52 protein-coding genes, 2 tRNA genes and 1 pseudogene (2 of these 55 running past the window's edge) are annotated in these 56,250 nt (G+C 69.8%); 17 read left to right on the top strand and 38 right to left on the bottom strand.

What is annotated here, in order from left to right; genetic code table 11:
• Window positions 1–1,072, bottom strand: the 5' portion of a protein-coding gene (locus ACLHIH_RS00785) for an acetamidase/formamidase family protein (protein ID WP_411314817.1). 38 nt of this gene lie to the left of the window's left edge; the window shows 1,072 of its 1,110 coding nt (coding positions 1–1,072); its start codon is at window positions 1,070–1,072; its stop codon lies off the left edge, out of view.
• A 128-nt stretch (window positions 1,073–1,200) separates the two neighbouring features.
• Between ACLHIH_RS00785 and ACLHIH_RS00780 the strand changes: the two genes are divergently transcribed.
• Both ACLHIH_RS00780 and ACLHIH_RS00775 read left to right on the top strand, forming a co-directional pair.
• Window positions 1,201–1,920 carry a YoaK family protein gene (locus ACLHIH_RS00780; protein WP_411314816.1) on the top strand — a complete coding sequence of 240 codons (720 nt, stop codon included), beginning with the start codon at window positions 1,201–1,203 and terminating at the stop codon, window positions 1,918–1,920.
• 230 nt (window positions 1,921–2,150) lie between these two features.
• Entirely contained in the window at window positions 2,151–4,172 is a 2,022-nt protein-coding gene (locus tag ACLHIH_RS00775; RefSeq protein ID WP_411314815.1) for a hypothetical protein, read from the top strand.
• Window positions 4,173–4,233: 61 nt separating this feature from the next.
• On the opposite strand, the gene ACLHIH_RS00770 is transcribed toward ACLHIH_RS00775, so the two are convergent.
• The 11 genes from ACLHIH_RS00770 to ACLHIH_RS00720 all read right to left on the bottom strand — a co-directional run bounded on the left by ACLHIH_RS00770 (window position 4,234) and on the right by ACLHIH_RS00720 (window position 14,271).
• Window positions 4,234–4,578: a hypothetical protein gene (locus ACLHIH_RS00770; RefSeq protein ID WP_411314814.1), complete on the bottom strand. Its 345-nt coding sequence runs from the start codon at window positions 4,576–4,578 to the stop codon at window positions 4,234–4,236.
• Window positions 4,579–4,657: 79 nt separating this feature from the next.
• Window positions 4,658–4,731, bottom strand: a tRNA-Leu gene (locus ACLHIH_RS00765).
• Between the two features lie 57 nt (window positions 4,732–4,788).
• On the bottom strand, window positions 4,789–6,108 hold the full coding sequence (locus ACLHIH_RS00760; protein WP_411314813.1) for an NAD(P)/FAD-dependent oxidoreductase: 1,320 nt from the start codon (window positions 6,106–6,108) through the stop codon (window positions 4,789–4,791).
• Window positions 6,109–6,112: 4 nt separating this feature from the next.
• Window positions 6,113–7,405, bottom strand: coding sequence for a S8 family peptidase (locus tag ACLHIH_RS00755; RefSeq protein WP_411314812.1), 1,293 nt, complete (start codon window positions 7,403–7,405; stop codon window positions 6,113–6,115).
• Complete coding sequence (locus ACLHIH_RS00750) at window positions 7,402–7,911, bottom strand: DUF501 domain-containing protein (protein ID WP_411314811.1); 510 nt, start codon at window positions 7,909–7,911, stop codon at window positions 7,402–7,404. Before ACLHIH_RS00750 ends, ACLHIH_RS00755 begins: the two co-directional genes overlap by 4 nt.
• A 1-nt stretch (window position 7,912) precedes the next feature.
• Window positions 7,913–8,488 (bottom strand): septum formation initiator family protein, encoded by a 576-nt coding sequence (locus tag ACLHIH_RS00745; protein WP_411314810.1) that lies wholly within the window; start codon window positions 8,486–8,488, stop codon window positions 7,913–7,915.
• A 20-nt stretch (window positions 8,489–8,508) separates the two neighbouring features.
• On the bottom strand, window positions 8,509–9,789 hold the full coding sequence (gene eno / locus ACLHIH_RS00740; protein ID WP_411314809.1) for a phosphopyruvate hydratase: 1,281 nt from the start codon (window positions 9,787–9,789) through the stop codon (window positions 8,509–8,511).
• A gap of 129 nt (window positions 9,790–9,918) precedes the next feature.
• Entirely contained in the window at window positions 9,919–11,202 is a 1,284-nt protein-coding gene (gene hisS / locus ACLHIH_RS00735; RefSeq protein WP_411314808.1) for a histidine--tRNA ligase, read from the bottom strand.
• A 37-nt stretch (window positions 11,203–11,239) separates the two neighbouring features.
• The gene (locus tag ACLHIH_RS00730; RefSeq protein WP_411314807.1) at window positions 11,240–11,845 is read right to left on the bottom strand and encodes a TetR family transcriptional regulator; all 606 of its coding nucleotides are present in this window, start codon (window positions 11,843–11,845) and stop codon (window positions 11,240–11,242) included.
• Between the two features lie 267 nt (window positions 11,846–12,112).
• A complete protein-coding gene (locus ACLHIH_RS00725; RefSeq protein WP_411314806.1) occupies window positions 12,113–12,790 on the bottom strand; it encodes a YabN family protein in 678 nt (225 codons plus the stop codon).
• Window positions 12,787–14,271, bottom strand: coding sequence for an MDR family MFS transporter (locus ACLHIH_RS00720; RefSeq protein WP_411314805.1), 1,485 nt, complete (start codon window positions 14,269–14,271; stop codon window positions 12,787–12,789). Before ACLHIH_RS00720 ends, ACLHIH_RS00725 begins: the two co-directional genes overlap by 4 nt.
• A 52-nt stretch (window positions 14,272–14,323) precedes the next feature.
• On the opposite strand from ACLHIH_RS00720, the gene ACLHIH_RS00715 reads away from it, so the two are divergent.
• Window positions 14,324–15,127 (top strand): CPBP family intramembrane glutamic endopeptidase, encoded by an 804-nt coding sequence (locus ACLHIH_RS00715; protein WP_411314804.1) that lies wholly within the window; start codon window positions 14,324–14,326, stop codon window positions 15,125–15,127.
• Here ACLHIH_RS00715 and mfd read toward each other — a convergent pair.
• From mfd to ACLHIH_RS00700, 3 genes and pseudogenes are all read right to left on the bottom strand, one after another.
• A complete protein-coding gene (gene mfd / locus ACLHIH_RS00710; protein WP_411314803.1) occupies window positions 15,093–18,794 on the bottom strand; it encodes a transcription-repair coupling factor in 3,702 nt (1,233 codons plus the stop codon). The genes ACLHIH_RS00715 and mfd overlap by 35 nt on opposite strands.
• A gap of 183 nt (window positions 18,795–18,977) precedes the next feature.
• Window positions 18,978–19,553 (bottom strand): annotated as a pseudogene (gene pth / locus ACLHIH_RS00705) (aminoacyl-tRNA hydrolase); the annotation flags it as partial.
• 38 nt (window positions 19,554–19,591) lie between these two features.
• Window positions 19,592–20,284, bottom strand: a complete 693-nt coding sequence (locus ACLHIH_RS00700; RefSeq protein ID WP_411316273.1) for a 50S ribosomal protein L25/general stress protein Ctc — start codon at window positions 20,282–20,284, stop codon at window positions 19,592–19,594.
• 320 nt (window positions 20,285–20,604) lie between these two features.
• Here ACLHIH_RS00700 and ACLHIH_RS00695 point away from each other — a divergent pair, with 320 nt between their 5' ends.
• Window positions 20,605–21,309: a FadR/GntR family transcriptional regulator gene (locus ACLHIH_RS00695; protein ID WP_411314802.1), complete on the top strand. Its 705-nt coding sequence runs from the start codon at window positions 20,605–20,607 to the stop codon at window positions 21,307–21,309.
• A 6-nt stretch (window positions 21,310–21,315) separates the two neighbouring features.
• Here ACLHIH_RS00695 and ACLHIH_RS00690 read toward each other — a convergent pair whose 3' ends face one another.
• From ACLHIH_RS00690 to ACLHIH_RS00675, 4 genes are read right to left on the bottom strand one after another with little or no spacing between them, the layout of a single operon-like run.
• Window positions 21,316–22,350 carry a zinc-binding dehydrogenase gene (locus ACLHIH_RS00690; protein ID WP_411314801.1) on the bottom strand — a complete coding sequence of 345 codons (1,035 nt, stop codon included), beginning with the start codon at window positions 22,348–22,350 and terminating at the stop codon, window positions 21,316–21,318.
• Complete coding sequence (locus tag ACLHIH_RS00685) at window positions 22,347–23,117, bottom strand: SDR family oxidoreductase (protein WP_411314800.1); 771 nt, start codon at window positions 23,115–23,117, stop codon at window positions 22,347–22,349. Before ACLHIH_RS00685 ends, ACLHIH_RS00690 begins: the two co-directional genes overlap by 4 nt.
• 2 nt (window positions 23,118–23,119) lie before the next feature.
• Window positions 23,120–24,529 (bottom strand): GntP family permease, encoded by a 1,410-nt coding sequence (locus tag ACLHIH_RS00680; RefSeq protein WP_411314799.1) that lies wholly within the window; start codon window positions 24,527–24,529, stop codon window positions 23,120–23,122.
• 5 nt (window positions 24,530–24,534) lie between these two features.
• Window positions 24,535–25,074: a gluconokinase gene (locus ACLHIH_RS00675; protein WP_411314798.1), complete on the bottom strand. Its 540-nt coding sequence runs from the start codon at window positions 25,072–25,074 to the stop codon at window positions 24,535–24,537.
• Between the two features lie 215 nt (window positions 25,075–25,289).
• On the opposite strand from ACLHIH_RS00675, the gene gndA reads away from it, so the two are divergent.
• Complete coding sequence (gene gndA / locus ACLHIH_RS00670; protein ID WP_411314797.1) at window positions 25,290–26,744, top strand: NADP-dependent phosphogluconate dehydrogenase; 1,455 nt, start codon at window positions 25,290–25,292, stop codon at window positions 26,742–26,744.
• Window positions 26,745–26,814: 70 nt separating this feature from the next.
• Here the strand turns inward: gndA and ACLHIH_RS00665 are convergent, their stop codons facing one another.
• Window positions 26,815–28,143, bottom strand: a complete 1,329-nt coding sequence (locus tag ACLHIH_RS00665) for an LCP family protein (protein ID WP_411314796.1) — start codon at window positions 28,141–28,143, stop codon at window positions 26,815–26,817.
• A 77-nt stretch (window positions 28,144–28,220) separates the two neighbouring features.
• Between ACLHIH_RS00665 and ACLHIH_RS00660 the strand changes: the two genes are divergently transcribed.
• The gene (locus tag ACLHIH_RS00660; protein ID WP_411314795.1) at window positions 28,221–28,583 is read left to right on the top strand and encodes a hypothetical protein; all 363 of its coding nucleotides are present in this window, start codon (window positions 28,221–28,223) and stop codon (window positions 28,581–28,583) included.
• A gap of 130 nt (window positions 28,584–28,713) precedes the next feature.
• On the opposite strand, the gene ACLHIH_RS00655 is transcribed toward ACLHIH_RS00660, so the two are convergent.
• The 3 genes from ACLHIH_RS00655 to ACLHIH_RS00645 form a co-directional block, all read right to left on the bottom strand.
• A complete protein-coding gene (locus ACLHIH_RS00655; RefSeq protein ID WP_411314794.1) occupies window positions 28,714–29,691 on the bottom strand; it encodes a ribose-phosphate diphosphokinase in 978 nt (325 codons plus the stop codon).
• 37 nt (window positions 29,692–29,728) lie between these two features.
• Window positions 29,729–31,165 carry a bifunctional UDP-N-acetylglucosamine diphosphorylase/glucosamine-1-phosphate N-acetyltransferase GlmU gene (glmU, locus tag ACLHIH_RS00650; RefSeq protein WP_411314793.1) on the bottom strand — a complete coding sequence of 479 codons (1,437 nt, stop codon included), beginning with the start codon at window positions 31,163–31,165 and terminating at the stop codon, window positions 29,729–29,731.
• A gap of 106 nt (window positions 31,166–31,271) precedes the next feature.
• Window positions 31,272–31,343 (bottom strand) — tRNA-Gln (locus ACLHIH_RS00645).
• A 105-nt stretch (window positions 31,344–31,448) separates the two neighbouring features.
• On the opposite strand from ACLHIH_RS00645, the gene ACLHIH_RS00640 reads away from it, so the two are divergent.
• Window positions 31,449–31,940: a MarR family winged helix-turn-helix transcriptional regulator gene (locus ACLHIH_RS00640; RefSeq protein ID WP_411314792.1), complete on the top strand. Its 492-nt coding sequence runs from the start codon at window positions 31,449–31,451 to the stop codon at window positions 31,938–31,940.
• Window positions 31,941–31,997: 57 nt separating this feature from the next.
• On the opposite strand, the gene ACLHIH_RS00635 is transcribed toward ACLHIH_RS00640, so the two are convergent.
• The 5 genes from ACLHIH_RS00635 to glp all read right to left on the bottom strand — a co-directional run bounded on the left by ACLHIH_RS00635 (window position 31,998) and on the right by glp (window position 36,714).
• The gene (locus ACLHIH_RS00635; RefSeq protein WP_411314791.1) at window positions 31,998–33,863 is read right to left on the bottom strand and encodes an ABC-F family ATP-binding cassette domain-containing protein; all 1,866 of its coding nucleotides are present in this window, start codon (window positions 33,861–33,863) and stop codon (window positions 31,998–32,000) included.
• A gap of 66 nt (window positions 33,864–33,929) precedes the next feature.
• Window positions 33,930–34,382 carry a molybdenum cofactor biosynthesis protein MoaE gene (locus tag ACLHIH_RS00630; protein ID WP_411314790.1) on the bottom strand — a complete coding sequence of 151 codons (453 nt, stop codon included), beginning with the start codon at window positions 34,380–34,382 and terminating at the stop codon, window positions 33,930–33,932.
• Entirely contained in the window at window positions 34,375–34,854 is a 480-nt protein-coding gene (locus ACLHIH_RS00625) for a molybdenum cofactor biosynthesis protein B (protein ID WP_411314789.1), read from the bottom strand. The genes ACLHIH_RS00630 and ACLHIH_RS00625 overlap by 8 nt, the downstream gene beginning before the upstream one ends.
• Window positions 34,851–35,369, bottom strand: a complete 519-nt coding sequence (gene moaC / locus ACLHIH_RS00620; RefSeq protein WP_411314788.1) for a cyclic pyranopterin monophosphate synthase MoaC — start codon at window positions 35,367–35,369, stop codon at window positions 34,851–34,853. Before moaC ends, ACLHIH_RS00625 begins: the two co-directional genes overlap by 4 nt.
• Window positions 35,362–36,714, bottom strand: coding sequence for a gephyrin-like molybdotransferase Glp (gene glp, locus ACLHIH_RS00615; RefSeq protein ID WP_411314787.1), 1,353 nt, complete (start codon window positions 36,712–36,714; stop codon window positions 35,362–35,364). The genes moaC and glp overlap by 8 nt, the downstream gene beginning before the upstream one ends.
• A 76-nt stretch (window positions 36,715–36,790) precedes the next feature.
• Between glp and ACLHIH_RS00610 the strand changes: the two genes are divergently transcribed.
• Both ACLHIH_RS00610 and ACLHIH_RS00605 read left to right on the top strand, forming a co-directional pair.
• A complete protein-coding gene (locus ACLHIH_RS00610; RefSeq protein ID WP_411314786.1) occupies window positions 36,791–37,639 on the top strand; it encodes an MTAP family purine nucleoside phosphorylase in 849 nt (282 codons plus the stop codon).
• Window positions 37,639–38,694 (top strand): NAD-dependent epimerase/dehydratase family protein, encoded by a 1,056-nt coding sequence (locus tag ACLHIH_RS00605; protein ID WP_411314785.1) that lies wholly within the window; start codon window positions 37,639–37,641, stop codon window positions 38,692–38,694. Before ACLHIH_RS00610 ends, ACLHIH_RS00605 begins: the two co-directional genes overlap by 1 nt.
• Here the strand turns inward: ACLHIH_RS00605 and ACLHIH_RS00600 are convergent.
• The gene (locus tag ACLHIH_RS00600) at window positions 38,681–40,246 is read right to left on the bottom strand and encodes a molybdopterin-dependent oxidoreductase (RefSeq protein WP_411314784.1); all 1,566 of its coding nucleotides are present in this window, start codon (window positions 40,244–40,246) and stop codon (window positions 38,681–38,683) included. The genes ACLHIH_RS00605 and ACLHIH_RS00600 overlap by 14 nt on opposite strands.
• A 137-nt stretch (window positions 40,247–40,383) precedes the next feature.
• On the opposite strand from ACLHIH_RS00600, the gene ACLHIH_RS00595 reads away from it, so the two are divergent.
• The 3 genes from ACLHIH_RS00595 to ACLHIH_RS00585 are packed head-to-tail and all read left to right on the top strand — an operon-like array spanning window position 40,384 to window position 42,502.
• The gene (locus tag ACLHIH_RS00595) at window positions 40,384–41,127 is read left to right on the top strand and encodes a glycosyltransferase family 2 protein (protein WP_411316272.1); all 744 of its coding nucleotides are present in this window, start codon (window positions 40,384–40,386) and stop codon (window positions 41,125–41,127) included.
• Window positions 41,124–41,777 carry a DUF2064 domain-containing protein gene (locus tag ACLHIH_RS00590; RefSeq protein WP_411314783.1) on the top strand — a complete coding sequence of 218 codons (654 nt, stop codon included), beginning with the start codon at window positions 41,124–41,126 and terminating at the stop codon, window positions 41,775–41,777. Before ACLHIH_RS00595 ends, ACLHIH_RS00590 begins: the two co-directional genes overlap by 4 nt.
• Window positions 41,774–42,502, top strand: a complete 729-nt coding sequence (locus ACLHIH_RS00585) for a class I SAM-dependent methyltransferase (RefSeq protein ID WP_411314782.1) — start codon at window positions 41,774–41,776, stop codon at window positions 42,500–42,502. Before ACLHIH_RS00590 ends, ACLHIH_RS00585 begins: the two co-directional genes overlap by 4 nt.
• Here ACLHIH_RS00585 and ACLHIH_RS00580 read toward each other — a convergent pair.
• Together ACLHIH_RS00580 and ACLHIH_RS00575 are read right to left on the bottom strand one after the other, a co-directional pair.
• Window positions 42,445–42,951 (bottom strand): hypothetical protein, encoded by a 507-nt coding sequence (locus ACLHIH_RS00580; protein ID WP_411314781.1) that lies wholly within the window; start codon window positions 42,949–42,951, stop codon window positions 42,445–42,447. The two genes, ACLHIH_RS00585 and ACLHIH_RS00580, sit on opposite strands and share 58 nt — an antisense overlap.
• On the bottom strand, window positions 42,948–44,237 hold the full coding sequence (locus ACLHIH_RS00575) for a molybdopterin-dependent oxidoreductase (RefSeq protein ID WP_411314780.1): 1,290 nt from the start codon (window positions 44,235–44,237) through the stop codon (window positions 42,948–42,950). The genes ACLHIH_RS00580 and ACLHIH_RS00575 overlap by 4 nt, the downstream gene beginning before the upstream one ends.
• 108 nt (window positions 44,238–44,345) lie before the next feature.
• Between ACLHIH_RS00575 and ACLHIH_RS00570 the strand changes: the two genes are divergently transcribed.
• On the top strand, window positions 44,346–45,764 hold the full coding sequence (locus ACLHIH_RS00570) for a glycosyltransferase family 87 protein (protein WP_411314779.1): 1,419 nt from the start codon (window positions 44,346–44,348) through the stop codon (window positions 45,762–45,764).
• 109 nt (window positions 45,765–45,873) lie between these two features.
• A complete protein-coding gene (locus ACLHIH_RS00565; RefSeq protein ID WP_411314778.1) occupies window positions 45,874–46,560 on the top strand; it encodes a hypothetical protein in 687 nt (228 codons plus the stop codon).
• Between the two features lie 74 nt (window positions 46,561–46,634).
• Here the strand turns inward: ACLHIH_RS00565 and ACLHIH_RS00560 are convergent, their stop codons facing one another.
• Window positions 46,635–47,513, bottom strand: a complete 879-nt coding sequence (locus ACLHIH_RS00560; protein WP_411314777.1) for a hypothetical protein — start codon at window positions 47,511–47,513, stop codon at window positions 46,635–46,637.
• Window positions 47,514–47,563: 50 nt separating this feature from the next.
• Between ACLHIH_RS00560 and moaA the strand changes: the two genes are divergently transcribed.
• On the top strand, window positions 47,564–48,646 hold the full coding sequence (gene moaA, locus ACLHIH_RS00555) for a GTP 3',8-cyclase MoaA (RefSeq protein ID WP_411314776.1): 1,083 nt from the start codon (window positions 47,564–47,566) through the stop codon (window positions 48,644–48,646).
• Window positions 48,647–48,659: 13 nt separating this feature from the next.
• Entirely contained in the window at window positions 48,660–48,929 is a 270-nt protein-coding gene (locus ACLHIH_RS00550) for a MoaD/ThiS family protein (protein ID WP_411316271.1), read from the top strand.
• A 19-nt stretch (window positions 48,930–48,948) separates the two neighbouring features.
• On the opposite strand, the gene moeB is transcribed toward ACLHIH_RS00550, so the two are convergent.
• Window positions 48,949–50,109: a molybdopterin-synthase adenylyltransferase MoeB gene (gene moeB / locus ACLHIH_RS00545; protein ID WP_411314775.1), complete on the bottom strand. Its 1,161-nt coding sequence runs from the start codon at window positions 50,107–50,109 to the stop codon at window positions 48,949–48,951.
• A 34-nt stretch (window positions 50,110–50,143) separates the two neighbouring features.
• On the opposite strand from moeB, the gene ACLHIH_RS00540 reads away from it, so the two are divergent.
• Complete coding sequence (locus ACLHIH_RS00540) at window positions 50,144–51,682, top strand: hypothetical protein (protein WP_411314774.1); 1,539 nt, start codon at window positions 50,144–50,146, stop codon at window positions 51,680–51,682.
• Here ACLHIH_RS00540 and ACLHIH_RS00535 read toward each other — a convergent pair.
• From ACLHIH_RS00535 to metG, 5 genes are all read right to left on the bottom strand, one after another.
• Window positions 51,679–52,617 (bottom strand): 4-(cytidine 5'-diphospho)-2-C-methyl-D-erythritol kinase, encoded by a 939-nt coding sequence (locus tag ACLHIH_RS00535; RefSeq protein ID WP_411314773.1) that lies wholly within the window; start codon window positions 52,615–52,617, stop codon window positions 51,679–51,681. The genes ACLHIH_RS00540 and ACLHIH_RS00535 overlap by 4 nt on opposite strands.
• Before the next feature lie 93 nt (window positions 52,618–52,710).
• The gene (locus ACLHIH_RS00530; protein WP_411314772.1) at window positions 52,711–53,538 is read right to left on the bottom strand and encodes a putative protein N(5)-glutamine methyltransferase; all 828 of its coding nucleotides are present in this window, start codon (window positions 53,536–53,538) and stop codon (window positions 52,711–52,713) included.
• A gap of 20 nt (window positions 53,539–53,558) precedes the next feature.
• On the bottom strand, window positions 53,559–54,392 hold the full coding sequence (gene rsmA, locus ACLHIH_RS00525) for a 16S rRNA (adenine(1518)-N(6)/adenine(1519)-N(6))-dimethyltransferase RsmA (RefSeq protein WP_411314771.1): 834 nt from the start codon (window positions 54,390–54,392) through the stop codon (window positions 53,559–53,561).
• A 13-nt stretch (window positions 54,393–54,405) separates the two neighbouring features.
• Window positions 54,406–55,341: a TatD family hydrolase gene (locus ACLHIH_RS00520; protein WP_411316270.1), complete on the bottom strand. Its 936-nt coding sequence runs from the start codon at window positions 55,339–55,341 to the stop codon at window positions 54,406–54,408.
• A gap of 38 nt (window positions 55,342–55,379) precedes the next feature.
• On the bottom strand, window positions 55,380–56,250 hold the 3' portion of the coding sequence (gene metG / locus ACLHIH_RS00515; RefSeq protein ID WP_411314770.1) for a methionine--tRNA ligase. Its footprint extends 728 nt past the window's final position; 871 of the gene's 1,599 nt are visible here — the last part of the coding sequence; its start codon lies off the right edge, out of view; the stop codon is at window positions 55,380–55,382.

Below are 56,250 nucleotides of genomic sequence, written 5' to 3'. Positions count from 1 at the left end.
CGCCCGACACGATATCGACCACTTGAGAGATGTTGAAGTCGGTCGCGGCGCTCAGGTAGGCGTAGGCGAGGTGCGCGTCCATCCCGTATCGCGCCTGCAGAAGCGCGATCGCCGCACGCACGCACTCGCGCACGGCTTCGTCGAGGTCGACGTCCATCCCCGTCGGCACGAGGAACTCGGTCGTCTCGGCGAGCGGCCCCGCGAGGGCACCGAACTCGCGCAGCGCGACATCCTGCGGCACGACCTCGAACTGCAGCTCGACACGGAGGGAGGCCTCGAGCGCGGTCAGGGCCACCTCGCCGTCTCCCTGCGCGAAGTGCGGGTCGCCGACGTAGGCGAGCGCGCCGGGAACCTGCACGGGCAGATAGAGGCTGCTCCCCGCCGTGAGGAGGTTGATGTCGATGTTGCCCCCGTGCGGTCCGGGCGGAACGGAGTGCGGCCGATCGCCGCCCGCGACGGCGACGCCCATGATGCCGAGGAACGGCGCGAGGGCGAAGCTCACGCGCTCATCGCTCCCCTCCCGCCGGGGGATCGAACCGCGCCCCTCGGCGTCGACGGCAGCGAAGACGCTCACCGGGTCGGGGCCCGCGGGGTACTCCCCCGGGAGAGCTCCGCGCGAGTGCCGGTTCGAGATGACGCCGTATGGCACCCGGTGCCGCGTCTCGAGCACGGAGATCTTGAGCAGGTCTCCCGGGTGTGCGCCGCGAACCCGGATCGGACCGCTCACGACGTGGGGGCCGTCGGTGCGCGGGTCGCGCCCGCCCTCGCGAGCGGCGACCTCGACGGCGTCGCGCAGCACCGAGTCGGCCGCGACGCCGAAGCGACCGAAGAACGCCTCGGGGTCGCGCCCCTGGTCGTCGAGGATGCCCTCGTGACTGAGGGTGTCGATCGTCGCCGTCTCGCCAGACTCGAGCGTGAGCACGGGCGAATCCTCCGCGCACGGCAAGCGCCCCCAGAGGTACGATCCGGGCTCCACCGGCAGGTAGGCCCCGTCGCGGATGTCTCCGACCCCCGCGTCGAGGGGCCGCTGCTCTCGCTCGGGCACACGGCCACTCGTCGCTGATCCGCTCACATCGACCGCCTGTCCGGTAGCAACTTCGAGTCCCACTACTGTGTGAGAACAGTACCGCCCGTTGTCACGACGCTCGCGCGCGGTGCTCGGCCCCGCTCACTGCCCGCGACGACACCCCGGGAGACCCCGTGCTGAAACGGCTCCGCAGCAACCCCTCCGGTCTGCACCTCGTGCTCATGCTCGCTTTGACGTTCTCGACGGGCGTCATCGACGCCGTCGGCTACCTCGGCCTCGATCGTGTCTTCACGGGCAACATGACGGGCAACGTCGTCATCCTCGGCATGGGTCTCGTCGGTGCCGACGACCTCCCCATCGTCGGCCCGTTCATCGCCCTCATCGCCTTCATGCTCGGCGCCCTCGTCGCCGGGCGCACGCTGCGTCCGGTCGAGGCCGGGTGGACGACCCACTCCACGTGGTTGTTCACGATCGTCGGCGCGATCATCGCCGCCGCCGCCGTCGCGGCGTTCGTCGTCGGCACGGGCATGCCGCAGTGGCTCGAGTTCAGCATCACGGGCGCCCTCGGCCTCGCCATGGGTCTGCAGGCCGGCGCGGCGCGGCACATCGCGGTGAAGGATGTCACGACCGTCGTCGTGACCTCGACGCTCGTCGGTCTCGCCTTCGATTCGCGCTTCGGTGGCACGGCCAAACAGCAGTGGAAGCGCCGCCTCGGTGCCGTGCTGCTCATCGGTGCCGGTGCGGCCGCGGGTGCCGCCCTCCTGCGCCTCGACCTCGGTTGGGGCATGGCGCTCTCGGCCGCGATCAGCATCCTCGTGGCGATCGTCGGACACCTCGGCCGCCCCGCCCCCGCGCCGACGCCCGACGTCGAGGGGCGCGTGAGCGCGGCCTGACGAGCGACCTCACGGCATCCCCGACCTCGTCGGAGGTGTGGGGATCGCTCCGACGCGTTTCGCAACACGGGCCCCAGGGCATTGACAGGCGCGCCCGTGCCCTGCTGAATGGACGCACGGTGCGAAACTCTTCTTCTTCTCGTCACCGGCCGTCTCGCTTCGTGGGGAATGCGCGACCTGTCGGCCCGGCACGACGGTCTCTCGCCGCAATAGCTATTGCGGCGCTCTTCGTGACCCTGCAACTCGGGCTCGTCGTGCCGTCGGCGACCGCGCAGGGCGACCCGAGCCCCGAGCCTCCCGCTTCGGCGCCGCTCGAACCGACGACGATCTCCGCCCCCGCCTTCTCCGGCACCGGCGGCGCCGCGGTGACCGGCTCGAGAACACCGGGCAGTGCGGTGTCGGTGACGGCGGATGGGCGTGTCGTCTGCAGCATCCCCCCGGCGCAATCCGCGTCGTGGGCGTGCACCGTGACCCGGCTGCCCACCGGGGCGGGCCAGGAGATCGTGGCCACGGAATCCCCCGCGGCACCGACCGATCCGGCACCCCCCGCCGCGCGAACCACGATCGACGTGCTGCTGCCTCCCGTGCTCGACGGCAGCGGTGCCTCACTCACCCCGGGTCTCGTCTCCGGCACGGGCAACCCGGGGTCGTTCGTGCGCGTCGTCGTCGCGGGCACCGTCGATGCCAACTGCTCTCGCGTGCCGGTCTCGACGCGGGGCACGTGGTCGTGCAGCGTCTCGGCCGAGGGCGGGCCGTTCACCGTGCGCGCGCAACAGGTCGATCCGGCGATCGGGGGCGGGCAGGCATCCGCCTTCTCGAACGCCCGGAACGTCACCGTCGACCGGACTCCCCCCGAGCCCGCCGTGATCGTCTCGCCCGCGGCGGGCGCTCGAGTCGGCAGCGAGCCCCTCGAGATCCGGGGCACCGGCGAGAACGGCGGCACCGTCGACGTCTACGTCGATGCCGTGCCCGTGTGTTCGACCACCACGAGCCGATCGGGGTGGTCGTGCGTCATCGGCGGCATGGCCGAGGGTGAGCGCTCGATCGTCGCGATCCAGCGCGACGCCGCCGGCAACTTCGCGTCGCCGAGCGCCCCGCTCACGCTCACGGTCGTGGGCGACGCCGCGGCGTCACCCGGCACGCCGACGCCCGAGCCGACGCCCGAGGGCGAGAGTCCCGACCCGGCCGAGCCGTCGGCCCCGGGCTCGCCGTCGTCCGAGCCCGAGACCGACGACGACCCCACACCGTCGCCATCGGACACGGCACCGCCGCCCGGAGTCGATGTTCTGCCGCCCCCCGCCGACGGCTCGGCGGACTGGGGCTCCCCCACCGAGTTCGGCAGCGCGCTCACATCGATCACCGACCGCGACTCCCTCGGTTCCTGGTGGGTGGCCCCCGCGTTCGGCGTGCTTTTCCTCGCCCTGTTCGCGATCCCGCTGCGGATGCTCGCGACGACCCTGCGAGGCCGCGTGCCCGTTCGCGCGGCGAGCCTGACCGGACGCAACCGGCCCCGCGCCGACCACGCGACCACCGTCAACCCCTGGCTCGCGGGAGCCGTGCCCCTCGGGATCGCGGCCGTCTTCATCGCCGTCTCGAGCGGCGTCGACAACGAGGTGCGCTACGCGCGGCTCGTGCTCGCGATCGTCATCGGGCTCTCCGTGCTCAACATCGTCGGGGGTGCGGTCGCGACGCGACTGGGCGCCACGATGGCGAAGACCTCCACCCGCTTGCGGTTCATGCCGATCATGCTCGCCGCGGCAGTGACGACGGCGATCCTCTCGAGGTCGGTCGACCTCGACCCGCCGATCATCGCGGGCGTGCTCATCGGGGCGTCCTTCGTCGCCGACACGGCCGTGCGCCGCCGCGCCGTCGTGAGCCTGACGCAGCTCGGGGCGGTCACGGTGCTCGGCGTGCTCGCGTGGCTCGGTCACGGGGTCGTCGGCACCCCGACGGGCTTCGTGAGCGCCCTCGTGAGCGAGAGCCTCGCCACGATCTGCCTCGCCGGGCTCGGCTCGGCCCTCGTGCTCGCGCTTCCGATCGGCTCGCTTCCCGGGCGCGTGCTACTCGAGTGGTCGGCACCCGTGTGGGCGCTCGTCATGGTCGTCGTCGCAGCCGCTGTCGCGACCGTCGTCGCGATCGGAGCGCCGGCGGCGGCGCTCGTTCCATGGCTCGTGGCCGCCGCCGTATTCGCGGCGCTCAGCGCCGCGGTGTGGACGTACACGACCTTCGTCGCTCCGGCATTCGCGCGCTGACGCGCGGGCCCGGAGCTCGCGGCTGAGGCCGCCGGCCCGTTCTCTCAGTCGGCCCGTTCTCTCAGACGGCGAGGTCGTCGAACGCCGTCGCCGGCCCACCCTCGTCGAGGGGAAAAGCGGTGCGGTTGCGCGCGGACTTGAGCGACTCGATCCGACGCTCGATCTCGGCGACCGCGACGGTCGTGTCGATCTCGCTCGGCCTGTCGTCGGCCGGAGTGCTGATCACTTCGCTCGCCGGGCCGACCACGATATCGATCTCGACCACCCGACCTTCGGCGTCGACGGTCGGCAGAGTGACCGCTTCGGAGTCCTCGCTCTTCGCCATCTCGGCGGTGAACTCGATGACGGCATGCGCCATCTCGTCGGTGGTCACGAAGGTCTGGCTCGCGTATTTGAGTGTTCTCACCACTTCATGGTCGCCCATCCCGGAGCCGACCGGCACCCGTTGACTCTCCCGCCCGGCCGTGCGAGGCGCCCGCCGACGGTGCCCCCGGTGGGGTTCGAACCCACACTGTGACGATTTTAAGTCGCCTGCCTCTGCCGGTTGGGCTACGGGGGCGGAACGAGAAAGGGGCCGGTGCGCGAACGCGACCGACCCCTCCCCTCGTGACGAGAGTCAGCTCTTGGGGCGTGACGCGTACTCCGCGAAAGCGTCGCGAGGCGTCTCGCGCGCCTCGATCGACACGATGTCGCGCTTGAGCACGACGTTCAGTGCCCACACGACGAAGACCCGGATCTTGCGCTCCCACATGGGGATCGCGAGACCGTGGTATCCGCGGTGCATGACCCAGGCGATGAATCCCTTGAACGAGATCTTGCCCGACTGGAACACGCCGACGCCGAGACCGAGGGTCGCGACAGCCCCGAGGTTGTCGTGGCGGTACTCCTTGGGGGCATCGCCGCGTAACGAACCGACGATGTTCTTGGCGAGGAGCTTGCCCTGGCGCACGGCGTGCTGAGCGTTGGGAACGCAGAAGCCGCCCACGCCCTTGCCCGTGAGGTCGGGCACGGCCGAGACGTCGCCCGAACCCCAGGCGTCGAGCACGACACCGTCGTCGTTGATGACGCGCAGGTCGGGCTGCACACGCAGGCGACCGCGCTCTTCGGTCGGGAGGTCGGTGTTGCGCAAGACGGGGTTCGCCATGACGCCGGCCGTCCACACGATGAGGTCGGACTCGAACGACTCTCCGGTCGAGAGCTCGATCTTTCCGCCGACAGCCGAGGTCAGTTGCGTCTCGAGGTGCACTTCGGCACCGCGCTCGGCAAGGTTCTTGAGCACCCAGTGGCTCGTCTTGAGCGACACCTCGGGCATGATGCGGCCCATCGCCTCGATGAGATGGAAGTGGGTGTCTTCGAAGGCGAGCGTCGGGTAGTAGCGCAGCAGGGCGCTCGCGAGACTGCGGAGTTCACCGAACACCTCGATGCCGGCGAACCCTCCGCCGACGACGGTGACGGTGAGTAGGCGGTCGCGCTCGGGGCCCTCGGGGAGGTTCGCCGCCCGCGCGAAGTTCGCCATGAGGCGGTCGCGGATCGCGGTCGCCTCCTCGATGGTCTTGAGGCCGATCGCCTCGTCGGCGACGCCCGGGATCGGGAACGTGCGCGACACCGAACCCGCGGTCACGACGATCTGGTCGTAGTCGATCTGCCAGGGCTCGCCGATCTCGGGCGTGATCGTCGCCGACTTGGTGGCGTGGTCGATCGCGGTGACGCGAGCGGTGATGACCTCGGTCTTCTCGAGGTGACGACGCAGCGATACGACCGCGTGGCGCGGCTCGATCGATCCGGCCGCGACCTCGGGGAGGAAGGGCTGGTAGGTCATATAGGGGAGCGGGTCGACGAGGACAACCTCGGCTTCACCTCGCGTAAGCCACTTCTCGAGCCCGAGAGCAGTGTAAAAACCGGCGTATCCGCCGCCAACGATCAGGATTTTCGGCACTGACTTAATGTACACGCCCGTCTGCGGCCGTTTTGCGCCGTCGAACGACGAGAGCGCGCACGAGACCCCCGATGCTCACGCCGAACCCCGCGGCGAAGACGGCGATGACGAGCAGCGGGATCCCGACCGCGCGCACCGACTCCACGGTGGGGAGCACCACACCGAGCGGATTGCCGACATCAACCGGCTCGCGCGCCGTCGTGACGGGAGGACCGGGGGCGGGCGCGGGGTCGGGCGCCTCGGTGCTCGGGTCGGGAGCGTCTGCACGGCGGTTGACCCTGATCCACTCCGCGAGGTCACCCATGGGGTTGGCGTCGACGGGGGCCACGGCATCGCCGACGGCCTTCGATGCGTTGATGAGACCGTAGCCGTAGATGGGGCTCGGAATCGTCGACCCGACCGGGTCGACCGTGCGGATCACGCGATTGATGACGTTCGTCGCATCGAGGTCGGGATAGGCCGACCGCACGAGCGCGACGAGGCCCGAGACGAGCGGCGCGGCGCCACTCGTGCCCGCCCACGCGCGGTATTCGTTGTCGGGGGCGGCCCCGACGAGACCCTCGCTCGGCGCCGAGACCGAGATCGTGATGCCCTGCGATGACGCGTCGAAGCTGGCCCTCCCGGTCTCGTCGACCCCCGCGACGGTCAGGACTCCGGGCATCGTCGCGGGGGCGCCGACGACGGATGTTCCGCTCCCCCGGTTGCCCGCGGCCGCGACGACGACGACGTCGTTCTCCATCGCGTAGAGGAAGGCGTCGTCCCAGCTCTCCGGCCACTCGAGGGTGTTGCGGGTGAGGGACATGTTGATGACGTCGGCGCCGTTGTCGACCGACCAGCGCACGGCATCCGCGATCTGCTCGTCGGAGCCGCGCGTGCCGACACCGAAACCGACCGAGACGGCGAGGATCTTCGCCTCCGGAGCGACGCCGATGACACCGTCACCGCCGCCCGGTCCGTGCCCCTGCCCCGCGAGGAGCGACGCGACCATCGTGCCGTGTTCGGGGCCGTCGCCGACCGGGGTCTGACCGTCGGCGGAACCGACGCCCGAGACATCCGTTCCACCGACAACCGTGCCGACGAGGTCGGGGTGGCTTCCGTCGACCCCCGTGTCGATGACCGCGACGGTGACGCCGGCGCCGCGCGTCGTCGACCAGGCATCCGAAATGCCGTAGTCGGCGAGCCAATACTGGCGGTCCCGCACCTCGTCGGCGGAGGCCGGGAGCGCGACGAGGAAGGTCGAGCTGACGACCGCGACGAGCGCCACGAGCGCGGCGCTGCGGCGGGCGGCCCGGATCACGGTGAGTCCGTGACGCACTCGCACCGGTCGGGTGACCACGACGCGCGCTCGAGAGCGAGATCGCCGATCGGGTTGACTCCGGGGCCCGCCGCGAGGGAATGACCGACGAGGGCGTGCAGGCACTTGACCCGTGTGGGCATCCCGCCGGCCGAGATGCCCTCGATCTCGGGCACGTCGTCGAGCGTCGCGCGATCGGCGAGGTAGGCCTCGTGCGCGCGACGGTAGGCAGACGCCGTGTCGTCGTCGGAGAGGAGAGCGGCGAGCTCGGGCATGACCGCCGTCGCCTCGAGCGTCGAGACCGCCGCGGTCGCCGCGGGGTGGCTCAAGTAGTAGAGGGTCGGAAACGGCGTGCCGTCGTCGAGTCGCGGCTGGGTCGCGACGACCGTGGGCCTGCCGCACACGCAGCGAGCGGCGATGCCGACGACACCGCGCACGGGGCGACCGAGCTGCGCGGTGACCGTCGCGATGTCGGCGGGGGTCGCTTCGTCGAAGGGCGGAGTGGGCATGTCAGCCCTCCTCGGGTGGTGCATCGGGTGCGGGTTGTTCGGGTGCCGGCACTTCGGGGGCCTGCTCTTCGGGAGCGGGGGTGTCGAGCGACGGCGACACGATCTCGCCCGCGGGGGCGTCGGTGAGAGCTGCCGTGAGCACGGAGGAGAAGAGCGACGAGACCCAGTCGACATCCGTGGTCTGGATGTCGTCGCTGATCGGGAGTCCCTCGGCATCGGTCGGCGTGCTGCCGTCGTCGATGACGAGAAAGCTCAGTTCGCCGGGATACACGTAGTCGAGTCGTTCGCGCGCGAGCGACTGGAGGTAGCTCGGGTCGTCCCACCTGGCCCGCTCGGCTTCGAGGTCGTCGACCTCGGCCTGCTGGCGCTCGACCTCGGCGGTGAGCGCCGCGATCTCCTGCCGCTGCTCGACGAGGATGCGCAGACTCGGCGCGAGAACGACGACCGTGAGGATCACGAGGGTCAACACGGCAATCGTGAAACCCGAGAGTCGGATGCTGCGCAACCACGCCGCGGGGCCGATGTCGGAGGTCGGCAGCGCAACCGGAACCCTCCGGGTGCGCTGCCGACTCTTCATGACCTCAGACTAAGCCGCGCTCAGTTCGAGAAGCGTGGGAACGCGCTGCGCCCCGCGTAAACGGCTGCGGCGCCGAGCTCTTCTTCGATGCGGAGCAGCTCGTTGTACTTCGCGACGCGCTCGGAGCGGGCCGGGGCGCCGGTTTTGATCTGACCCGAATCGGTGGCGACCGCGAGGTGCGCGATCGTCGTGTCTTCGGTCTCTCCCGAGCGGTGCGACAGCACGGCGGTGTAGCCGCTGCGCTGCGCGAGCGTGACGGCGTCGAGGGTCTCGGTGAGCGTGCCGATCTGGTTGACCTTGACGAGGATCGAGTTGGCGGAGCTGAGCCCGATGCCCTTCGCGAGGCGCTTGGGGTTGGTGACGAAGAGGTCGTCGCCGACGATCTGCACCTTGTCGCCGATCTCAGCGTTGAGCTGAGCCCAGCCCTCCCAGTCGTCTTCGTCGAGCGGGTCTTCGATCGTCACGAGCGGGTAGCTCGAGACGAGGTCGCCGTAGTAGGCCGACATGTCGCCCGCGCTGACCTTCTTGCCTTCGAAGAGGTACGAGCCCTTCTCGAAGAACTCGGTCGCGGCGACGTCGAGGCCGAGCGCCATGTCTTTTCCGGGCGTGAAGCCGGCTTTCGAGATGGCCTCGACGAGGAGGTCGAGGGCCGCGCGGTTGCTGTCGAGGTTGGGGGCGAAGCCACCCTCGTCGCCGAGGCCCGTGCTGAGACCCTTGCTGTGGAGGATCGACTTGAGGGCGTGGTAGGTCTCCACTCCCCAGCGGAGGCCCTCGGAGAAGGTGTCGGCTCCGACGGGCAGGATCATGAACTCCTGGATGTCGACGTTGCTGTCGGCGTGCGAACCACCGTTGATGACGTTGAGCATCGGCACGGGGAGGGTGTGCGCGTTGGGGCCACCGACGTAGCGGAAGAGCGGCAGGTCCGACGAGTCGGCCGCGGCCTTCGCGACGGCGAGCGAGACTCCGAGGATGGAGTTGGCGCCGAGTCGCTTCTTGTTGTCGGTTCCGTCGAGAGCGATGAGGGTCTCGTCGAGCACGCGCTGGTCGGTCGCGTCGATTCCCTCGACCGCGGCGGCGATCTCGCCGTTGACGGCGTCGACGGCCTTCGTGACACCCTTGCCGAGGTAGCGCTTCTTGTCGCCGTCGCGCAGCTCGTAGGCCTCGAACGCTCCCGTGGACGCTCCCGATGGCACGGCCGCGCGCGACACGGTGCCGTCTTCGAGCAACACCTCGACCTCGACGGTCGGGTTGCCCCGGCTGTCGAGAATCTCGCGGGCTCGTACTACCTCGATCGCTGACACCAGAGATCTCCTTCGTGTGGGGGTTTTGTGGCTGATGATCACGCGCGAACAGACCTCGCGCGTGCCCTCGACATCCTACTCGGGGGAGGGAAACGGTCGACGGCGAGGGGGGCGCGCGCGGCCCGAGAATCAGGCGAGCGGCCGCAGCTCGAGGTCGGCGATCGTCTCGGTCGACGAGGTGACGGTCGCGACCGACGCGAACCCGGCCGCCGCGAGCGACGCGAAGAGCGGCTTGACGTTGCGGGGCTTGCGCTCGAGTCGAACGCGCGCGCCCGTCTCGATGAGCGCGGTCTTGAGCTTCACGAGGCGAGCCGGGTCGACGTCCGGGTCGGCGACGAGCGCGACCGAGTCGCGGTCGTCGCTCGCGTCGGCCTCGAGGAGGTCGACGATGCGCTCGAACCCGATCGAGAATCCGGCGGCGGGCACGGGCGTGCCGAGGAACCGCCCGATCATGCCGTCGTACCGGCCACCACCACCGAGAGCGCTCGACGACGAGGGGTGCGCGATCTCGAAGATCGTTCCCGTGTAGTAGCCCATCCCCCGCACGAGAAACGGGTCGAAGACGAGCTCGACGTTCGAGCCGAGGGCGTCGATCGCGGCTCCGAGCGAGGCGAGCTCGTCGATGAGGCCCGCGTCGACGTCGGCGGGCACGGCGCGCGCGATCGACTCCCGCCCGAAGCGTGCGGTGCCCGTGTCGGATGTCTGCGCCGCGAGCAGGTCGTCGAGCGCTGCGATGGCGCCCGCGTCGACACCGCGCTCAGCGAGTTCGGCGACGACACCGCCCCGGCCGATCTTGTCGAGTTTGTCGACCGTGATGACGATGCTCGCGTGGTCGGACTCGGCGAATCCGAGCGACGTGAGCATCGCCGTGAGGATGCGCCGGTCGTTGATGCGGATCGAGCACCCGTCGAGTCCGAGGCTCTCGAGAGTCGCGATCGTCGCCGCGATGAGTTCGATCTCGGCGATCGCCCCCGACTCGCCGACGATGTCGATGTCGCACTGCACGAACTGGCGGTAGCGACCCTTCTGCGGGCGCTCCGCTCGCCAGACCGGAGCGATCTGGATGGAGCGGAACACCGTCGGGAGCTCGGCGCGGTGGGACGCGTAGAAGCGCGCGAGCGGAACCGTGAGGTCGAACCGGAGACCGAGGTCGGCGAGGTCGAGCGGGTCGGCCGCCGCCCGGAGGTCGTCGGGGGTGAGGCCGCGCTTGAGCACTCCGAAGGCGAGCTTCTCGTTGTCGCCACCGAGACCCGCGTGCAACCGTGCACTGTCTTCCATGACGGGCGTCTCGATCTCGTCGAAACCGTGAGCCGTGTAGACCCGGCGGATCTTCGCGAGCACGTGCTCCCTGCGGCGTTTCTCGGCGGGGAGGAAATCGCGCATTCCGCGCGGTGGGGAGACGGGAGAAGCCATGACCCGATTCAATCAGAGCGCGAGCAGGGCCTCGCGCTCACGTCGCGGCGCGCGCCCGCTCGATGAGATCGGTCAAGCGGTGGCGGTAGACCTCGACCATCGCGTCGAAAGCCTGCCGAGTGGCCTCGATCTCACCGAGGAGCACGAGGTCGTATTGGAAGCCGTACATGATGTTGACCATCGCCCGTGCTTCGACGCGAGCCGTGTCATCCGGGATTCCGAGCTCGCACAGGCCTTCGGAGACGAGTTCGTACCAGCCGCCGAGCGTCGACCGCTCGCCGACCGGCACGTGGTCGATGGCTTGGAGCATTCCGGCCTCGACCTCGAGGCGATGGAGGTACCTGTTGGTGGGCTCGAGGGTCCACTCCCAATAGCGGTAGATGCCCTCGAGGTATTCGTCGACGCTCGTCGCGTTCAATTCGATGTCGCCGAACCCCCGACGCTGCCGGTCTCCGATGGCCTGCACGATCTCGGCGACGAGGTTGCTTTTGGTTCCGAAGTGGTAGACGACCGCGAAAGCGCTCACGTCGAGGTGGTCGGCGATGGCGCGGAAGGTCACCGAGGAGAGGGGCTTGTCGGCGAGGTAATCGAGGATGTCCGAGAGCAATTGCGGCTTGCGCTCGGGGTCGGGGCGGCGTGACATCGGCGGCATCCTCATCGTCGGGTCTGTCTGGGGGGATCGCAGCGTCGCGAACCCGACTAACCATAACAACTGTTTGCCGAATTGTCGTCAACGAGATAGGGTGTGTGCGAAAGGGCATTCGGGTTGCCCTTTCACTCAGGGTCAAGTGCGCTTTCGGGTAGTTGCGCCTGACCCGCCGGCAGGTTCCGGGCCACGCTTCCCGTTCGCGGGAACGTCGCGCCCACTGCCAGGATGCCCTCCCCAGCCCCCCTCGGGAGGGCATCCACCTCAGCGCTGCGCGGGTGACTCCGCCGCACGGATGTCGGTGCGGAGGTCACGCAGCGCCCCGCGCAACGCACGCTCGGGATCGAGGCCGGCCGAGCGGGCATCCGCGACGATCGAGAGCAGGAGCGATCCGAGCGCCTCCTCCGACTCGGGCGACGCGACGGATTCCGAAACGGGTGGGGTCGGTGTGGCCGGGGCCACGCCCACGCGTTCCGCGCGCCCGACGAGCTTCGCGGCGAGGAGCAGCGATGGCATCGCGAGCGGGATGCCGTCGAGCACGCTCGTGCGACCCGGTTTCTCCACGGCCTTGACGTCTTCCCACAGGGCCACGACATCCGCAGCGGTCTCCGCCGTCGACTCGGCGAACACGTGGGGATGACGACCGACCATCTTCGCCGTCATGCGCTCGGCGACATCCTCGATGTCGAACGAGCGATCGGTCGCGTGAGCGGCGATGTCGGCGTGGAAGATCACCTGGTAGAGCACGTCGCCGAGCTCCTCGACGAGGTCGTCGCGCGAGCCGGACTCGATCGCCTCGACGAGTTCGTAGGTCTCCTCGAGGAGGTATTGCACGAGCGACTCGTGGGTCTGCTCGCGATCCCACGCGCAGCCACCCGGAGCGCGCAACCGCGCGAGAACAGCGATGAGCTCGTCGAGTCGGGGGTGCGGAGCGTCGGTCATGGCTCCATCGTCGCAGACCCGTCGTCCGCCGCCCCGTCGTCCGCCGCCCCGTCGTCCGCCGCCCCTCCCGATGCGGATGCCGCGCGCCCGGGCATCGCGAGGGCCACGGCGACGACCGCTACCGCGCTGATGGCCACGCCCACGAAGACGCTCGTCGACCCCGCCTGCACCGCTTCGGGCGCTGTCGGGTCGGTGCCGACCGAGGCGAAGAGCGCGTTGGCGACCGCCCCGAAGACGGCGACGCCGACCGCGCTGCCCATCGAGCGGGCGAAGAGGTTGGTGCCCGTGACGACTCCGCGCTCGTTCCACTCGACGCTCGACTGGGCGGCGATGAGGCTCGGGGTGGCGACGAGCCCGAGCCCGAGGCCCACGACGAAGCAACTCGCCGCGACGAGGGGGATCGACGGGTCGCCTGCAGAAGCGACGAGCGCGAGCGCTCCCGTCGTCGTGATGACGCTCCCCGTGAGAACCGTTGCCCGGAAACCGAACCGCAAGTAGAGCCGTCCGGAGAGCGATGCCGAGATCGGCCACCCGATCGTGAGGGCAGCGAGGGTGAGCCCCGCCGTCAGCGGCGAGACGTCGAGCACGCCCTCGAGGTAGGTCGGCACGTAGGAGGTCAGACCGATGAGGATCGCCCCGACCCCCACCGACACGAGCGCCGTCACCCCGAGGAGCCGGCGGGAGAGAACCCACAGCGGCAACACGGGCTCGTCGGCGCGCCGCTCCGCGAACACGAAGGCGAGGAGCAGCAGACCACCCGCGGCGAAGACGGTGAGGCTCTGCGGCGAGTTCCACGCCCAAGCCTGACCGCCCTCGAGGATGCCGAGGATCACGAGGGTCAGGCTCGCGGCGAGGAGGGCAGCACCGAGGTAGTCGATGCGGTGCCTCCGGGGTTCGAGGGTCTCGTGATACTGGCGCACGAGAAGCACCCCCGCCGCGATGCACAGGGGGATGTTGATGAAGAAGATCCAGCGCCAGGACACGAACTCGGAGAAGACCCCGCCGAGGGTCGGTCCGACGACCGAGGAGATCGCCCAGACACTCGCGAGATAACCCTGCACTTTCGCGCGTTCCCGGAGCGTGTAAATGTCCCCCGCGATCGTGATGGCGATGGGCTGCACGGCGCCCGCCCCGAGCCCCTGCACGGCGCGGAACACGATGAGCGACGTCATGTCCCACGCGAACCCACACAGGACCGACCCGACGAGGAACAGACCGATGCCGACGAGGATTATGGGCTTGCGCCCCACGGTGTCGGCGAGCTTGGAGAAGATCGGCACCGAGACCGCCTGGCCCAGGAGGTAGATCGAGAACAGCCACGGGAACTGTGCGAAACCGCCGAGCTCGGAGACGATCGTCGGCACCGCCGTCGCCAGGATGGTCGCGTCGATCGCGACGAGCCCCGTCGTGACCATGAGGGCGATGAGCACCGGGCCGCGATCGGAGGTGAAGCCGACACCGGCGGAAGATTTTCTGGTCACGGTGTTCCATCATGGATGCGATGCCTCCCCCACTCGACCCGACCGGCCGACGATGATCGACCCCGCGTGGCCGGGAGCACCGTGGACACTCGGCGCGCTCCTCGCGGGTCTCCTCGCGCTCCTCGTGGCGCGCGCCATAAAGCGGGACCGCAGGGACTACCGCCGATTCACGCGCTTTCGCAGCACGAGGCGACGTGTCCGCGCGATGCGGCGCTGGCTCCTCGACTCACTCCTCACGTTCGGCGGAGCGTCGGTCGTCGTGCTCGCGTTCGTGTGGCAGTACGTCCCGCTGCTCCTCGACGAGGTCGACGGGGTCTGGTGGGTCGCGTCGGCGCGGTCGTGGTGGGAGTCGACGGGCGGCCTGCTCGACGTCGTCGCGTGGTCGGTCGCCGCCGTCGTTCTCGTCGGCGGCACCCTCGTGCTCTTTCTCGCACGCTCTGTCGACACCGTGCCGACGATCGGCGACATCCACGCCCTGCTCCCCCGCAACCGCCGCGAACTGCCCTACGGCGCCGCGCTCTCGGTGAACGCGGGCATCGTCGAGGAGCTGCTCTTCCGGCTCGCGCTCCCGGCGATCGTCTTCGGCGTGACCGGCAGCGCTCTCGTGGCGATCGTCGCGAGTGTCGCGGTCTTCGGCGCGCTCCACGCCTACCAGGGCGTTGCGGGAGTCGTCGGGTCGACCGTCATCGGGGCCGCACTCATGGCGCTCTACCTCGCGACGGGGTCGATTCTCCTGCCGATCGTCGCGCACGCGCTCATCGACGTGCGATCGCTCGTGCTCATCCCGGTGATCGTCTACGGGGTGCACCGCGAGCCGTCGACTAGGTCGACGCCGAGTCCACCTCGGGTGCGGTGACCGTCTCGGCGCCGAAGATCGACACGAGCAGGCCCCTCGTCCACTCGATGAGGGCGGCGTCGGTGAGAGTCGCGCCGTCGACCTTCGGCATCGGAATCGACACCGACGAGGTCTGGGCGAAGTAGCGCGCCCCCGGGTAGAGGCGCTGCATCCGCACCTGGATCGAGTCGGCGAGCTCCATGCCCGCGACCCGGAGGTTCGTGCCCATCGCCACGACCTCTGAGAGACCCGCCTTCTGCGCCATCCGGCGCAGCCTCGAGACCGCCACGAGGTTGTGCACCGCCGCGGGCGGCTCGCCGTAGCGGTCGGCGAGCTCGTCGAGCACCTGGTCGATCGCCGCGTCGGCCGATGCGGGCCCGCTCGCCGACGAGAGCTTCTGGTAGGCCTCGAGCCGCAGACGCTCGCTCTCGACGTAATCCTCGGGGATGTGCGCATCCACGGGCAGCTCGAGCCGCAACTCGGTCTGCCCCTCGGCGACGTCGCCACGGAACGAACTCACGGCCTCGCCGATCATGCGCAGGTAGAGGTCGAAACCGACGCCCGCGATGTGACCGGACTGCTCGCCGCCGAGGAGGTTTCCCGCTCCGCGGATCTCGAGGTCTTTGAGAGCCACCTGCATGCCCGCGCCGAGCTCGTTGTTCGCCGCGATCGTCGCGAGACGGTCGTGCGCGACCTCGCCGAGGGGCTTCTCGGCGTCGTAGAGGAAGTAGGCGTATGCCCGCTCGCGCCCTCGCCCGACCCGCCCGCGCAACTGGTGCAGTTGCGAGAGGCCGTACTTGTCTGCGCGGTCGATGATGAGGGTGTTCGCGTTGGCGATGTCGAGCCCGGTCTCGATGATCGTCGTCGAGACGAGCACGTCGAACTTGCGCTCCCAGAAGTCGACCATCACTTGCTCGAGCACGTGCTCGGGCAATTGCCCGTGGGCCACGGCCACGCGCGCCTCGGGAACGAGCTCGGCGAGCTGGGATGCCACGCGATTGATGCTCGACACCCGGTTGTGCACGAAGAAGACCTGGCCCTCGCGCAGGAGTTCGCGGCGGATCGCGGCGCTCACCTGGTTGGGGCTGTACGGCCCCACGAACGTGAGGATCGGGTGGCGGTCTTCGGGAGGCGTCGCGAGCGTCGACATCTCGCGGATCCCCGTGACCGCCATCTCGAGCGTTCGCGGGATCGGCGTCGCACTCATCGCGAGGATGTCGACGTTGGTCTTGAGCTTCTTCAGCGCGTCTTTGTGCTCGACCCCGAACCTCTGCTCCTCGTCGATGATCACGAGACCGAGGTCTTTGACGACGACGCCCTTCGCGAGCAAGCGGTGCGTTCCGATGACGATGTCGACGCTGCCGTCGGCGAGCCCCTCGATCGCCTCCTTCGACTCCTTCTCGGTCTGGAATCTGCTGAGCGCCCTCAAGTGCACGGGGAACCCGGCGAAGCGCTCCTGGAAGGTCTCGAGGTGCTGACGCACGAGCAGCGTCGTCGGAACGAGCATCACGACTTGCTTGCCGTCTTGCACGGCCTTGAACGCGGCGCGCACGGCGACCTCGGTCTTGCCGTAGCCGACGTCACCGGCGATGAGACGGTCCATGGGGATGGGCCGCTCCATGTCGGCCTTGACCTCGTCGATCGTCGTGAGCTGGTCGGGGGTCTCGGCGAACGGGAACGCCTCCTCGAGCTCGCGCTGCCACGGGGTGTCGGGGCCGAACGCGTGTCCGCGGCTCGCCATGCGCGCCGAATAGAGCTTCACGAGCTCGACCGCGATGTCGCGCACCGCGCGTCGCGCCTTGCCCTTGGCCGCCGACCAATCGCTCCCGCCCATCTTGCTGAGCGTGGGCGCTTCACCGCCCACGTAGCGCGTGAGGAGGTCGAGCTGGTCGGTCGGCACGAAGAGCTTGTCTCCGGGGTATCCGCGCTTGCTCGGCGCGTATTCGATCGCGAGATACTCGCGACTGTTCTTGACGGCGTTGCGGCCACCCGAGCTCACCTCGCGCTGCACGAGCTCGATGAACCGCCCGATGCCGTGGGTGTTGTGCACGACGATGTCGCCGGCCTTGAGCTGCAGAGGGTCGACGACGTTCTTGCGCCTCGTCGCGAGCTTCTTGACCTGCCTGCCGCCGTAGCCCGCCGTGCGCCCGTAGAACTCGGCTTCGCCGAGCACGGCGAGACGGATGTCGGGCAGCTCGAACCCGGCCTCGACCCCCGCCTTGACGAGATACGCGACACCGTCGTCGAGCTCCTCCGGGAGGTCGTCGACGGCGCGCGCCGCGAAACCGTGCTCGCCGAGAGCCTCGGCCGCGCGCTCGACGAGCCCCGCGCCCTCCGCGACGACGACGACGCTCCAGCCCTCACCGAGTCGACGACCGACGTGCTCGATCGCGCCCTCGGCCTGACCGGTGAAACTCGGCACGGTGTCGGCGACGACGCGGACGTATTCGCCCGCGTCGTCGACTAGCGCGCTGATGTCGGCATCCGTGAGCTTCGCCAGGGCCGTCGTGCTGTCGGCTCCGCCCGCCGCGGCGGTGGGCTCGGCGGCACCCGAGTCGAACGAGCTCATCGTCCACCACGCGCGAGGCCCCGCGGCCTCGCGGAGCCCCGTGAGGCTCAAGAAGTCTCCCGAGTCGAGGTCGATGGGCGCTTCGGCGCCGGCCGTGGCCGCGTTCCACGCCGCGCTCAAGAACTCCCGGTTGGTCTCGACGAGACTGACGGCTCGCGCCGCGACGCGCTCGGGCGAGAGCACCGCGATCGCGGCATCCGCGGGCAGGTAGTGGGTGATGGGCACGAGCCTGTCGACGAGGGCGGGCGCGAGCGACTCCATGCCGTCGACGGGGATGCCCTCGGCGATCTTGGCGAGCATCTGCGTGAGACTCGGAAACTCGTGCTGCATCTCGGCGGCACGCTGGCGCACCTCGGGGCTCAGAAGCATCTCGCGACTCGGCGGGAGTTCCGCGACCTCGACGGCGTCGGGCAGCGACCGCTGGTCGGCGACCGAGAACAAGCGGATGTGCTCGACCTCGTCGCCGAAGAACTCGACGCGCACGGGGTGCTCGGCGTCGGGAGCGAAGACGTCGAGGATGCCGCCGCGCACCGCGAACTCGCCGCGTCGCGTGACCATGTCGACGCGCGAGTAGGCGAGATCGATGAGCTGCACGGCGATCGTGCCGAGGTTGTAGCCGCGGCCCCCGGCCTCGAGTCGCAGCGGCTCGAGGCTCGTGAGGTTGTCGGAGAGCGGCTGCAGGGCGGCGCGCACGCTCGCGACGATGACGATGTCGCGAACCGGCTCGGCAGTCGAGTCGGCGGTCGCCCCGCCCGCGCGCTGCGCGTCGACCGCCGCTTGCCACGCCGCGAGCCTGCGGAGGGCGCGGATGCGCTTGCCGACCGTCTCGGCGCTCGGGCTCAAGCGCTCGTGCGGGAGGGTCTCCCACGCCGGAAACTCCACGAGTTCGGCGTCAGGCAGCACGCTCGGAAGTGCGGATCGCAGCGACTCGGAGTCGCGACCGGTCGCGACGATCGCGAAGAGCGCTTGCGGACCCTCGCGCCGATCGAGGAGCCCCGCGAGCAGCGGCGCGCGCAACCCGTCGACGAGGGAGAAGTCGGCGCTGCCCGAAGCGTATTCGAGGGCGTCGCCGAAGGTCTGGGCGCGCGAAAGCCCCGCAATCAAGCCTGAAAGTGACACCGCAGAAGTCTACGCGCGCCCACTGACAGCGACCGCTGCGGGCCCACACGGCAGGCCTGCGCCGCCAGGCCGCCCTGCCCGAGCCCCGTGGGCCGACGGAGATGCAGGAAGTTCTGCCGACAGCGCAGCAATCGCCGGAGTTTCTGAGCCTCCGAGACCAGAGAGTCCTGCGAAACAGCGCGGTCAGCTCGCGGTGTGGAACTTGAGTTGCGCGGCGGTCAGACCCTCGCTCGCAAGAAGTTCGACGGCATCCGCTGCGTCGGAGACGAGCGACGGGAGCGTCTGCTTCTCGACCGACGAGAAGTCTTTGAGCACGAAGTCGGCGGCGGGCTGGCGACCGGGAGGGCGCCCGATGCCCACACGCACGCGCACGAAGTCGGGCGAGCCCGTGGCCTGGATGATGTCGCGCAGACCGTTGTGCCCGCCGTGACCGCCGCCGCTCTTGAGCTTGACGGTGTCGAAGGGGATGTCGAGCTCGTCGTGCACGATCACGATGCGCTCGTGCGGCACGCCGTAATACTTGGCGAGGCCCGCGACGGGGCCCCCGGACACGTTCATGAACGTGTTCGGTTTGGCGAGCACGAACGACGGGCCACCGGGTGCCGTGCGCCCCTCGGCGACCACGGCGTTCGCACGGTGCTTCTTGAACGACGCCCGCGCGCGATCGGCGAGCTCGCCCACGATCATCTGGCCGACGTTGTGGCGGTTGCCGGCGTAGCCGGGCCCGGGGTTACCGAGCCCGACTACGAGCCATCGATCCGATGGCGCCGGCGCCTGACGGCCGAAGAGGGCCGTGACTACTCCGACTTCTCGTCGGAGCCGTCGTTCGTGCTGTCGTCTCCGGACTCGTCGGAGTCACCCTCGGCCGACTCGTCGTCCTCGGGCTCGGGGTCGGCGTCGCTCGTGAGGTCGAGCTGCGGCGTGATGACGTTGACCACGAGGGTCTCCGGGTCGGTGACGAGCGTCGCACCCTTGGGGAGCGTGAGGTCGTCGGCGAGCACCTGGGTGCCCTCCTCGTAGCCCTCGACGCTGATCGAGACGCTCTCGGGGATGTGCGTGGCCTCGGCCTCGACCGAGATGGTCGGGCTCTCGAGCTGCGCGATCGTGCCGGGGAAGGTGTCGCCCTCGACGTGCACGGGGATGTCGACGACGACCTTCTCACCGCGACGGATGACGATGAGGTCGACGTGCTCGATGAGCTGCTTGACCGGGTCCTTCTGCACGTCCTTCACGAGGGCGAGCTGGCTCGTGCCCTCGATGTCGAGGTCGAGCACGGCGTTCGCCTTGCGCAGGAGCAGAGCGACCTCGTGGCCCGGGAGGGTGAGGTGCTGGGGCTCGGTGCCGTGACCGTAGACGACGGCGGGAATCTTGCCGAGGGCGCGCAGCTTGCGGGCCGCGCCCTTACCGAACGAGGTGCGGATCTCGGCGGCGAGAACGTTGCTCTCGACCTGCGACTTCTTGCTCGTGCCCGCGCGGTCGGCGCTGCTCATGCCGCCGGCGTTCTTGTCTTTGGGGGTGGTCTCAGCCATGGTCATCTCCTTTAGCGGGCGCCGTCCTCGTGAGGCGGGCCACGGTGTTCTGGTCAACTCGAACGCATGTCAGCGTGAGGAAAGACGTGTGCCCGTTCGGACTGCCTGCCCACCGCGTCGATCACGGATGTCGGTCGGACGCGGTTTCCGCAGCCGACGACGATCCCTCGCCGAAGTACAGTGCCCGAGTTTACACGCTCGCGTCGAGACCGCCGCGCGGGCCGGTTTCGCGGGCCGCTGCTCCGCGGTGTTCCGCGGGCGCCGCCCGGTATTCTGCACCCATGAGTAGCCTGCACGATCACGCCGTCGACGAGCTCGGTCGACGCGTCGTCGGCGGCACCCTCCCCGCCGGAGCGGTCGTGCTCGCCGACGACCTCGCGGTGTCGCTCGGGGTCGGGCGCTCCGTCATCCGCGAGGCCATCAGGGTGCTGAGGTCGCTCGGTCTCGTGACGTCGGTCAAGAGGGTCGGAATCCGCGTGCTCCCCGCATCCGAGTGGAACGTCTTCGACCCCCACGTGATCGCGTGGCGTATCGCCGTGACCGACGACGGTGCCCAACTGCGTTCCCTCACAGAACTGCGTACGGCCGTCGAGCCGTTCGCCGCAGAGCTCGCAGCACGGCACGCGAGCCCCGAGCTCGGCGCGGAACTGCTCGCGGTCGCCGCGCACATGCGCACGATCGGCCGCTCGGGCGACCTCGACGCGTTCCTCGAGCTCGACATCCGCTTTCACGCCCTCGTGCTCAAGGCGAGCGGCAACGAGATGTTCTCGGCGATGAACGAGATGATCGCCGCCGTGCTGCGCGGGCGCACCGACCTCGGACTCATGCCCACCCATCCCCACGAGGAAGCGCTCCAGTGGCACATGGATGTCGCGGAGGCGGTGCACGCCGCGCACCCCCAGCGCGCCCACGATGCCATGGAGCTCATCATGCGCCGCACGGTCTCCGAGGTCGAGCACGTGTGGGACGGCGTGCCCCGCGGCTAGCGCTCCTCAGAACCGGAGCAGCACCTTGCCGCTCGACGCCGAGTCCGCCGCGACCGCGAACGCCTCGAGGGCGTCTTCGGCGTCGAACTCGTGGGTCACGACAGCGTCGACGACGAGAGACCCGTCGGCGAGCGCCGCGATGACCTCGTCGATCTCGTCGGCGAAACGGAACGAGCCGACGAGCTCGAGTTCGCGAGTGATCGCGAGGCTCACGAGCGCGGGCTGCTCTCCCGAGGGGAGCAGGCCGACCATGACCACGCGACCCCCGCGCGCCGCCCCGCGCACGGCGGAGGCGAGACCCCGCCAGCTTCCCGACGACTCGACGACGATGTCGGCTTGCACCGCGGCGATCGCGTCGACGTCGGTCGCCGCGATCGTCGCGGTGGCCCCGAGGGCGCGCGCGATCTCGAGGGGCTTCTCGTGCATGTCGACGGCCGTGATGCTCGTCGCTCCCGCGCGTTTGAGCACGGCGATTACGAGGGCGCCGATCGGCCCCGTTCCGATGACGAGCGCCGACCTGCCCGCGACGACTCCGGCCCGGGACACGGCGTGCCACGCGACGCTCGCGGGCTCGACGAGCGCCGCGTCGCGCAGCGAGAGACCCGCGGGGAGCGGCCGCAGCATGCGCGAGGGCAGCGCGACGAATCGTGCGAACGCCCCCTCGGTGTGCGGGCGGTGCGCCGCGCTGCCGAGGTAAGTCGTGCCGGGGGCGAGGTTCGGGCGATCCTCGGGATACCGCACACCCTCGACGGGGCGCGGGGTCGCGGGATGCACGGCGACGAGCGTGCCTCGGGCCGGGCCCGAGCCATCCGCGGCCGCCGTCTCGACCGTGCCGACGACCTCGTGCCCGAGCACCATCGGGTCGCGCAGAATCGACTCCCCCGCGGCGCCGTGGGTCCAGTAGTGCAGGTCGGAGCCGCACACGCCACCGAAGGCGACGCGCACGAGCGCTTCGTCTGCAGCGACGACCGGCACGGGCACGACGTCGACCCGGAGGTCGTCTTTCGCGTGCGCGACGACGGCGATGTTCGACTCGCTCATACGACCACCGTCATCCCGCCGTCGATGAAGACGACCTGACCGTTGACGAAGTCGGAACCGGATGACGCGAGCCACACGGCCGGGCCGACGATGTCGGCCGTCGTGCCCCAGCGGTGCGCGGGCGTGCGGCCGAGGATCCACGAGTTGAACTCGGGGTCGTCGACGAGCTTCTGCGTCATCTCCGTGTGGATGTAGCCGGGGGCGATCGCGTTGACCTGCACGTTGTGCGCGGCCCACTCGACGGTCATCGCGCGAGTGAGGTTGCGCAAGCCGCCCTTCGCCGCCGTGTATGCCCCGATCGACTGGCGCGCGAGATCGGCCTGCACCGACGCGATGTTGATGATCTTGCCGCCACCGCGAGCGATCATGCCGCGCGCGACCTCGCGACCGACGAGGAACGCGCTCGTGAGGTCGGTGCGCAGAACGCGGTCCCAGTCCTCGACCGCGAGGTCGAGGAGCGGCTCGCGGTGCTGGATGCCCGCGTTGTTCACGAGCACCGCGAGGTGACCCGCCGACGACTCGACCTCGGCGATGCCCGCGACGACGGCGGAGGCATCCGTCACGTCGAACGCCACCGACCGCACGCGGGCGCTGCCGAACTCCACCTCGAAATCGGATGTCGTCGCCGCGAGCCTCTCGGGGTCGCGGCCGTGGAGCACGACCGTCGCCCCGGCGGTCGCGAGACCGTGGGCGATGGCCCGGCCGATTCCGCGACTCGATCCGGTGACGAGCGCGATGCGACCGGTGAGGTCGAAGATGCCCGTCATGATCAGAACAACCCGGCGACGAGGAAGATCGGGAGCGCGAACGCGAACCCGCAGATGCCGACGAGAGCCTGGCCGACCGTCCAGGTCTTGAGGGTCGTCTGGGTGTCCATGCCGAAGAACCTGCTCACGAGCCAGAAGCCCGAGTCGTTGACGTGGCCCGCGAAGACCGATCCGGCGGCGAGCGCGAGCACGAGGGCCGCGAGCTCGACGGCGTTAAGGCTCGAGTCGGCGGCGACGACGGGCTGCACGAGGGCGGCCGCCGTCGTGAGCGCGACCGTCGCGGAGCCCTGCGCGACACGGATGATCGCGGCGATGACAAAGCCCGCGACGATGAGCGGAAGGCCGAGGGCGTCGAGCGACTCGGCGAGGGCACCGCCGATGCCGCTCGCGCGGAGCACCCCACCGAACATGCCACCGGCACCCGTGATGAGGATGATCGCGCACACGGGCCCGAGGGCGCTGTCGACGATGCTCTCGACGAGCGAGCGGCGCTTGCCGTTGCGCCACCCGAGGAGCCACATGGCGAGCACGACGGTGATGAGGAGCGCGATCGGAGTCTCACCGAGCAAGCGGAGCCCCTGCACGACGGGAGAGTCGAGCGACACGACCTCGGCCGTCGCGAGAGCGTTGAGTCCCGTGTTGAGGAAGATGAGGATGAGCGGCAGAACGAGCAGGAAGATGATGGTTCCGAGGCGGGGAGCCGACTTGAACTCGTCCATCTCGGGGTCGTCCTTGACGCCGGAGAGGATCGTCGGGATCGCGATGTCGTACTTGCGGCCCAGGTAGGTTCCGAACTTGTATCCGACGATGTACCAGGTCGGGATCGCGATGAGCAGACCGAAGACGAGCACGACGCCGACATCCGCGCCGAGGAGGCCGGTCGCGGCGACGGGGCCGGGGTGCGGCGGAACGAAGATGTGCATGACCGAGAACGCGGTCGCCGCGGGGAACGCGTAGAGCAGCAGCGAGCCGCCGAGGCGACGCGCGACGGCGAAGATGATCGGGAGCATGACCACGAGGCCCGCGTCGAAGAAGATCGGGAAGCCCATCGCGAGCGAGGCGACGGAGAGCGCGAGGGGGGCTTTCTTCTCACCGAAGGTGCGGATGAGCGCATCCGTGAGCACTTGGGCGCCGCCACTGATCTCGAGCATGCGGCCGAGCATCGCCCCGAGTCCGACGAGGAGGGCGACGGAGGCGAGAGTGCTTCCGAACCCGGATGTCAGGGTCGGGATGACCTGGTCGAGCGGGATTCCCGTGGCGATCGCGGTGACGAGGCTCACGATGATGAGGGCGAGGAACGCGTGGATGCGCGCCCCGATGATCAGCACGAGCAGGAGCGCGATGGCTCCCGCCGCGATCAGGAGGAGTCCCCAGGTGGGGAGCTCCCACAGGAGTTCGAGCTCGGTCATCATTGTCCTTACTGGTTGGTCGTGCTGGTGGGGGTTTGGAGGTCGCGGAGGCGCTGCGCGACCTCGGCGACGATGGATTCGGGGCCCTGGGCGATGTCCACGGCGATGCCGCGTTCGCCCTCGACGAGGGGCTCGAGGGTGTCGAACTGCGAGTCGAGGAGGGTCACGGGCATGTACTCGTGGTTGCGACGCGACTGCCTGTCGGCGATGAGATCGCGTCCGCCGACGAGGTGCACGAAGACGGTGCTCGGCGCGTGGCTGTTGAGCACGCCGCGGTAGCGCTTCTTGAGCGCCGAGCACGCGACGACGATGGGCTTGCCGTCGGCGAGTTCGGCGCCGACGCGATCGGCGATGATCTCGAGCCAGGGGGCGCGGTCTTCGTCGTTGAGCGCGTGGCCCGCCGCCATCTTCGCCTTGTTGGCGCGGGGGTGCAGGTCGTCTCCGTCGATGAACTCGACGTCGAAGTGGTCGGCGAGAGCCTGACCGATCGTCGACTTTCCGGAGCCGGAGACACCCATGACGATGAGTGGGGGGATGGAGGTCGGCACATTTCTCCTTCGGTATCAGGACGCGTCATTACGTCTGACAACATCAACGGAATTGCCGTTTAAATCAGACTTAACCGAAGACACTAGCAGTCGATGAGGTCCATACTGACCCCGGGCGACACACGACAAGCAAGAAAAGTCGTGTTCTAGGCTGAATCGAGCCGCAGCGATCGCGCCGACGGCACCCAGCACGTGAAATTGCGAGGAGCAACCGCATGTCAGATCGGGCCACTCAAGCGAACATCGGAGTCGTCGGGTTGGCGGTGATGGGGTCGAACCTCGCCCGCAACCTCGCGAGCCGCGAGGGCAACACCGTCGCCGTCTACAACCGCTCCCCCGAGCGCACCGACCTCCTGCTCTCGGAGCACCCGGAAGCCGGCTTCATCGCCTCGAAGTCGATCGAGGACTTCGCGGCATCGCTCTCGAAGCCCCGCACCGCCATCATCATGGTGCAGGCCGGGCGGGGAACCGACGCCGTGATCGACCAGCTCACCGAGGCGTTCGAGCCCGGCGACATCATCGTCGACGGCGGCAACGCGCTCTTCACCGACACCATCCGCCGCGAGAAGGCCGTGCGTGCCACGGGCATCAACTTCGTCGGCGCGGGAATCTCGGGCGGCGAAGAGGGTGCGCTCAACGGCCCGTCGATCATGCCGGGAGGCTCGGCCGAGGCCTACGAGACCCTCGGGCCGATCCTCTCGTCCATCGCCGCCGTCGCCGAGGGCGAACCGTGCGTGACCCACATCGGCACCGACGGCGCCGGCCACTTCGTCAAAATGATCCACAACGGCATCGAGTACGCCGACATGCAGCTCATCGCCGAGGCCTACGACCTTCTGCGCCGAGTCGGGGGGCACGAGCCCGCCGCGATCGCCGACGTCTTCGACGAGTGGAACGGCGGCGACCTCGAGTCGTACCTCATCGAGATCACCGCGGAGGTGCTGCGACAGGTCGATGCGGAGACCGGCAAGCCCCTCGTCGACGTCATCGTCGATGAGGCGGGCTCGAAGGGAACCGGGGTCTGGACCGTGCAGAACGCCCTCGGGCTCGGCGTGCCCGTCGGCGGAATCGCCGAGGCCGTGTTCGCCCGCGCCGTGTCGAGCAAGCCCGACCAGCGCGAGGCCGTGCAGAAGACCATCACGAGCCGCCCCGAGATCCACTCGGCGAGCGACAATTTCGAAGACGACGTGCGCGCTGCGCTCTACGCCTCGAAGGTCGTCGCCTACGCCCAGGGCTTCGACGTGATCATCGCGGGAGCCCTCGAATACGGCTGGAACATCGACAAGGGTGCGGTCGCGAAGATCTGGCGCGGCGGATGCATCATCCGCGCGCAGTTCCTCAACCGCATCGTCGAGGCCTACGAGAACAACCCCGGCATCTCGACTCTGCTCGAAGACCCGTATTTCGCGCAGGCCGTCGCCGACGGTGAAGCGGCGTGGCGCCGGATCGTCTCGACGGCCGCCCTCTCGGGCATCCCGATCCCCGGATTCGGCGCGGCGCTGAGCTACTACGACTCGCTCGCGTCCACGCGGCTCCCCGCCGCGCTCGTGCAGGGCCAGCGCGACTTCTTCGGAGCCCACACCTACAAGCGCGTCGACAAGCCCGGCGTGTTCCACACGCTGTGGTCGGCCGACCGCTCCGAGGTCGAGACCGAGGGCAGCGGGCACTAGTCGCTCGACGGGCTGACGACCGCGGCGCGGGGCTCAGCGAAGCTCGGGCCGACTCGGTGCGGCTCCCGCGTCAGCCGCCCGCGGTCTGACCCGCGGTGCAGGTCTCCTGGTCGGCCGTCTGACCCTCGACGGTGTCGGGCAGGTCGACTCGCGGCGTCTCGCCGTCTGCGGTGCCCTCGCTCGGCGCGGGAGTGGTCGGGGCGCTCGGGTCTGCCGACGGCGCGGGAGTCTCCCCCGGCGTCTCCTCGGGCACCTCGGGCACCTCGGGCTCGACGGGAACGCCGTTCTCGTCGAGGGCGTCGGGGTCGATGGTTCCGCCGCCGGTGTCGCCCGTGAGAGTCAGGGGGAGGTCGGCCTCGATCGCGGCGATGAGCTCTGAAGCCGCCGTCTCGATCGCGACGACGCCCGACTGGCCGTTGCTCGTGCCCGACCCGCTCGGGTATCGCACGAACACGACCTCTTCGAGCGGGATGTCGCGCAGCGCACTCGCGATCGACACCATCGTGTCGACGCTCTGCAGGCTGTTGGAGAGCTGCAGGTTCTGCGTCGCCGCCGTCGCAATCCCGTAGAGCCTCACGGGGTTCGAGAGCGTGTCGGAGCTCTTGAGCGTGCGCACGAGCGACGAGAGGAACTGCTGCTGGTTGCTGATGCGCGTCGTGTCGCTGCCGTCGCCGACCCCGTAGCGCGAACGCAAGAACTGGAGGGCGTCGAAGCCCGAGAGCGAGTGCTCCCCGGCATCGAGCTGGAAGCTGATCTGGCGGTCGTCGATGGGCGTCGCGACGCACACGGGAACCCCGCCGACGGCGTTCGACATCGCGATGACGCCGTCGAATTCGATCTCGGCGGCATAGGGGATGTCGAGCCCGGTGAGGGCCTCGACGGTGAGGACGACGCACGCGAGCCCGCCGCGGCTCAACGCGGAGTTGATCTTCGCGCTGTACGCCGGGTTGTAGACGGTGCCGTCGGGGCCCGTGCACTCGGGGATGTCGACGAAGAGGTCACGCGGAAAGCTCACGACCGTGGCCCGCTCGTGATCCTCGGAAATGTGCATGAGCATCGTCACGTCGTTGAGCTCGGCGTCGCGTTCACCGTATGCCGCGTTGCCGCCACCGCTGTCGCTCCCGACGAGGAGGAGGTTGACGCCACCCTCGATCGCCCCGATCTGCACGGGATCGTCGTCTTCGCCCGCGAGACTCACGCCCGGCCCGACGGCCGAGGTGAGGTTGTAGACGGCGAAAGCCGCGACGCTCGCGGTGCTCACGAGCACGACCGCGAGGGTCGCCGCGACGACGCGCGCGACGAAGCCGACGGGGTGCCCGCTGCGGAGTCGACCGTGCCGAGCCACGGGTGCGGCTGTGTCGTCAGCCCGTGGGGCGGAGCGGTGAGATGCAGTAGACATTGAGCCGATGGTAACGGATGGGTCTCGCTCGACCCTGAGCATGCGCGCGACACCGCCCGTGACACACTGGGGAGGCCATGTCAGACCACCACCCCGAACTCGCCGGCTATGAGCCCGGCGACGGGCGACCGCTGCGCAGCAAGAACGCGGTGCGCGTCATGCGCGTCGTCGTGATCCTGGGAATCATCGCCCTCGTCCTCCCGGGCATCGTCACGACCCTCTCGGTCGGCTCGTCGACCGCCGCCGCGGCGTGCGCGACCTGGGTGGATTTCGAGACGCCCGACGCCACGGGAGCATCGGCACGTTTCGAGTTCTTCGGTCCCGGCGGGCCAGGATGGCAGTGCTACTCGGTGGGGGCGTTCGGTGGCGACCGCCTCGTCGCCTCGCTCGGGATCATCCCGAGCGGAGCTCGCCTGCCCGTTCCGACGATCGGGTCCTGAGCTCGCGCTGCATCGCGGTCGCGAACTGCTGTTCAGCGTCCGCGGGAACAGCCATTCGCGACCGCGATCGGCCGTTCGGTGCTCAGGCTGCGCCGGGCTCAGGCGGCGCCGGGCTCAGGCAGCGCTGGGCTCAGGCGGCGCCGTCGAACATCGACGTGACCGAGCCGTCGTTGAAGACGGCGCTGATAGCCCGCGCGATGAGCGGCGCGATCGGCAGCACCGTGAGCGTGTCGAAGCGCTTCTCAGCGGGGAGGGGAAGGGTGTCGGTCACGACGACCGAATCGATGAATTCGCTCTGCAGCAGCTCGGTCGCCGGGTCGGAGAACACCGCGTGGGTCGCCGCGACGATGACGCGCGTGGCGCCCTGGGCTTTGAGGGCCTCGGCAGCCGACGCGATCGTGCGCCCGGTGTCGATGAGGTCGTCGACGATGAGACACGTGCGGCCGTCGACATCCCCGACGATCTCGCGAACCTCGACCTGGTTGTGCACGCGCGGGTCGCGACGCTTGTGGATGATCGCGAGCGGTGCGCCGAGCTTCTGGCTCCAGATGTCGGCCACGCGCACGCGACCCATGTCGGGGGAGACGACCGTGAGGTCGGAGGAGTCGAGGTTCACGCGGAAATGCTCGAGGAGCACGGGCATCGCGAAGAGGTGGTCGACGGGGCCGTCGAAGAAGCCCTGGATCTGCGCGGCGTGGAGGTCGACGCTCATGATGCGGTCGGCGCCGGCGGCCTTGAAGAGATCGGCGACGAGTCGGGCGCTGATCGGCTCGCGACCGCGGCCCTTCTTGTCTTGGCGCGCGTAGGGATAGAAGGGGGCGACGACGGTGATGCGCTTCGCGGACGCGCGCTTGAGAGCGTCGACCATGATGAGCTGCTCCATGAGCCACTCGTTGATCGGGGTCGTGTGTGACTGGATGACGAACGCGTCGCACCCGCGCACGCTCTCGTCGTAGCGTGCGTAGATCTCGCCGTTCGCGAATGTGCGAGCGTCGGTGTGCACGAGCTCCGAACCGAGGGCGCTCGCGATGTCGACGGCGAGCTGGGGGTGGGCCCGACCGGAGACCAGCACGAGCCTCTTCTGTCCGGTGACGGTGATCTCGGACACGCATCCTGCTCTCTGCCGGCGAACCGACGGTGATGACCTACTCGGCGGAGTCGACGTCAGCAGCCGCAGCTGCCTGAGCAGCAGCGGTGCCGGCGCGATTCTGTGCAACCCAGCCGGCCATGTTCCTCTGCGAAGCCGCCGTGATGGCGAGGGCTCCGGCGGGAACGTCCTTGCGAACGACCGTGCCGGCGCCCGTATAGGCTCCGTCACCGATTCTAACCGGCGCGACGAAGACGTTGTGCGACCCCGTGCGCACGTGCGACCCGACGACCGTCTTGTGCTTCGCGACACCGTCGTAGTTGGCGGTGATCGTGCCCGCGCCCACGTTGGAGTGCTCACCCACGACGGTGTCGCCGACGTAGCTCAAGTGCGGCACCTTGCTCCCCTCGCCGATCGTCGAATTCTTGGTCTCGACGAAGGTGCCGATCTTGCCGTCGGCGCCGAGGGTCGTGCCGGGACGCAGGTAGGCGAACGGGCCGACGGTCGCTCCCGCGCCGACGACCGCGAGGGTCGCGTCGGTGCGAGTGACGACGGCGCCCGCGCCGATCTCGCAATCGACGAGTGTCGTGTCGGGGCCCACCACGGCGCCGGACTCGATCACGGTGGCGCCGAGGATCTGGGTGCCCGGGCGCACCTCGACGTCGGGTGCAAGGGTCGCCGTGACGTCGATCCAGGTCGAGGCGGGGTCGACGATCGTGACGCCCGCGAGCTGCCAGCGCCTCACGATGCGCGCGTTCAGTTCGACACCCGCCGCGGAGAGCTGCACGCGGTCGTTGATCCCTGCGACGAGCCAACGGTCGGAGACGGCGACGGCCGAGATCCCCGCGCCGGCCGCGCGCACTTCGGCTGCGGCATCCGTGAGGTATTTCTCCCGCTGGGCGTTGTCGGTGCCGATGGAGCCGAGCACCGAGCGCAATACGGCGGCGTCGAAGACGTAGACGCCCGCGTTGACCTCGCGCACCGCGAGCTCGGCGGCCGAACCGTCTTTCTGCTCGACGATCGAGAGGAAAGTGCCCGCCGCGTCGCGCAGGATGCGCCCGTTGCCGGTCGGATCGTCGAGCACGGCGCTCAAGAGGGTGAGGGCGTCGCCGGATGCGCGGTGCGCGTCGACGAGACCGCCGACCGTCGCGGCGTCGAGCAGCGGAACATCCGCACTCAAGACGACGACGTGCCCGTCGAAGTCGGCGGGCAGGGCGTCGACCGCGACCTCGACCGCGCGACCGGTGCCCGGGACCTCGTCTTGGTCGACGACGATCGCGCGAGGCGAGAACGTCGAGACGGCCTCGGCGACGCGGTCGCGCTCGTGCCGCACGACGGTCACGATGTGCGCCGCTCCGAGGGCCTCCGCCGTCGTGAGCACGTGCCCGATGAGAGGCAGTCCCGCAAGCGGGTGCAGAACCTTCGGGAGGGACGACTTCATGCGCGTGCCCTGCCCTGCGGCGAGAACGACGACGGCGAGATCGGACGAAGACATGGAGCCCCTCACTCGGGCTGCGCCGGTGGTGATCCACCACCGGTTCGGCCCGGATAACAAGAAATGACGGTGGACACGTGGCGGCCCGGTCGGGTCGGCGAGGTCGCTCCGCCTCCAGGATTCGAACCTAGACCGAACAGCTCCAAAGGCTGTCGTGCTGCCGTTACACTAAGGCGGATCACGCCGAGGGCGCTCCCCCAGTCTGCCAGATCGGGCGCGCGGATGCTCCCGCCCCTCCCTCGCGGCGTCGGGCCCACGGCGACGCGGGCACGATAATGGTCGGATGCCAGGAAGCGATGAGGTCGACCGGATCGTCGACGCGTGGTCTCGTGAGAGACCCGACCTCGACTTCTCCCCGCTGCAGGTTCTCAGCAGGGTCGGGCGGCTCTCGAAGCACCTCGACCGCGCGAGGCGCACGGCGTTCGCGGCATCCGGTCTCGACTCGTGGGAGTTCGACGTGCTCTCGGCTCTGCGCCGCGCCGGCGACCCCTATCACCTGAGCCCGAAAGCACTCCTGCAGCAGACTCTCGTGTCGAGCGGAACCATGACGAACCGCATCGACCGCCTCGTGGCACGCGAGCTCGTGGAGCGCCGCACCGACCCGCGCGACGGTCGCGGCATCCTCGTCGTGCTCACGGACGCCGGCAGCGCCCGCGTCGACTCGGCGATCAGCGCGCTCCTCACCGCCGAGACCGAGGTGCTCGCGGGACTCCCCGCGAACGATCAGGAGCGCCTCGCCGCGCTCTTGCGCAAACTGAGCCTCGACTTCGACTGAGCTGACCAGCGAGCGAGGCAGCCGGCTAGCCCGAGATTGAGCGGGGCCTGCCGCGCGCTACCCCTCGAGCAGTTCCGAGAGTTCGAGCCAACGGAACTCGAGTTCGCTCTGCGCCTTCTCGACGGCCGCGAGCTCGGCCTGAAGCGCGCCGAGGCCCGCGTAGTCGTTCTGGTCGTGCTCGGCGAAGCGCTGGTGCAGCGCAGCGATCTGCTGGGCGTACTTCTCGAGTTTGCGACCGGCCGCGGCGAACTCCTTCTGTGAGTTGCGCAGCTCGGCACCGCCGAGTTTCGGCTTCGAGCTCGCGCTCGACGACGCCGCGCCCGTGTCGGTCGCCTTCTCGGTGGCGGTGGATGTCGCGCCACCGCGCTCGACCGAGCGCAACCGGAGGTACTCCTCGACCCCTCCCGGCAGGTGCCGCATGCGGCCGCCGAGGATCGCGTACTGGTTGTCGGTGACACGCTCGAGCAAGTAGCGATCGTGGCTCACGACGATGAGGGTGCCGGGCCACGAGTCGAGCAGGTCTTCGATCGCCGCGAGGATGTCGGTGTCGAGGTCGTTGGTGGGCTCGTCGAGGATGAGCACGTTGGGCTCGCCCAGGAGGATGAGCAGCAGCTGCAGTCGACGACGCTGGCCACCGCTGAGGTCTTTGACGGGGGTCGAGAGCTGTTCGCTCATGAAGCCCATGCGCTCGAGCAGTTGCCCGGGGGTGAGCTCCTTGCCGCCGGTGACGTAGGAGCTCTTCTGGCGCGCGATGACGTCCATGACGCGGTCGTTGAGGATGTCGGCGAGCTCGTCGAGCTGCTGGCTGAGGATGGCGACCTTCACGGTCTTGCCGCGCTTGACGCGGCCGACGGTCGGCTGCTGGGTGCCCGCGATGAGGCTCAGGAGGGTGCTCTTGCCCGCGCCGTTGACCCCGAGGATGCCCGTGCGCTCGCCGGGCGCGATGCGCCACTCGATGTCGCGCAGCACTTCGCGGCCGAGCGGGGCACCGGTGTGCTCATCGGTTCCGCTGCCGACATCGCCGGCACTCAGCGGATAGGTCACACCCACGTCGAGCAGGTCGACGACGTCCTTGCCCAGGCGCGACGTCGCGAGCTGGCTCAGGGCCACGGTGTCGCGCGGCGGCGGCTCGTTCGCGATGAGCTCGTACGCGGCATCCATGCGGAATTTCGGCTTGGTCGTTCGGGCCGGCGCACCGCGACGCAACCAGGCGAGCTCTTTGCGCGCGAGGTTCTGGCGCTTCGACTCCATGGTCGCGGCCATCTTGTCGCGCTCGACGCGCTGCAGGATGTATGCCGCATACCCGCCCTCGAACGGCTCGATGATGCGGTCGTGGACCTCCCACGTGTCGGTCGAGACCTCGTCGAGGAACCACCGGTCGTGAGTGACGACGATGAGCCCGCCCTGGTTGGGCGACCACCGACGCTTGAGGTGCTGGGCGAGCCACGCGATGCCCTCGACGTCGAGGTGGTTGGTGGGCTCGTCGAGAAAGAGCACGTCCCAGTCGCCGACGAGGAGCTTCGCGAGTCCGACGCGACGACGCTGCCCGCCGGAGAGCTCGCCCATGCGGGCGGTCCACGGGAGGTCGCTCAGGAGCCCGTCGATGACGTCGCGGATGCGGGCGTCCCCCGCCCACTCGTGCTCGTCGAGGTCGCCGACGATCGCCTGCGAGACGACCATGTCGTCGGGGAGCACATCGGACTGGTCGAGCATGCCGAGGGTGATGCCGCGGCGCCTCGTGACCCTGCCGCCGTCGGGTTCGATTCGCCCCGCGAGGAGGTTGATGAGGGTCGACTTGCCGTCGCCGTTGCGACCCACGACGCCGATGCGATCACCCTCGTTGAGGCCGATCGTGACCTTGTCGAAGACGACGCGGGTGGGATATTCGAGGTGCAGGGATTCGGCCCCGAGGAGATGTGCCACCCTCCGAGGGTACGCGGGTGCGGGCGACCGGCCGAACCGGCGGTCGGCTGAGGGCCGGTCGACGGCTCAGCCGATCGCGCCGACCCACTCGGTCGAGCCGTCGCCGAACTCCTGCTCTTTCCAGATCGGCACGGACTCCTTGACGGCGTCGACGAGCCGCGCGCACGCCGCGAACGCCTCGGCACGGTGGGCGGATGCCGCGGCGCACGCGAGGGCGATGTCACCGATGCGGAGCGAGCCGACCCGGTGCGCCACGGCGAGGGTCACGTCGGGGAACTCGCCCGCGACCTCCGCGGCGACGCGCGCGATGACATCGCCCGCGGTGGGGTGCCCGGTGTAGTCGAGCCTCGTGACGTGTTTGCCCTCGTCGTGGTCGCGCACGACCCCGGCGAAGGTCACGACGGCCCCGGCGTGGGCCGACGCGACCGCGGCGGAGCACGCGTCGACCGTGATCGGTTCGGAGTCGACGCGGGCGAACACGACGCCGTGCCGGGGATTCTCGGACTGTGTCTCAGGCATCGTGGTGGCCTCCGTCGATCTGGTCGAGAACGTGGTCGAGGATGTCGTCGAGGACGCCGAGCCCGTCGCGCACTCCCCCGGTCGACCCGGGGAGGTTGACGACGAACGTGCCGCCCGCGACTCCCGCGACACCGCGGGTGAGCAGCGCGAACGGCGTGCTCGCCGCACCTCGGCGGCGCAACTCCTCGTGGAAGCCGGGCACCTCGACGTCGAGCAGAGCAGCGGTCGCGTCGGGGGTCGAGTCGCTCGGCGAGATGCCGGTGCCCCCCGTCGTGACGAGGAGTGCCGGGCGAGCGGCGAGCGCTGTCGCGAGGGCTGCGGCGACCTCGGGACCGTCGGGAACCACGACGGGGTCGGTCGTCTCGAGACCGCGCGCCGACATCCAGTCGCGGATGATCGGCCCGGTGCGGTCGTCGTAGACCCCCGTCGCCGCGCGAGTGGAGGCGACGACGACGACGCCGCGACGACTCACGCGGCGCCCGTCCGTTCGGCGAGCGCACTCTCGCGAGTCCAGTCCCCCGACTTGCCTCCGGACTTCGCGACGACGCTGATCTCGCCGATCGTCGCGAGCTTGTCGACGGCCTTGATCATGTCGTAGAGGGTCAGGGCCGACACCGTCGCGGCGGTGAGCGCTTCCATCTCGACCCCGGTGACGGCGGTCGTCGAGACTGTCGCCACGACGGTGAGCGCGTCGTCTGCACCCGTGATGTCGATCTCGACGGCTGCGAGAGGCAACGGGTGGCACAGCGGGATGAGCGTCGCGGTCTGTTTCGCGGCCATGATGCCGGCGATGCGCGCCGTGCCCACGGCTTCGCCCTTCGGCAGCGCGCCGTCGAGCACGGACCGCACGACGTCGGCCCGCGTCGTCACGACGGCCCTCGCTGTGGCGCGTCTCGCGGTGACGCTCTTGGACGAGACATCGACCATGTGCGCGGAGCCGTCGGCCCGGACGTGGGTGAGGGAGGGGACGGAGGGCAGGTCAGTCATGGATGCTCCAGATCTCGACGGTGTCGCCCGCGGCGAGGTGACTCACACCCGCGGGGATGTGCACGAGGTGCGAGCTCGAGGCGTAGCTGTGCAAGAGGTGCGAGCTCGGGCCGCCCACGAGGTGGACGGTGCCGTCGTCGGCGAGAACGCCGCGGCGCACCTGGTGCTTGTGTTCGGGCGAATCGACGGCGACGGCGAGGGGTGCCCGCTGCGAGGGTCGGTGCACGCTGAGACCGTGCATCGCGCGCAGGGCGGGCCTCACGAACATCTCGAACGACACGAGGGCGCTCACGGGGTTGCCGGGCAAGGCGATGACGGGACGGTCGATCGTGGCGCTGCTCGTCGCGCCGCTCGTGACACCCGCGACCACGGCCGACCCGGCAACCGCCCCCTCGGCGAGCGCGATGCTCGCGAGGCCGAGGCCCTGGGGTCCGCCCGGCTGCATCGCGACGCTCCCGAACGCCACCCCCGCGGGAGCGAAGACGTCGCGCACGACCTCGAAAGCCCCCGCGCTCACTCCCCCGGTCGTGAGCACGAGATCGCACAGTGGGGCGTCGACGGCGAGGATGCGCGCGAGCTCGGTCGCATCATCTGTGACCGAGCGCACCGCGACGACCTCGGCTCCGGCCCCGACGACGCTCGCGGCCATGCTCGCGGCGTTCGCGTCGTAGATGCGGCCATGGTCGAGAGCAGACCCGGTCATCTGCAACTCGTCTCCCGTGGAGATCACGAGCACGCGTGTGCGGCGCACCACCTCGACGCTCGTGATGCCCGACGCCGCGATGACCGCGCACTGAGCGGCCCCGAAGCGCGTTCCCGCCGGCAGGAGCACGGCACCGGCGCGCAGGTCGCTCCCGCGCTCGCGCACGAACGCTCCCGGGCTCGGCGGGGTCGCGAATCGCACGGCGGCGAGAGCGTCGCCCTCGGCCGGGAAGGTGTCGGGTGTCGCGTGTTCGATCGGGATGACGGCATCCGCGCCCGCGGGCATCGCGGCACCGGTCATGATGGGCGACACCGTGCCGGCCGCGAGCGCGGCGATCGGATGGCCCGCGGCGATCATCGGCCCCACGGGCACGTCGCGGCTCGCCACGATCTCGGTCGAGCGCACCGCGTATCCGTCCATCTGCGAGTTGTCGAACGGGGGATGATCGATCGGCGACACGAGGTCGTTCGCGAGCACCCGGTCGAGGAGAGCGGAAACCGATCCGGCGAGCGAAGACGCCCCGAGAGGCGGCCGGTCGTGCGCGGAGGGGAGGTCGATCCGCTCGGGCAGGGCGTGGGCACGGGCGGCGAGAGGGGCGAGCAGAGCGCGAACCGCCTCCTGGTGCTCCGCGACCGTCGTCATGCCCCCATCATCCCAGGCGGCGCCGAGAGAACCGCGCCTGCACCCCGATCGCAGCCCGTGCTGGAAGACTGGGCGCATGTCTGAACCCGTCGCGCGCATCGCCGTCATCGGAGGCTCCGGTCTCTACAGCCTCTTCGACCCCGCCGAGTCGGAGAAGCGATCCATCGCGACGCCGTACGGCACGGTATCCGTGACCATCGGAACGCTCGCGGACACGACCGTCGCGTTCCTCACGCGCCACGGCGTCGACCACTCGGTCGCGCCGCACCTCATCAACTTCCGCGCCAACATCTGGGCGCTCGCGTCGCTCGGGGTGCGCGCCATCGTGTCGAGCGCCGCGGTCGGCGGAGTCCACCCCGACTACGCACCCGGAACGTTCGTGCTCACCGACCAGTTCATCGACCGCACCCACGGGCGGGCGGACACGTTCTACGACCGCGGGTCGGTTCAGCACCTCGCCGCCGCGGACCCGTTCTGCCCGACCCTGCACTCGATCGCCGAGACCGCTCTCGGGGGCGAACTCGACGGTGCTCGCGTCGTGCCGACCGGCACGGTCGTCGTCATCCAGGGTCCGCGGTTCTCGACTCGCGCCGAGTCGCTGTGGTTCCGCGCGGCGGGCGCCCACACCGTCAACATGACGCTCTACCCCGAGGTTCCGCTCGCGGCCGAGCTCGGCATCGGAACGGTCAACCTCTCGTTCGTGACCGACGGCGACGCGGGCCTCGCTCCCGCTCTCGGCGACGAGGACGGCGCGGGCGACGAGGTGAGCGCCGAGCTCGTGTTCGCGCGGCTCGCCGAGGCTCAACCGCGCATCGTGCGCGCGATCGAGACCGTCATCCGCGCGATCCCCGACGACTACGAGGCTCGCGAGCTCATCCCCGCCCACGAGGTCGCGGCTGTTCTCGCCCAGCAGGTCACCGCCTGATGCTCCTCGTCACGGGCGGCAGCGGATTCATCGGCTCGGCCGTCGTCGAGGCCGCCCTCGCGCGCGGCGAGCGCGTGCGCGTGCTCGACTCGCTGCGCGACGACGTGCACGGTGCGCCCCCCGCCGCCGACGATCGCGTCGAGTTCGTGCGTGCCGACGTGCGTGACGCGGATGCCGTGGCCGGTGCCCTCGCGGGCGTCGAGGTCGTGTGCCACCAGGCCGCCAAAGTGGGTCTCGGCGTCGACTTCGCCGACGCACCGGACTACGTCTCGTCGAACGATCTCGGCACGGCCGTTCTCCTCGCCGCCATGAGCGCCTCGGGGGTCTCGAGGCTCGTCGTCGCGAGCTCGATGGTCGTCTACGGCGAAGGCAGCTATCGGGGCCGCTCGGGTCTCACGAGACCGGCCGCGCGTCGGCGATCCGACCTCGACGCGGGGCGCTTCGACCCGACCGACGCCGACGGCGGCCCGCTCACGCCCGAACTCATCGCCGAAGACGCCCCGCTCGACCCGCGCAACGTCTACGCGCTCTCGAAGCTCGCCCAAGAGAATCTCGCGAGCTCCTGGGCGCGCTCGACGGGAGGGTCGGCGGCCGCGCTGCGCTACCACAACGTCTACGGACCGGGGATGCCGCAGAACACGCCGTATGCGGGAGTCGCCTCTCTCTTCCGCTCGTCGCTCGAGCGCGGCGAAGCTCCGCGCGTGTTCGAAGACGGCGCTCAGCGACGCGACTTCGTGCACGTGCGCGACGTCGCGAGCGCCAACCTCGCGGCGATCGACTGGACGGCGTCGAGCGACGAGTCGACGTTCCGCGCCTTCAATGTCGGCAGCGGCACCGTGCACACGATCGGCGAGATGGCCGAGCAGTTGAGCGAGCACGCGAACGGCCCCCGGCCGATCGTGACCGGCGAGTACCGTCTCGGTGACGTGCGGCACATCACGGCCTCGTCGGAGCGGCTTCAGACCGAACTCGGGTGGGCTCCGACGATGACGTTCGAGGCGGGGATGCGCGAGTTCGCGTCGGCACCGCTCCGCGCGGCGGTCACGCGACGCTGAGCTCGATCGTGTGACGGCCCGTCGCGCCGTCCGGGACGACGGGCGCGATGTCGGCGGTCTGCACGAGCCCGTCGACATCCATCGCGCGCACGACGATCTCGTGGTCGCCGACCTCGGCCTCCCACTCGAACCACCACTGCAGCCACGTGTCGACCGAGACGTCGGTCGCGAGTGTCGCCTCGCGCCACCGACCGCCGTCGATCTGCACCTCGACCGACGCGATGCCCGTGTGCTGCGCCCAGGCGACTCCGGCGATCACCACACGCCCGGCCTCGACCGTCGAGCGCGAGGTCGGGGTGTCGATGCGCGACGAGATCTTGACGGGACCGCGCTCCGTCCACCCGCGCGTCGACCAGTAGGCGAGGTCGTCGGCGAAGGTCGTGACCTTCAACTCGGTGACCCACTTCGTCGCCGAGACGTAGCCGTAGAGGCCGGGGACGACCATCCGCACGGGAAAGCCGTGCTGCAGGGGAAGGGGCTCGCCGTTCATCCCGACAGCGAGCAAGGCATCGGTGTCGTCATCCTGCAGAACGTCGAGGGGAGTCGAGGCCGTGAACCCGTCGACGCTCGTCGAGAGAACCATGTCGGCGCCCTCGAGCGGCACCGCTCGAGCGAGGACGTCGCGGAGCGGGTGGCCGAGCCAGAGGGCGTTGCCGATGAGGTCGCCTCCGACCTCGTTCGACACGCACGCGAGGGTCACGTAGCGCTCGACGAGCGGGAGGGCGACGAGCTCGTCGTAGGTCATCTCGATCTCGCGCTCGACCATGCCCGTGACGCGCAGTCGCCACTCGCTCGGGTCGACGGAGGGCACCTGCAGTGCCGTGTCGATGCGGTAGAACGCGGTGTTGGGCGTGACGAACGACGAGAGCCCGCTCACCTCGGCCGCGGGGTCGACGGGGAGTGCGACCGCGACGTCGGCAGCCGCGGGCAACCGGATGCGGGCTCGGAGGTCGCGCACGGCTGCCGACGCCGAGTTGAGCGCGCGGGCGCCGATGCCGACGACGGCACTCGAGACGCCGACGATCGCGACGAGGCGCAAGAAGCGGCGGCGGTCGAACTGCGGTGCGGCATCCGCGACGACGGCCGCGCGGGTGGACGCCGCGGCGACCCAGTCGCGGAGAGCACCGATCGACAGGTGCAGGAGCACGGCTCCGGTCACCGCCCCCATGACGGTCGGCATCGCCGCGATCGCGGTCGCTTCGGCGCGCGTGAGCACGGCGACGAGGGCGACGACCGCGACGGCCGCGAGGATGACGAGGCCGACCGGCGGCCGACGCCACTGCACGACACCCGCGATCGCCGCGACGACGAGCACGGCCGCACCGAGGCACACGAAGAGCACGAGTTTGTCTGCCGTGTCGAAGAGGCTGATGACGAGACTCTTGAACCCGGGGGGAACGAGATCGATGATGAGCGACCCGACGGCGAGCACGGGGTTGCCGATTCCGCCGAGAACGAGCGAGACGAGTTCGGCGACGGCGAGCGTCGCTGCGGCACTCACGACTCCCGCGGTCGCGGCCCACGTGCGCGGCGACACTCTCGACGATCCCACGGCGTCAGGCTAGGCCCGCATCCTGTGCATTCGGCGGCGGTCCGGAGCTCCGGGCAGAGCTCGGCGGAACTGGACGTAGGGTTTCACTAGTGACCGAACCGTCTCTCGACCCCGAATCCGCCGAACGATCCGGCGCGATGGAACCGTCTGCGCCGATCGCCCTCGTCGACGTCGTCTTTCCGTGCCTCAACGAGGAGGGCGCCCTCCCGACGGTGCTCTCGCGCTTGCCCGAGGGATACCGCGCGATCGTCGTCGACAACGGGTCGACCGATCGCTCCGTCGAGGTCGCTCTCGCGCACGGCGCAACGGTCGTGCACGAGTCCCGCCGCGGTTTCGGGTCGGCCGCGCACGCCGGACTCCTCGCCGCGACGGCGCCCGTCGTCGCGTTCTGCGACGCCGACGCCTCGATGGATGCCGCCGACCTCCCCCTCGTGGTCGACCCCGTCGTGGCGCGGTCGAGCGATCTCGTGCTCGGCCGTCGTCGACCGACACGGCGCTCGGCGTGGCCGCTCCACGCTCGGATCGCGAACCTCGCTCTCGCCGTTCTGATGCGCCGGGCCACGGGCATCCCTCTCCACGACCTGGGTCCCATGCGTGCTGCTCGACGGGAGGGTCTGCTCTCGCTCGACCTGACCGATCGCCGGAGCGGCTACCCGCTCGAGATGATGCTCGAGGCGCACGCCGCGGGGTGGCGCATCGTCGAGGTCGACACCCCGTATTCACCGAGAGTCGGCAAGTCGAAGGTCACGGGCACCCTGCGCGGCACGATCGTGGCCATCAAGGACATGTCGCGATTGCTCGCTCGCCAGCGAGCAGAGCAGCGGTCAGCGACACGGGCACGCCCGCGAACACCCGGACGCCGCGAGGAGACGAACCGATGACGACACTCGTTCTCATCGCGAAGGAGACGATCCCCGGGCGCGTCAAGACGCGGTTGCACCCGCCGCTGACACTCGAGCAGGCTGCGGAGCTCGCCGCTGCCGCGATCGCGGACACCCTCGAGGCCGTCTCGGAGCTCCCCGCGACGAGACGGGTGTTGCTCTTCGAAGGAAACCTTCTGCCGCCCGGCTCCGAACACTACGACGTGATCACTCAAGTGCCCGGAGACCTCGATGCGAGGCTCGGTGCGATGTTCGATGAGGTCGAGGGCCCCACCGTGCTCATCGGCATGGACACCCCGCAAGTGAGTGCCGCCGACCTCGCGCCCGCGTTCGAGGCGTGGCCCGACGACGTCGACGCGTGGTTCGGTCCCGCGAACGACGGCGGCTTCTGGTGCCTCGGCCTCGCGGACGCTCGCGACGGACGCCCCCGCGGCGACCTGCTCCGAGGAATCCCGATGTCAAGGGCTGACACGGGAGAGCACCAACTCCGCAGACTGGAGAGAGCGGGCCTCGCCGTGCGAATGCTCCCGACCCTCACCGACGTCGACACGATCGACGACGCGACGGAGGTCGCGGCCACGGCCCCCGGGAGCCGATTCGCCCGCACACTCTCCCGCTTCACCGACACGACCCCGAAGGACCGCTTGTGACCATCGCCGAAGACACCGCCTCTCTCGACTCGCGCGCATCGACGTCGACCGACGACCCGTCGGCGACGTTCGGTTCCGGCGGGTCGGAGCCCTACGCGGTGGCCCTGCGCGATGCCGACTCCCCCGTGCTCTTCCTGCACGCGACCCACCGCGGGCGCCTTGCGGGAGCCCCCATGGACGTCGCCCGCTGGAACGCCGCAGCGGACTCCGTGGACCTCTCACTGCTGCAGAGCGTCCGCGGCCCGGTGCTCGACATCGGCTGCGGGCCGGGGCGGATGGTGCGAGCCGCCGCCGCGCTCGGCGTCGAGGCGCTCGGCATCGACGTCTCCCCCACCGCGATCGATATCGCGCGGGAGTCGGGGCTCGACGTTCTGCTCGCTTCGGTGTTCGACGACATCCCCGCGATGGGTGCGTGGCAGACGGCTCTGCTCGTCGACGGCAACATCGGGATCGGCGGAGACGTGAGCGCGATGCTCGCTCGCTGCCGGCAGCTGCTGGCACCCGACGGCGAGATCGTCGTCGAGGTCGACCCGAGACACGACGTCGACAACACCTACACGGGCCGCCTCGTCGACACCGACGGGCGCGAGAGCGCCCCCTTTCCGTGGGCCGAGGTCGGCTTCGCCGCCCTCGTGCGCCGCGCGGAACCTCTCGGGCTCGCGGTGCGTCAGTCGTGGGAGCTCGAGGGTCGCGCTTTCTGCCGCCTCGCCGCGAGCACCGCGTAGCCCGCGAGGGCGATCGCCGTCACGACGGCGAGTCCCACGAGGAACCAGACGAAGTTCGAGGCGTAGTCGAGGGGCACGACCGTCGGGTTGTTGGCGCCGATCGCGCTCTTGTAGATTCCGGGAACCGCGACGAGCGCAACGACCGCGCCGACCACGACCGCGGCCTGGAAGATCGCGAGAGCACCGAGGGGAACCCGACGTCCGGTCGAGCGCAGAACGAGATTGCCGACGACGACCCCCATCGAGATGATGCCGTCGTGGATGACGAGCGCTCCGAGAAGCCACACGCCGATTCCGAGCCATCCCGAGGGCCTCACGAGGTCGACCACGACGAAGCCTCCAAGCACGATGAGGGCGATACCGACGATCACGAGCCCCGTGCGCCAGGCCTGCATGGCCCTCGACACGTCGCGAGGCGGATGCTCTGCGTGCGTGTGCGCCGTCGTCACGAGATCACCTCGAGTCGGCTCAGCCACTTGGTCTGCAGCACTCCGGGGCGGGCCGGCGCGATCATGCGCGCGGGGTATCCGTGGTCGATGTCGAGCTCGGACCCGTTGAGTTCGAGCGCCACGAGGGTGAGATCGTCTCGCACGTATTCGGCACCCATCTCCATGACGGCATAGATACTCCCCTCCTCGAGGCTCGTGGCGCGGAACCTCGCGCCGGGCTCGGCGCCCACGAGGTCGGCGAGATCGCGCATTCGCGGACCTCGCCACCGGGCCGATTGGCTCCACCCCTCGACGCACGCGATCGGCAGTTCCACGTCGTACTGCGGGAGGGCGAGGAGCTCGTCGCGTGACAGGACTCGCGACGTCGAGCCGTTGCTGACCGTGAGCGTCCAGCCTGGATCCACCGCCGTCTCGAGCACATCCGCGGCGCGGGCCGTGCGGTTGACAGGGAGGTCGTTCGGGCCCACACCCTGCTTGCGGGGGGCGAAGAGATTGGTGCCGTCGAGCACGCGGAACGACTGACCCCCCGTGAAGACGACGAGGGCAGCGGCAGACAACCCGATGGCCGCGAGGAACCCCCGCCGGCTCGTGCGTGCGTCGCGCGGCTCGCGCGGTGTTCCGGGAACCCTGTCGATCCACGCGAAGACCCGACCGGTGACGCCCGTCGTGTGCGGGGAGTCGAGGACGACCTCGCGGTCGCGCCCGTCGTGTTCGCCCGACTGGGGTGCCTCGGCGATCCGCACGACCGAGCCGTCGGCCTCGTAGCTGTCACGCTTGCGCCAGTACTGCGCGATGGTCGGGAGCTTGATCGCGATGTGGATCGCGAGCGATCCGATGACGACGAACGACAGGGCGAAGTGGGTCTGGCGGAACGGGAACGGGAAGAACGCGTAGAGCTGGAAGGTGTTGAGGAGCCCGATCGTGATCTCGACGATCGACGCGGCGACGAACACCGCGATCGATGCCCGCTCGAAGAAGTGGCGCACCGATCGCACGGGCGGCGATTGGAAGAGCTCCGGAAACACCGTGTAGAGCTTGCCGAGCAGAAGCGGGAAGCACACGATGCCCGCGGTGATGTGGAGACCCTGACTCACCTGGTAGATCCACACGGGGCGGGTCGGGAAGACCATCCACGGCAGGGGTTCCTGCAGATAGTGGCTGAAGAGCCCGGTGCCGAAGCACACGAGGAACGCGATCGCGAGAAGGCGACCGAGCACCGTCGCCATGCGCGGGTTGCGCGAGGGGCTCGCGAGCGACCGGCGCACGTCGTGCAGCAATCGATGCATGCGCTCATTCCACCACGAGAGGCCTCTCACGGTGGTTGTCGACTCGATGGCGGGCACACCCCTTGTTCGGAACCGACCGCACATCAGACAGGATGAAGTGTGCGAATCGTGATCACCGGCCTCCTTCTCGCCGCGAGCGCCGTCGTCACGGTCGTCTCGATCACCGCGTTGCCCTACTACGACGACAAGAGCGGAAAGCTCTGGCCACTCGTGGCCCTCACCGCTCTCCTCTGGGTTCTCTTCGTCGCCTCGATCGTGGCGCTGCGCTCGGTCCGCGGCCGCGCGGCGATCGTGCTCGTCATCGTCGGGTCGATCGGGATCGGGGGTGCGGCGATGGCCGGCCCCCCGAACACGAGCACCGACTCGGCACGCTACGCGTGGGACGGCATCGTGCAGAACGCCGGAATCTCGCCGTACGACTTCGTTCCGACCGATCCCGAACTCGCCGACCTCCGCACCGACTGGTTGTTTCCCGACCCCGTCGTCGGCGCCGACGGCGAGCTCGAGTGCGAGGGATCGCGAATCCTGCAATCCGTCGAACCGGGGACCGACGAGGTCGTGTGCACGGCCATCAACCGCGCGACGGTTCCGACGATCTACCCTCCCTCGAGCGAGATCCTCTTCGCCGCGGTGCGGTTCGTGACCGGGCCCGAACCCCAGTACTGGCCGATGCAACTCGTCGGACTCCTCCTGAGCCTGGCCATCACGGGCATCCTCCTGCGCGCACTCCACACGAGAGGGCGCGACCCCCGCTGGGCGGCGCTGTGGGGGTGGAGTCCGCTCATGGCCACCGAGGCCGTGACGAACTCCCACATCGACGTCTTCGGCGGACTGCTCATCCTGCTCGCGACCCTCGCGGCCGCGAACGGCAAGCGCGTGTGGGCGGGCGTCGCACTCGGTGCCGCGATCGCCGTGAAACTCATTCCCGTGATCGCCGCCCCCGCGCTCCTGCGCCGTCGGCCGATCGTGCTCATCGCCGTGTCGATCGCGACGTTCGCCGCGCTCTACGTTCCGTACATCCTCGCGAGCGGCATCGGCGTGCTCGGTTACCTCCCCGGATATCTCACCGAGGAGGGCTACTCGAGCGGCGACCGGTTCGTTCTGCTCTCGACGGTTCTCCCCGGCACCGCCGCGACGATCGTCGCCGTCATTCTCGTCGCCGCGACCGCGGCCCTCGTCTGGTGGAAGACCGACCCGACCGACCCCTGGGTCGGCCAAGCGGTCATGATCGGCGTGACCCTGCTCGTCGTGAGCCCGCGCTACCCCTGGTACGCCCTCATGCTCGTTCCCGTCGTCGCGATGTCGGGCCGATGGGAGTGGCTCGCCGTGCCCGCCGCGCTCACGGTGCGCTACCTCATCCCCTCCGTCGACCTCGCACGGCTGTGCCTCGCGCTCGCGATCGTGCTCATCGTCGCCATGTCGCTGCACCGCGCGGGCCCCGGGGCGCTGCGGCGTCTCGGCGGATGGCTGCGTCATCCGCTCTCGCCGACGACTCGGAAAACTGATCACTCCCTGAGTGCTGGCTGATAGAAGTAACGGAAAGGTCACGGAACCGAACTCGTCCAAACCGAATCGCGATCGGGTGCGAACTCCTGTCAACACCAACCGCAAACACTTCAGCTAAGGATGAGAAATCATGCGCAAGTTCTACAAGTCCACTCTCGGAATCGCCGCAGCAGCACTCCTCGTCGGTGGTCTCGCAGCATGCTCGACCGACGCCGCCGAAGAGCCCGCCGATGACGCGGACACCTCGGAAGAGGCCACGGTCGACCCCGAGCCCCTCGCCTCGATCCCTGAGCTCGACGGTGTCGACACCCAGGTCACGCTCGACGCCGGCTTCGTCGAGGCCCTCGAGTCGCTCGGCCTCACCCCCGGAACCCTCGGAGACGCCACGCTCTCCGACGAGGGCGTTCTCGCCTTCCCGATCACCGGTGGAAACGTCGACTACTACGACCCCGAAGAGGACTACCGTCCCTACGTCCAGGGTTCCATCGAGCACGACGGTTCGGGAATCTCCCTCACGGCCGGCGACACCGTCGTCGAGCTGACCGACTTCCGTATCGACCCGGGCACCTCGCAGCTCTTCGGCACCGTGACCGCGAACGGTGAGGCCGTCGGAGACGACATCTTCATCTTCAACCTCGACGGAACCACGCTCAACCCGCTCACCGAAGACGCTGACGGCAACGCCGTTCTCGAGGGAACCACCGTTCTCATCAGCGAGGACGCCGCACCGCTCCTCAACGACACCTTCGGCACGGACGCTGTGACCGACGAGCTCGTCGTCGGAATCGCGCAGATCACCGCATCGGCCGCCGAGTAACAACTCCGCTCCACCCGGAAGCCCGTCGTGCTCACGCACGGCGGGCTTTCGTCATGTCGCGAAGACGCGCGAGCTCACCGACGATCCAGCGCGCCCGTCATCGACGTCGCCCACGCCGCGTAGAGCTGCGACCACCGTGTCTGCTCTCCCGCGGGTCGCCAGAGCTGGTGGAGGAACTCCGGAGGGAACGGCACGCGGAGGCAGCGGGCGCGAGACTCGAGGAGTTCACGGTTGATGGCGTTGAGGGCACGGGCGTGGCGCCCGCCCGCCGCTCGACCCGCCCGCGAGATGCTCACGACCTTCTCCATGGGCGAGACGTCGGCGACGAGAACGGTCGCCTCGGCGGGGATGCGCTCGAGGAGAGCGTCGAGGGTCGCACTCATGCCCTCCCGCCAGCGTCGGCGGGAGGTGAGCAGGAGCGTGTCGGTGATCCCCAGCATGATGACGACGACGTCGACGTCGCGGAGAGCGGACTCCGCCGAGTCGATCGTGGAGACGGCGTTGGTGAGCCGGAACCCCGGCACCTCGAGCGCGGCCCACTCGACTCCTCTGCCGGTGACGGCCGCGTGTCGACGAGCGAAGTGCGCGGCGACCGCGAGTTCGAAGGTCAGAACACCGAGTCCGACGGCCGTCCCCTCCCCGATGACGAGGATGCGGTCGGGCGTCGGGCCGTCGATCACGCCCCGTGGCTCGTCCTGAGGGAAGATGTCGGCGCGAGCGTCGCTCCGCCGCATCAGATACTCGACCGCGTTGACCGTTCGCGCCCATCCCCACGCGTTCTCGTTCTGCTCGACCATGGGATTCTCCGGGAGTGCCGACGGGATGCGGTCGAGGGCGGATGCCCTCACCGGTTCGGGGCCCCAGTATCGCGTGCCGGGCGGCAGACCGCGCAATCGGTGCGGAACGAAGACGATCGTCGCCTCGGAGTCGCCCGCTTCTGCGCGACGGAACACGGGGATGCGTGCGGAGCATGCTCCCGAGATCGTCGCCTACCCTCGTAATCATGAGCGTCTCACTCGGAATGCCCCGCCTCCCGGGGCTCTCGCGCGAGACCCCGCCCCGCCCCGAGGGCACCGCGGGGCTCGCCGACCGGTGGGGTCGCACCGCGACCGACCTGCGCATCTCGCTCACCGATCGGTGCAATCTCCGCTGCACGTACTGCATGCCTGCGGAGGGTCTTCCGACGCGACCCGCGTCGACGCTCCTGCAGGCAGACGAGATCGCGACCCTCGCACGCATCGCCGTCGAACAGCTCGGGGTGCGACAGATCAGGTTCACGGGCGGCGAGCCCCTCCTGCGCAAAGACCTCATCGACATCATCCGCTCGTGCGCCGCTCTCGACCCCCGCCCCGAGATCTCGCTCACGACCAACGCCATCGGCCTCTCGTCACGCGCAGCGGATCTCGCGGCGGCCGGGCTCGACCGCATCAACGTCTCGCTCGACACCGTGCACGCCGCGACTTTTCTCGAGGTCACGCGCCGGCCGTTCCTCGACCGGGTGCTCGCGGGGATCGAGGCGTCCGCCGCCGCGGGGCTCACCCCCGTGAAGATCAACGCGGTGCTGCTGCGGGGGGTCAACGACGCGGAGGCCGCCGACCTCCTCGCGTGGTCTCTCGAGCGCGGACACCAGTTGCGGTTCATCGAGCAGATGCCCCTCGACGCCGACCACGCCTGGGAACGCACGACCATGATCTCCGCCGCCGAGATCCGCGAGCGCATCGGCGAACGCTTCAGCCTCGTGCCCGACATCGAACCCCGCGACGGTGCCCCGGCCGAACTCTTCCGCGTCTACCCGCGCGGAGACACGACGGGAGAGCACCTCGGGCTCGTCGGCATCATCGCGTCGGTCTCCGAACCGTTCTGCGCCGACTGCCGCCGCGTGCGCCTCACGGCCGAGGGAGGAGTGCGCAGCTGCCTCTTCTCGCACACCGAGACCGACCTCCTCGCGCCGCTCCGCTCCGGCGCGAGCGACGACGAACTCGCGCGACTGTGGCAAGACGCGATGTGGGCGAAGCCCGCGGGCCACGGCCTCGACACCGACCAGTTCGTGCAGCCCGCGCGATCGATGAGCGCGATCGGCGGATGACGCGGTGATCACGATGCGCTTCTTCGCGGCCGCGCGTGCCGCAACCGGTCGAGACACGCTCGAACTCGAGGACATCGGCGGCCCGCCGACCCTCGCCGAGGCGCTCGACGCCGCAACCGAGCTCGTGCGCTCCGACGGCGCCCTGACCCCGACCGGGTCAGATCTCGAGCGGGTGCTCTCGCGATGCTCGTTCCTCGTCGACGGCCTCGCGACGACCGACCGCACGGTCGAGCTCGCGAGCGGAGCGACCGTCGACGTGCTCCCTCCCTTCGCGGGTGGGTGACCGCCGTGCGCCGGTCGGGTCAGGCCCGCGCGACCGTCACCGGCTCCGACTCGACAGGATCCGACTCGACCGGATCCGACTCGAGCCACGCACGGATGCCGCCTCGGAGCGACACGGCCTCGACACCCGCGGCGCGCAAGACCTCGACGGCTCGACCCGACCGCACGCCGGTCTGGCAGTACACGACGACGGGCCAACCGTCGGTGAGCGACGGATCACCGATGAGAGACGGATCGTCGACGAGGCTGCCGAGGGGAACGAGAGAGTCTCCCGCGATGCTCGCGAGATCGTGCTCATAGGGTTCGCGCACGTCGACGAGCGTGACAGTGCCCGCGTCTCGCATTGCGCTGCGCAGGGCACCCGCCTCGATCGTCGGCCCCGCCCCCGCCGCGCGGACCCCGCAGAACGCGTCGTAATCGATGAGCTCGGTGACGGGCTCGCGGTCGGGATGTCTGCGAACGCCCAGTTCGCGCCAACGCGCCTCGAGGGCGTCGAAGATCTGCACGCGCCCGAGCAGCACGTCGCCGGTTCCCGTGATGAGTTTGATCGCCTCGACCGCCATCATCGACCCGATCGTGCCGCACACGGCGCCGAGCACGCCCGCTTCGTCGCACGACAGCACGAGCCCGGGGTCGGGCGGTGTCGGGTGCAGGTCGCGATAGTCGATCGAGAGCCCGTCGGGCGCGCCCTCCCAGAACACGGTCACTTGGCCGTCGAAGCGGTAGACCGAACCCCACACGTAGGGCACTCGCGCGATCGCCGCCGCGTCGTTGGCGAGATAGCGCGTGGCGAAGTTGTCGCTGCCGTCGATGACGAGGTCGTAGTCGCGCACGAGCTCGAGGGCGTTCTCCCGCGTGAGCCGCACGTCGTGGGTCTCGACCGCCACGAGCGGATTGAGCTCGCCGATGGAACGCGCGGCGCTCGCGGTCTTGAGGTCGCCGACGCTCGCCGTGCGGTGGATGACCTGGCGCTGCAGATTGGAGAGGTCAACCGTGTCGAAGTCGACGATGCCGATCGCGCCGACACCCGCCGCCGCGAGATAGTGCAGCACGGGCGAACCGAGGCCCCCGGCCCCGATCACGAGCACGCGCGCGGCCGCGAGCCTGGACTGCCCGTCTATGCCGATGCCGGGGAGCGCGATGGTGCGCGACGACCGCTCGAGCGCGTCGCGGCCGAGCACTCCCGACGCGTCGACGAGGGCGGGCAGAGCGACGATGACTGACCTCCTGAAGCGGGCGGATGAACGCCTCGCCAGTCTATCGAGCCGCGTGCAGCGTCACCCGGCCCTCGCGCCCGTCGCGGTGGGGGTGCTCGCGCTCGTCGTGTCGCTCGTCGGAATCACGACCCCGTCGATCTGGTACGACGAGGCCGCGACGATCACGGCGGTCACGCGCAGTTGGCCCGAGCTGTGGCTCATGCTGCAGAGCGTCGACGCCGTGCACGGCGCGTATTACGTGCTCATCCACGCGATCGTCGACGTCGTCGGCTATTCGCCGTTCGCCATCCGTGCCCCGAGCGCGGTCGCGACGGGAGTGACCGCGGCACTCACGGTGCTTCTCGCGCGCCACTTCACGACCGAGCGACTCGCGGTGCTCGCGGGGGTCGTGTTCTGTCTTCTGCCGCGGGCGACCTGGATGGGCATCGAGGCGCGGTCCTACGCGATGAGCGCCCTCTTCGCCGTGCTCGTGACCCTCGTGTTCGTCATCGCCCGCCGGTCGACGACGCGAGCGTGGTGGGTCGTCTACGGCGTGACGATCGTCGTGGGCTGCCTGTTCTTCATCTACCTCGCGCTCGTCGTCGTCGCCCACGCGGTGACGATGGTGTGGTGGCTCGCGACCCAGCGCCGCGAGGCCGTGCCCGTGTTCCGACGCTGGCTCGCCGCGAGTGCGGCCTCGGCGGTCGCGATCCTGCCGTTCGCGGCGACGGTCGTGGGGCAATCGGGGCAGCTGTCGTGGATCGACCCGCTGAGCCGCGAGACGGTCAGGTACGTGTTCCGCACGCAGTGGTTCTACGGGAGCACAGAGTTCGCGATCGCCGGGTGGGCTCTCATGATCCTCGCCGCGATCGCGCTGTTCCGCCGCGCGCGCGGCTTCTCGCTCATCGCGGTCGTCGTGCCCCTGCTCATCGTGCCGACGGCATCCCTTCTCGTCGCGACGGAGCTCTACTCCCCCATCTACAGCCCGCGCTACCTCGTGATGTGCATCCCGTTCGTGGCGATCCTCATGGCGGCAGCCGTCGCGGCGATCCCCTCGCGCCCCCTCATCGTCGTGACGGTCGCGAGTCTCGTGGCCCTCGCGGTGCCGTCGTTCGTCGAGACCCGCCTTCCCGAGGCGAAACAGGAGTCGTCGTGGAGCGAGGTCGCTCAGTTCGTCGCCGACGAGCGGCGCTCGGAGTCGGCCGAGGGCACGACCGCGATCATCTACGGGTGGGTGCGCTACCACCCGACGGCGACCTCGCGCGTGATCGCCTACTCCTACCCCGCACCGTTCGACGGCACCGTCGACGTGACCCTCGACACACCCGCCGGGCAGACCGGTCAGCTGTGGGAGACCTTCCACCCGCTCGAGGACTCCCTCGACCGTCTCGACGGAACGGATGTCGCCTACCTCATCACGAGCGTCAAACGCGACCTGCGCGACGACACCGCGGCGACGCTCGACACGATCGGGTGGGAGGTCACGGGCGAGTGGTCGTTCACCGACGTCAACGTCGTGCGCTACGAACCGGGGGCACCCGAGAGCGCTAGCCGCTAGCCGCTCGTGATGATGCGCGCGCCGTGCACGGGACCGGTCGCCCGTGCGACGGTCAGGCGCGCGGCGCTCAGCGCGATCTGCAGTTCGAGAGCGCTGTCGAGATCGGCCGCGAGGAACGCGACGGTCGGGCCCGAACCGGAGATCATCCCCGCGAGCGCCCCGTTCTCCTCGCCGAGCTCGATGACGGCCGCGAGCTCCGGCTCGAGGTGCAGAGCCGGCGCCTGGAGGTCGTTGTGGAGTGCCTCAGCGAGCATGTGGGGGTCACCGGCTCGCAGAGCCTGCAGCACCTCGGTGTCGACCTGCGGTTGCGCTTCGGCCGGGAAGATGTCCTGGGCGTGACGGTCGCGGTGCCGGTCGAGCTCGCGATACACCTCGGGGGTCGACAGACCGAAGTCGGCGAGCGCGAACACCCACTGGAACTGCCCCTTCGCGAGGGCGGGGCTCAACTGGTCACCGCGTCCCGTGCCGATCGCCGTGCCACCGAGAAACGCGAACGGCACGTCGGCGCCGAGCTGCCGGGCGAGCGCGAGTAACTCGTCGCGACCGAGGTCGGTTCCCCAGAGGGTGTCGCACGCGAGAAGGGCGGCCGCGGCATCCGCCGACCCTCCACCCATTCCGCCCGCGATCGGCACGTGCTTCTCGATCTCGAGGTGCACTCCCCCGCGGTATCCCGCCGTGTGGGCGAGCAGGGTCGCGGCGCGGATGGCGAGATTCGATCCGTCGACGGGCAACCCCGTCGTGTCGATGGGCCCCGTGAACGACACCGAGAAGTCGTCGGCGGCGCTCGCCCGCACGTCTTCGAAGATCGAGACGGCCTGGTAGGCGGTCGCGACGTCGTGGTAGCCGTCGTCGAGCAGTGAACCGACTTTGAGAAAGACGTTGATCTTGCCCGGTGCTCGCGTGTGTACCACTCGCGTCGCGGCCGAGGTTGTCATTGCTCCAACCTAGTCGAGGCGAGGGCGGCGCTCCCCCCGCGGTCGCGGGCCCGGGTGAGTGCGGGGCCCCGTCTGTGGCAGCTCCATGGTCGGTCAGGGCAGCGTCGCGGCGTGAACACCCACGGCGATCGTCGCGCCGCGGCCGGCGTCGGTCTCGATCGACAGCGCGAACCCCCCGCTCTCGAGAAGCCGCGCGGTGGCTCCAGCCTGCCCGGCGCTCGTCTCGATGAGCACGACCCCGTCGGGCGCGAGCCACTCCGCGGCCCCGCCGGCGATGCGGCGGTGGAGATCGAGCCCGTCGCTGCCGCCGTCGAGCGCGAGGGCGGGCTCGTGCTCGCGCGCCTCGGCGGGCATCGTCGCGATCGCGCCGGTCGGCACATACGGCGCGTTCGCGACGAGCACGTCGACCCCGCCGCGCAGCGTCGAGGGCAGCGTGTCGAACAGGTCGCCGAGCAACACCCGGCCCCCGAGAGGCTCGAGCGTGTCGTGCGCGCACCGCACCGCCACAGGGTCGAGGTCGGCGGCGATCACCCTCGCCGTCGGAACGGATGCCGCGACCGCCGCGGCGACCGCCGCAGCACCGCAACACAGCTCCACGACGGTCACGGTGCCCTGCGTCGCGCGCGACCGCTCCTCCGCCGACGAATGCGCGGCCGCCCTCTCCTGCGCACGGTCTATCGCGGCGAGCGCGAGGGCCTCGGTGCGTCGGCGCGGCACGAACACCCCGGGCACCACGCACACGCGACGCCCGAGGAACTCGACCCATCCGACGACGTGTTCGAGCGGCATCCCCGCGACCCGCGAGGCGACCATGTGCCGCACCTCGGCGTCGTCTCGCGCGGAACCGAGGATGACAGCCGCCTCCTCCTCCGCGAACACGCACCCCGCCGCGCGGAGCGTCGCCACGAGGTCGGCCGTCATCGTCCCCCGGCGAGCATCGTCTAGGCCGCGCGCGCGATCGCGAGGAAGTCGTGCACCGTGAGCTGCTCGCCGCGCGTCGTCGGGTCGACCCCGGCGCGGAGCATCCGCTCGCTCGCTGCGGCAGACCCGCCGAGGACCTCGGCGAGGGCCTGCCGCAGCATCTTGCGGCGCTGCTGGAACGCCGCATCGACGAGCGCGAACGTCGCGAGGCGCTCCTCCTCGGTGCCGGGTTCGGCCACGTGCCTCGTGAACGACACGAGAATCGAGTCGACATTCGGCACGGGCCAGAACACCTGGCGGCTCACGAGCCCGGAGGTTCCCCACGAACCGAACCACGCCGCCTTGACGCTCGGGCTTCCGTAGACCTTCGACCCCGGGCCCGCCGCCAGGCGCTGCCCGACCTCGGCCTGCACCATGACGAGGCCCGAGCGGAGGCCGCGGAACGTCTCGAGAAAGTGCAGGAGCACGGGAACGGAGATGTTGTACGGCAGGTTGGCGACGAGCACGGTCGGCTCGTCCGGCAGCTCCGTGACGCCCATGGCGTCGGCCGTGACGACCGTGAGCGCGGCACCGGGTTGCAGTTGCTCGACCGTGAGCGGCAGCTGCGCGGCGAGACGCGTGTCGATCTCGACCGCGACGACCGAGCGCGCGACCTCGAGCAACCCGAGGGTGAGCGATCCGAGCCCCGGGCCGATCTCGACGACCGAATCGGTCTCACGCACCCCCGCGGCCTTGACGATGCGGCGCACCGTGTTGGCGTCGATGACGAAGTTCTGGCCGAGCTTCTTCGTCGGCTGGATGCCCAGGAGGTCGGCGAGGTCGCGGATCTCGGCGGGTCCGAGGAGGGTGCTCACGCGAGCATCCGCCTCACGCGACCTCGGAGGGGTCGACCTGGTCGTCCCACTCCGCGTCGCCCTGGGTCACCGGTTCGGCGTCCCACGAGCCGTAGACGAGCTCGGTGTTCGACGAGATCTGCGCCGCGAGCATCGAGACGTCGGTGCCGAGGTGCTCGGCCATGAACCGCAGCGTGATCGGCACGAGGTAGGGCGAATTCGGTCGGCCGCGGTAGGGGATGGGGGTCAGGAACGGCGAGTCCGTCTCGACGAGGATGCGGTCGCGCGGGATGACCTCGAGCGCCTCGCGCAGCGCGACCGAGTTCTTGAACGTGACCGTTCCTGCGAACGAGAGATACCAGCCGTTGTCGGCGCACACCTTCGCCATCGCCGCATCACCCGAGAAGCAGTGGAAGACGGTGCGCTCAGGAGCGCCGACCCTCAGCAGGGTCTCGATGACGTCGTCGTGGGCGTCGCGATCGTGGATCTGCATCGCGAGATCGTGCTTCTTGGCGATCTCGATGTGCGCCTCGAACGCGCGGTGCTGGGCGCCGCGACCCGACTCGTCGGTGCGGAAGTAGTCGAGGCCCGTCTCGCCGACGGCACGCACGCGCGGGCGCGACGCGAGCTCGTCGATCTCGGCGAGCGCCGCGTCGAGGGTGCCCGCGGCCTCGTATGCCGGAGCCTCGTTGGGGTGGATGGCGACGGCCGCGAGCATGCGCGGTTCCCTCGCCGCCATCTCGGCCGACCAGCGCGACGTCTCGAGGTCGCCGCCCACCTGCACGACGCCGCGGATGCCGACGCTCGACGCCATGTCGAGCTGCTGCAGGTAGTCGAGAGGGTCGTCACCGTCGGCGATCTCGAGGTGCGCGTGGTTGTCGTAGCACGGCACGACGAGGGCGGGCGGAAGCGGCGGGTAGGTCAAGTCGCGGGTCTGCCCGTGCTCCGCGCGGGATTCGCGCGTGCGGATGTAGTTCGACGGCGATGCGCCCGTGGCCCCCTCGGCGCTCACGACGCGGCTCCCGCGGGCTCGGGAGACTCGATGCGCGGAAAGAGCGCGTCGATCGAGTGCACGCGCGTGCCCGAAGGCAACTGGCCCCAGTGGCCGGCGTCGACGATCACCTGGTCGGTGAGGTTGCCGAGCTCGGGCTGCGCACCGATCGCGCCCCAGAGCTTGTGGGTCGCATCGGGGATCACCGGCGAGAGCAGCACCGCGAGAGCCCGCAGACCGTCGGCCGCAGTGTAGAGAACCGTCGCGAGGCGATCCCGCTTGGCCTCGTCTTTCGCGAGCGCCCACGGCTCCTGCACGGTGATGTATCCGTTGAGCTCCTCGACGATGGTCCAGATGCGCGCCACGGCATCGTGGATCGCGAACGACTCCATCGCGACATCCGCCCCCTCGGCGGCCTCGCGCACCACGCGCTGGACCTCGAGATCGGCCTCGGTGTAGTCGGTGCCGTGCGGAACGACGCCGTCGAAATACTTGTTGATCATCGCGATGACGCGCGACGCGAGGTTGCCGAACCCGTTCGCGAGCTCCGACTGGTAGCGCGCCGCCAGATCCTCCCAGCTGAACGAGCCGTCCTGCCCGAAGTGGATGGCGCTCATGAAGTAGTAGCGGAAGGCGTCGACCCCGAACGTCTCGGTGATCTGGCTCGGCGCGATGCCCGTGAGCTTCGACTTCGACATCTTCTCGCCGCCGACGAGCAACCAGCCGTGACCGAACACGCGCTTCGGCACATCGAGCCCCGCCGCCATGAGCATCGCGGGCCAGATGACGGCGTGGAAACGCGCGATGTCTTTGCCGACGAGTTGCACGGCGGGCCAACGGCGGCGGAAGTTCTCGTCGTCGGTGCCGTACCCGATCGCGGTGATGTAG

It is taken from the genome of Marisediminicola sp. LYQ134 (assembly GCF_046599635.1).
In the GTDB taxonomy this organism is placed as follows: Bacteria; Actinomycetota; Actinomycetes; order Actinomycetales; family Microbacteriaceae; genus Marisediminicola.
The sequence above is the reverse complement of the archived record's forward strand: the minus strand, read 5'-3'. Positions and strand labels throughout refer to the sequence as shown.

Excerpts from the sequence above, each read along its gene's own strand:
- ACLHIH_RS00725 (WP_411314806.1), bottom strand. The coding sequence starts at position 12,790 with ATGACCGACGCTCCGCACCCCCGACTCGACGAGCTCATCGCTGTTCTC.
- ACLHIH_RS00730 (WP_411314807.1), bottom strand. The coding sequence starts at position 11,845 with ATGTCACGCCGCCCCGACCCCGAGCGCAAGCCGCAATTGCTCTCGGAC.
- moaA (WP_411314776.1), top strand. The coding sequence starts at position 47,564 with ATGAGCGTCTCACTCGGAATGCCCCGCCTCCCGGGGCTCTCGCGCGAG.
- ACLHIH_RS00590 (WP_411314783.1), top strand. The coding sequence starts at position 41,124 with ATGACGACACTCGTTCTCATCGCGAAGGAGACGATCCCCGGGCGCGTC.
- ACLHIH_RS00660 (WP_411314795.1), top strand. The coding sequence starts at position 28,221 with ATGTCAGACCACCACCCCGAACTCGCCGGCTATGAGCCCGGCGACGGG.
- ACLHIH_RS00680 (WP_411314799.1), bottom strand. The coding sequence starts at position 24,529 with ATGATGACCGAGCTCGAACTCCTGTGGGAGCTCCCCACCTGGGGACTC.
- ACLHIH_RS00610 (WP_411314786.1), top strand. The coding sequence starts at position 36,791 with ATGTCTGAACCCGTCGCGCGCATCGCCGTCATCGGAGGCTCCGGTCTC.
- ACLHIH_RS00605 (WP_411314785.1), top strand. The coding sequence starts at position 37,639 with ATGCTCCTCGTCACGGGCGGCAGCGGATTCATCGGCTCGGCCGTCGTC.
- ACLHIH_RS00695 (WP_411314802.1), top strand. The coding sequence starts at position 20,605 with ATGAGTAGCCTGCACGATCACGCCGTCGACGAGCTCGGTCGACGCGTC.
- ACLHIH_RS00630 (WP_411314790.1), bottom strand. The coding sequence starts at position 34,382 with ATGCCTGAGACACAGTCCGAGAATCCCCGGCACGGCGTCGTGTTCGCC.
- ACLHIH_RS00540 (WP_411314774.1), top strand. The coding sequence starts at position 50,144 with ATGACTGACCTCCTGAAGCGGGCGGATGAACGCCTCGCCAGTCTATCG.
- moaC (WP_411314788.1), bottom strand. The coding sequence starts at position 35,369 with ATGACTGACCTGCCCTCCGTCCCCTCCCTCACCCACGTCCGGGCCGAC.
- ACLHIH_RS00535 (WP_411314773.1), bottom strand. The coding sequence starts at position 52,617 with ATGACAACCTCGGCCGCGACGCGAGTGGTACACACGCGAGCACCGGGC.
- ACLHIH_RS00700 (WP_411316273.1), bottom strand. The coding sequence starts at position 20,284 with ATGAGCAGCGCCGACCGCGCGGGCACGAGCAAGAAGTCGCAGGTCGAG.
- glp (WP_411314787.1), bottom strand. The coding sequence starts at position 36,714 with ATGACGACGGTCGCGGAGCACCAGGAGGCGGTTCGCGCTCTGCTCGCC.
- ACLHIH_RS00750 (WP_411314811.1), bottom strand. The coding sequence starts at position 7,911 with ATGCCCACTCCGCCCTTCGACGAAGCGACCCCCGCCGACATCGCGACG.
- ACLHIH_RS00745 (WP_411314810.1), bottom strand. The coding sequence starts at position 8,488 with ATGAAGAGTCGGCAGCGCACCCGGAGGGTTCCGGTTGCGCTGCCGACC.
- hisS (WP_411314808.1), bottom strand. The coding sequence starts at position 11,202 with ATGGCTTCTCCCGTCTCCCCACCGCGCGGAATGCGCGATTTCCTCCCC.
- ACLHIH_RS00565 (WP_411314778.1), top strand. The coding sequence starts at position 45,874 with ATGCGCAAGTTCTACAAGTCCACTCTCGGAATCGCCGCAGCAGCACTC.
- gndA (WP_411314797.1), top strand. The coding sequence starts at position 25,290 with ATGTCAGATCGGGCCACTCAAGCGAACATCGGAGTCGTCGGGTTGGCG.
- glmU (WP_411314793.1), bottom strand. The coding sequence starts at position 31,165 with ATGTCTTCGTCCGATCTCGCCGTCGTCGTTCTCGCCGCAGGGCAGGGC.
- ACLHIH_RS00665 (WP_411314796.1), bottom strand. The coding sequence starts at position 28,143 with ATGTCTACTGCATCTCACCGCTCCGCCCCACGGGCTGACGACACAGCC.
- ACLHIH_RS00690 (WP_411314801.1), bottom strand. The coding sequence starts at position 22,350 with ATGAGCGAGTCGAACATCGCCGTCGTCGCGCACGCGAAAGACGACCTC.
- ACLHIH_RS00530 (WP_411314772.1), bottom strand. The coding sequence starts at position 53,538 with ATGACGGCCGACCTCGTGGCGACGCTCCGCGCGGCGGGGTGCGTGTTC.
- ACLHIH_RS00640 (WP_411314792.1), top strand. The coding sequence starts at position 31,449 with ATGCCAGGAAGCGATGAGGTCGACCGGATCGTCGACGCGTGGTCTCGT.
- ACLHIH_RS00685 (WP_411314800.1), bottom strand. The coding sequence starts at position 23,117 with ATGACGGGCATCTTCGACCTCACCGGTCGCATCGCGCTCGTCACCGGA.
- ACLHIH_RS00550 (WP_411316271.1), top strand. The coding sequence starts at position 48,660 with ATGCGCTTCTTCGCGGCCGCGCGTGCCGCAACCGGTCGAGACACGCTC.
- ACLHIH_RS00715 (WP_411314804.1), top strand. The coding sequence starts at position 14,324 with ATGATCGACCCCGCGTGGCCGGGAGCACCGTGGACACTCGGCGCGCTC.
- ACLHIH_RS00595 (WP_411316272.1), top strand. The coding sequence starts at position 40,384 with ATGGAACCGTCTGCGCCGATCGCCCTCGTCGACGTCGTCTTTCCGTGC.
- ACLHIH_RS00575 (WP_411314780.1), bottom strand. The coding sequence starts at position 44,237 with ATGCATCGATTGCTGCACGACGTGCGCCGGTCGCTCGCGAGCCCCTCG.